Source organism: Sphingobium sp. TKS (genome assembly GCF_001563265.1).
Taxonomy (GTDB): Bacteria; Pseudomonadota; Alphaproteobacteria; order Sphingomonadales; family Sphingomonadaceae; genus Sphingobium.
In genome coordinates this window covers 1-53,728 of sequence record NZ_CP005089.1, presented here as the reverse complement: position 1 = coordinate 53,728, position 53,728 = coordinate 1, and the positions used below count along the sequence as shown (strand labels likewise).

The 53,728-nt window shown below is 60.9% G+C and carries 67 protein-coding genes and 9 pseudogenes; 28 read left to right on the top strand and 48 right to left on the bottom strand.

Annotation, left to right across the window (positions count from 1 at the left end):
* Positions 1-238: 238 nt before the first annotated feature.
* Together K426_RS29665 and K426_RS29660 are read left to right on the top strand one after the other, a co-directional pair.
* Positions 239-622 (top strand): annotated as a pseudogene (locus tag K426_RS29665) (DUF4158 domain-containing protein); the annotation flags it as partial.
* A 61-nt stretch (positions 623-683) separates the two neighbouring features.
* Positions 684-1,061, top strand: a pseudogene (locus K426_RS29660) (IS6-like element IS6100 family transposase); the annotation flags it as partial.
* Positions 1,062-1,094: 33 nt separating this feature from the next.
* Here K426_RS29660 and K426_RS29655 read toward each other — a convergent pair.
* Positions 1,095-1,655 carry a recombinase family protein gene (locus K426_RS29655; protein WP_066564861.1) on the bottom strand — a complete coding sequence of 187 codons (561 nt, stop codon included), beginning with the start codon at positions 1,653-1,655 and terminating at the stop codon, positions 1,095-1,097.
* A 131-nt stretch (positions 1,656-1,786) separates the two neighbouring features.
* Between K426_RS29655 and K426_RS29650 the strand changes: the two genes are divergently transcribed.
* On the top strand, positions 1,787-4,801 hold the full coding sequence (locus K426_RS29650; RefSeq protein WP_019054268.1) for a Tn3 family transposase: 3,015 nt from the start codon (positions 1,787-1,789) through the stop codon (positions 4,799-4,801).
* A gap of 26 nt (positions 4,802-4,827) precedes the next feature.
* Positions 4,828-5,244, top strand: a pseudogene (locus K426_RS29645) (DDE-type integrase/transposase/recombinase); the annotation flags it as partial.
* A gap of 137 nt (positions 5,245-5,381) precedes the next feature.
* Here the strand turns inward: K426_RS29645 and K426_RS31045 are convergent.
* The 7 genes and pseudogenes from K426_RS31045 to K426_RS29615 form a co-directional block, all read right to left on the bottom strand.
* A pseudogene (locus tag K426_RS31045) lies at positions 5,382-5,839 on the bottom strand (histidine phosphatase family protein); the annotation flags it as partial.
* Positions 5,840-5,935: 96 nt separating this feature from the next.
* The gene (locus K426_RS29640; protein ID WP_066564857.1) at positions 5,936-6,232 is read right to left on the bottom strand and encodes a type II toxin-antitoxin system RelE/ParE family toxin; all 297 of its coding nucleotides are present in this window, start codon (positions 6,230-6,232) and stop codon (positions 5,936-5,938) included.
* Positions 6,232-6,510 carry a type II toxin-antitoxin system ParD family antitoxin gene (locus K426_RS29635; protein ID WP_082749270.1) on the bottom strand — a complete coding sequence of 93 codons (279 nt, stop codon included), beginning with the start codon at positions 6,508-6,510 and terminating at the stop codon, positions 6,232-6,234. The genes K426_RS29640 and K426_RS29635 overlap by 1 nt, the downstream gene beginning before the upstream one ends.
* Positions 6,511-6,685: 175 nt before the next feature.
* The gene (locus K426_RS31040; protein WP_082749269.1) at positions 6,686-6,856 is read right to left on the bottom strand and encodes a transcriptional regulator; all 171 of its coding nucleotides are present in this window, start codon (positions 6,854-6,856) and stop codon (positions 6,686-6,688) included.
* 364 nt (positions 6,857-7,220) lie between these two features.
* Positions 7,221-7,840, bottom strand: a pseudogene (locus tag K426_RS29625) (histidine phosphatase family protein).
* Between the two features lie 2 nt (positions 7,841-7,842).
* On the bottom strand, positions 7,843-8,241 hold the full coding sequence (locus tag K426_RS29620) for a type II toxin-antitoxin system VapC family toxin (RefSeq protein ID WP_059153591.1): 399 nt from the start codon (positions 8,239-8,241) through the stop codon (positions 7,843-7,845).
* Positions 8,238-8,513, bottom strand: a complete 276-nt coding sequence (locus K426_RS29615) for an AbrB/MazE/SpoVT family DNA-binding domain-containing protein (RefSeq protein ID WP_059153592.1) — start codon at positions 8,511-8,513, stop codon at positions 8,238-8,240. The genes K426_RS29620 and K426_RS29615 overlap by 4 nt, the downstream gene beginning before the upstream one ends.
* A 354-nt stretch (positions 8,514-8,867) precedes the next feature.
* Here K426_RS29615 and K426_RS33230 point away from each other — a divergent pair.
* The 3 genes and pseudogenes from K426_RS33230 to K426_RS29600 form a co-directional block, all read left to right on the top strand.
* Positions 8,868-9,092: pseudogene (locus K426_RS33230) on the top strand (DUF4158 domain-containing protein); the annotation flags it as partial.
* Positions 9,093-9,095: 3 nt separating this feature from the next.
* A pseudogene (locus K426_RS33225) lies at positions 9,096-9,269 on the top strand (Tn3 family transposase); the annotation flags it as partial.
* Positions 9,270-9,411: 142 nt separating this feature from the next.
* Complete coding sequence (locus K426_RS29600; protein ID WP_006953933.1) at positions 9,412-10,278, top strand: recombinase family protein; 867 nt, start codon at positions 9,412-9,414, stop codon at positions 10,276-10,278.
* Between the two features lie 80 nt (positions 10,279-10,358).
* Here K426_RS29600 and K426_RS31990 read toward each other — a convergent pair whose 3' ends face one another.
* Entirely contained in the window at positions 10,359-10,511 is a 153-nt protein-coding gene (locus tag K426_RS31990) for a hypothetical protein (protein ID WP_006949649.1), read from the bottom strand.
* Between the two features lie 255 nt (positions 10,512-10,766).
* On the opposite strand from K426_RS31990, the gene K426_RS29590 reads away from it, so the two are divergent.
* The 17 genes from K426_RS29590 to K426_RS29515 all read left to right on the top strand — a co-directional run bounded on the left by K426_RS29590 (position 10,767) and on the right by K426_RS29515 (position 25,271).
* Positions 10,767-11,075 (top strand): hypothetical protein, encoded by a 309-nt coding sequence (locus K426_RS29590; protein WP_020819813.1) that lies wholly within the window; start codon positions 10,767-10,769, stop codon positions 11,073-11,075.
* 397 nt (positions 11,076-11,472) lie between these two features.
* Positions 11,473-12,138, top strand: a complete 666-nt coding sequence (locus tag K426_RS29585; protein ID WP_059153594.1) for a lytic transglycosylase domain-containing protein — start codon at positions 11,473-11,475, stop codon at positions 12,136-12,138.
* 21 nt (positions 12,139-12,159) lie between these two features.
* Positions 12,160-12,501 (top strand): TrbC/VirB2 family protein, encoded by a 342-nt coding sequence (locus tag K426_RS29580; protein ID WP_059153595.1) that lies wholly within the window; start codon positions 12,160-12,162, stop codon positions 12,499-12,501.
* 6 nt (positions 12,502-12,507) lie between these two features.
* Positions 12,508-12,852 (top strand): type IV secretion system protein VirB3, encoded by a 345-nt coding sequence (locus K426_RS29575; RefSeq protein WP_006949650.1) that lies wholly within the window; start codon positions 12,508-12,510, stop codon positions 12,850-12,852.
* Positions 12,839-15,223, top strand: coding sequence for a VirB4 family type IV secretion/conjugal transfer ATPase (locus tag K426_RS29570; RefSeq protein ID WP_006949654.1), 2,385 nt, complete (start codon positions 12,839-12,841; stop codon positions 15,221-15,223). The genes K426_RS29575 and K426_RS29570 overlap by 14 nt, the downstream gene beginning before the upstream one ends.
* A 13-nt stretch (positions 15,224-15,236) precedes the next feature.
* A complete protein-coding gene (locus tag K426_RS29565) occupies positions 15,237-15,950 on the top strand; it encodes a type IV secretion system protein (RefSeq protein ID WP_059153596.1) in 714 nt (237 codons plus the stop codon).
* A gap of 1 nt (position 15,951) precedes the next feature.
* Positions 15,952-16,257, top strand: coding sequence for a hypothetical protein (locus K426_RS29560; protein ID WP_059153597.1), 306 nt, complete (start codon positions 15,952-15,954; stop codon positions 16,255-16,257).
* 43 nt (positions 16,258-16,300) lie between these two features.
* Entirely contained in the window at positions 16,301-17,317 is a 1,017-nt protein-coding gene (locus K426_RS29555) for a type IV secretion system protein (protein WP_059153598.1), read from the top strand.
* Between the two features lie 10 nt (positions 17,318-17,327).
* Complete coding sequence (locus K426_RS31030) at positions 17,328-17,648, top strand: hypothetical protein (protein ID WP_022684495.1); 321 nt, start codon at positions 17,328-17,330, stop codon at positions 17,646-17,648.
* Positions 17,649-17,657: 9 nt separating this feature from the next.
* The gene (locus tag K426_RS29550; protein WP_059153599.1) at positions 17,658-18,341 is read left to right on the top strand and encodes a virB8 family protein; all 684 of its coding nucleotides are present in this window, start codon (positions 17,658-17,660) and stop codon (positions 18,339-18,341) included.
* The gene (locus K426_RS29545; RefSeq protein WP_059153600.1) at positions 18,338-19,180 is read left to right on the top strand and encodes a TrbG/VirB9 family P-type conjugative transfer protein; all 843 of its coding nucleotides are present in this window, start codon (positions 18,338-18,340) and stop codon (positions 19,178-19,180) included. The genes K426_RS29550 and K426_RS29545 overlap by 4 nt, the downstream gene beginning before the upstream one ends.
* A gap of 1 nt (position 19,181) precedes the next feature.
* The gene (gene virB10, locus K426_RS29540) at positions 19,182-20,450 is read left to right on the top strand and encodes a type IV secretion system protein VirB10 (RefSeq protein ID WP_059153601.1); all 1,269 of its coding nucleotides are present in this window, start codon (positions 19,182-19,184) and stop codon (positions 20,448-20,450) included.
* A complete protein-coding gene (gene virB11 / locus K426_RS29535) occupies positions 20,447-21,439 on the top strand; it encodes a P-type DNA transfer ATPase VirB11 (RefSeq protein ID WP_011627746.1) in 993 nt (330 codons plus the stop codon). The genes virB10 and virB11 overlap by 4 nt, the downstream gene beginning before the upstream one ends.
* Positions 21,417-23,318, top strand: a complete 1,902-nt coding sequence (locus K426_RS29530) for a type IV secretory system conjugative DNA transfer family protein (protein ID WP_059153602.1) — start codon at positions 21,417-21,419, stop codon at positions 23,316-23,318. The genes virB11 and K426_RS29530 overlap by 23 nt, the downstream gene beginning before the upstream one ends.
* Positions 23,308-24,492, top strand: a complete 1,185-nt coding sequence (locus tag K426_RS29525) for an LPD7 domain-containing protein (RefSeq protein WP_020819804.1) — start codon at positions 23,308-23,310, stop codon at positions 24,490-24,492. Before K426_RS29530 ends, K426_RS29525 begins: the two co-directional genes overlap by 11 nt.
* Before the next feature lie 39 nt (positions 24,493-24,531).
* Positions 24,532-24,981, top strand: a complete 450-nt coding sequence (locus K426_RS29520) for a hypothetical protein (protein WP_021245547.1) — start codon at positions 24,532-24,534, stop codon at positions 24,979-24,981.
* Between the two features lie 59 nt (positions 24,982-25,040).
* On the top strand, positions 25,041-25,271 hold the full coding sequence (locus tag K426_RS29515; protein WP_020819802.1) for a hypothetical protein: 231 nt from the start codon (positions 25,041-25,043) through the stop codon (positions 25,269-25,271).
* Here the strand turns inward: K426_RS29515 and K426_RS29510 are convergent, their stop codons facing one another.
* The 9 genes from K426_RS29510 to K426_RS29470 all read right to left on the bottom strand — a co-directional run bounded on the left by K426_RS29510 (position 25,272) and on the right by K426_RS29470 (position 31,721).
* Positions 25,272-26,315: a relaxase/mobilization nuclease domain-containing protein gene (locus tag K426_RS29510; RefSeq protein WP_021245546.1), complete on the bottom strand. Its 1,044-nt coding sequence runs from the start codon at positions 26,313-26,315 to the stop codon at positions 25,272-25,274.
* Complete coding sequence (gene mobC / locus K426_RS29505; RefSeq protein WP_021245545.1) at positions 26,302-26,853, bottom strand: plasmid mobilization relaxosome protein MobC; 552 nt, start codon at positions 26,851-26,853, stop codon at positions 26,302-26,304. Before mobC ends, K426_RS29510 begins: the two co-directional genes overlap by 14 nt.
* 191 nt (positions 26,854-27,044) lie before the next feature.
* Positions 27,045-28,070: a ParB/RepB/Spo0J family partition protein gene (locus tag K426_RS29500; protein WP_059153603.1), complete on the bottom strand. Its 1,026-nt coding sequence runs from the start codon at positions 28,068-28,070 to the stop codon at positions 27,045-27,047.
* A complete protein-coding gene (locus K426_RS29495; protein WP_197524567.1) occupies positions 28,067-28,825 on the bottom strand; it encodes a ParA family protein in 759 nt (252 codons plus the stop codon). Before K426_RS29495 ends, K426_RS29500 begins: the two co-directional genes overlap by 4 nt.
* Positions 28,826-28,855: 30 nt before the next feature.
* Positions 28,856-29,203 (bottom strand): hypothetical protein, encoded by a 348-nt coding sequence (locus K426_RS29490; protein WP_228168057.1) that lies wholly within the window; start codon positions 29,201-29,203, stop codon positions 28,856-28,858.
* Between the two features lie 9 nt (positions 29,204-29,212).
* Positions 29,213-29,464: a helix-turn-helix transcriptional regulator gene (locus K426_RS29485; protein ID WP_059153604.1), complete on the bottom strand. Its 252-nt coding sequence runs from the start codon at positions 29,462-29,464 to the stop codon at positions 29,213-29,215.
* A gap of 108 nt (positions 29,465-29,572) precedes the next feature.
* Positions 29,573-29,887, bottom strand: a complete 315-nt coding sequence (locus tag K426_RS29480; protein ID WP_030540874.1) for a single-stranded DNA-binding protein — start codon at positions 29,885-29,887, stop codon at positions 29,573-29,575.
* 393 nt (positions 29,888-30,280) lie between these two features.
* Positions 30,281-30,973, bottom strand: coding sequence for a recombinase family protein (locus K426_RS29475; RefSeq protein ID WP_030540873.1), 693 nt, complete (start codon positions 30,971-30,973; stop codon positions 30,281-30,283).
* On the bottom strand, positions 30,963-31,721 hold the full coding sequence (locus K426_RS29470; RefSeq protein ID WP_051768229.1) for a sigma factor-like helix-turn-helix DNA-binding protein: 759 nt from the start codon (positions 31,719-31,721) through the stop codon (positions 30,963-30,965). Before K426_RS29470 ends, K426_RS29475 begins: the two co-directional genes overlap by 11 nt.
* 125 nt (positions 31,722-31,846) lie before the next feature.
* On the opposite strand from K426_RS29470, the gene K426_RS31025 reads away from it, so the two are divergent.
* Together K426_RS31025 and K426_RS29465 are read left to right on the top strand one after the other, a co-directional pair.
* The gene (locus tag K426_RS31025) at positions 31,847-32,104 is read left to right on the top strand and encodes a helix-turn-helix domain-containing protein (protein ID WP_008827847.1); all 258 of its coding nucleotides are present in this window, start codon (positions 31,847-31,849) and stop codon (positions 32,102-32,104) included.
* A gap of 32 nt (positions 32,105-32,136) precedes the next feature.
* Positions 32,137-32,397, top strand: coding sequence for a hypothetical protein (locus K426_RS29465; protein ID WP_228223103.1), 261 nt, complete (start codon positions 32,137-32,139; stop codon positions 32,395-32,397).
* Positions 32,398-32,448: 51 nt separating this feature from the next.
* Here K426_RS29465 and K426_RS29460 read toward each other — a convergent pair whose 3' ends face one another.
* The 16 genes and pseudogenes from K426_RS29460 to K426_RS32040 all read right to left on the bottom strand — a co-directional run bounded on the left by K426_RS29460 (position 32,449) and on the right by K426_RS32040 (position 42,106).
* Positions 32,449-32,709, bottom strand: a complete 261-nt coding sequence (locus K426_RS29460; protein ID WP_030540871.1) for a hypothetical protein — start codon at positions 32,707-32,709, stop codon at positions 32,449-32,451.
* 377 nt (positions 32,710-33,086) lie between these two features.
* Positions 33,087-33,533, bottom strand: coding sequence for a hypothetical protein (locus K426_RS29455; protein ID WP_030540870.1), 447 nt, complete (start codon positions 33,531-33,533; stop codon positions 33,087-33,089).
* Positions 33,534-33,580: 47 nt separating this feature from the next.
* Positions 33,581-33,793, bottom strand: a complete 213-nt coding sequence (locus tag K426_RS29450; protein WP_059153606.1) for a hypothetical protein — start codon at positions 33,791-33,793, stop codon at positions 33,581-33,583.
* Entirely contained in the window at positions 33,790-34,053 is a 264-nt protein-coding gene (locus K426_RS29445; protein ID WP_037471423.1) for a hypothetical protein, read from the bottom strand. Before K426_RS29445 ends, K426_RS29450 begins: the two co-directional genes overlap by 4 nt.
* Positions 34,054-34,115: 62 nt before the next feature.
* Positions 34,116-34,337 carry a hypothetical protein gene (locus K426_RS29440; protein WP_004213291.1) on the bottom strand — a complete coding sequence of 74 codons (222 nt, stop codon included), beginning with the start codon at positions 34,335-34,337 and terminating at the stop codon, positions 34,116-34,118.
* A gap of 297 nt (positions 34,338-34,634) precedes the next feature.
* Positions 34,635-34,952 carry a hypothetical protein gene (locus tag K426_RS29435; protein WP_006953908.1) on the bottom strand — a complete coding sequence of 106 codons (318 nt, stop codon included), beginning with the start codon at positions 34,950-34,952 and terminating at the stop codon, positions 34,635-34,637.
* A 221-nt stretch (positions 34,953-35,173) separates the two neighbouring features.
* The gene (locus K426_RS29430; protein ID WP_008831892.1) at positions 35,174-35,431 is read right to left on the bottom strand and encodes a hypothetical protein; all 258 of its coding nucleotides are present in this window, start codon (positions 35,429-35,431) and stop codon (positions 35,174-35,176) included.
* 256 nt (positions 35,432-35,687) lie between these two features.
* The gene (locus tag K426_RS29425) at positions 35,688-36,308 is read right to left on the bottom strand and encodes a DUF6884 domain-containing protein (RefSeq protein ID WP_030541642.1); all 621 of its coding nucleotides are present in this window, start codon (positions 36,306-36,308) and stop codon (positions 35,688-35,690) included.
* Between the two features lie 11 nt (positions 36,309-36,319).
* Positions 36,320-37,129, bottom strand: a complete 810-nt coding sequence (locus K426_RS29420) for a hypothetical protein (protein WP_008831890.1) — start codon at positions 37,127-37,129, stop codon at positions 36,320-36,322.
* A complete protein-coding gene (locus K426_RS29415; protein WP_030541643.1) occupies positions 37,126-37,374 on the bottom strand; it encodes a hypothetical protein in 249 nt (82 codons plus the stop codon). Before K426_RS29415 ends, K426_RS29420 begins: the two co-directional genes overlap by 4 nt.
* Positions 37,375-37,690: 316 nt before the next feature.
* Entirely contained in the window at positions 37,691-38,215 is a 525-nt protein-coding gene (locus tag K426_RS29405) for a methyltransferase (RefSeq protein ID WP_237230253.1), read from the bottom strand.
* Positions 38,216-38,279: 64 nt separating this feature from the next.
* Positions 38,280-38,483: an aldehyde dehydrogenase family protein gene (locus K426_RS29400; protein WP_066564848.1), complete on the bottom strand. Its 204-nt coding sequence runs from the start codon at positions 38,481-38,483 to the stop codon at positions 38,280-38,282.
* Positions 38,484-38,642: 159 nt separating this feature from the next.
* The gene (locus tag K426_RS29395) at positions 38,643-40,046 is read right to left on the bottom strand and encodes an MFS transporter (RefSeq protein ID WP_066564846.1); all 1,404 of its coding nucleotides are present in this window, start codon (positions 40,044-40,046) and stop codon (positions 38,643-38,645) included.
* 58 nt (positions 40,047-40,104) lie between these two features.
* Positions 40,105-40,191, bottom strand: a pseudogene (locus K426_RS32765) (sterol desaturase family protein); the annotation flags it as partial.
* Positions 40,192-40,420: 229 nt separating this feature from the next.
* On the bottom strand, positions 40,421-41,776 hold the full coding sequence (locus tag K426_RS29390; protein ID WP_006473457.1) for an IS1380-like element IS1247 family transposase: 1,356 nt from the start codon (positions 41,774-41,776) through the stop codon (positions 40,421-40,423).
* Positions 41,777-41,830: 54 nt separating this feature from the next.
* Positions 41,831-42,106, bottom strand: a complete 276-nt coding sequence (locus tag K426_RS32040; RefSeq protein WP_162492917.1) for a hypothetical protein — start codon at positions 42,104-42,106, stop codon at positions 41,831-41,833.
* 9 nt (positions 42,107-42,115) lie between these two features.
* On the opposite strand from K426_RS32040, the gene K426_RS29385 reads away from it, so the two are divergent.
* Complete coding sequence (locus tag K426_RS29385; protein ID WP_237230251.1) at positions 42,116-42,334, top strand: hypothetical protein; 219 nt, start codon at positions 42,116-42,118, stop codon at positions 42,332-42,334.
* 41 nt (positions 42,335-42,375) lie between these two features.
* Here K426_RS29385 and K426_RS29380 read toward each other — a convergent pair whose 3' ends face one another.
* From K426_RS29380 to K426_RS31720, 5 genes and pseudogenes are all read right to left on the bottom strand, one after another.
* Positions 42,376-42,909 carry a hypothetical protein gene (locus tag K426_RS29380; protein WP_037520606.1) on the bottom strand — a complete coding sequence of 178 codons (534 nt, stop codon included), beginning with the start codon at positions 42,907-42,909 and terminating at the stop codon, positions 42,376-42,378.
* Positions 42,906-43,115: a hypothetical protein gene (locus K426_RS29375; RefSeq protein WP_004213310.1), complete on the bottom strand. Its 210-nt coding sequence runs from the start codon at positions 43,113-43,115 to the stop codon at positions 42,906-42,908. The genes K426_RS29380 and K426_RS29375 overlap by 4 nt, the downstream gene beginning before the upstream one ends.
* 12 nt (positions 43,116-43,127) lie before the next feature.
* Positions 43,128-43,394, bottom strand: a complete 267-nt coding sequence (locus K426_RS29370; RefSeq protein ID WP_008831641.1) for a hypothetical protein — start codon at positions 43,392-43,394, stop codon at positions 43,128-43,130.
* A complete protein-coding gene (locus K426_RS29365) occupies positions 43,391-43,678 on the bottom strand; it encodes a hypothetical protein (protein ID WP_030541545.1) in 288 nt (95 codons plus the stop codon). Before K426_RS29365 ends, K426_RS29370 begins: the two co-directional genes overlap by 4 nt.
* 11 nt (positions 43,679-43,689) lie before the next feature.
* Positions 43,690-43,785, bottom strand: a pseudogene (locus K426_RS31720) (DUF3768 domain-containing protein); the annotation flags it as partial.
* A gap of 61 nt (positions 43,786-43,846) precedes the next feature.
* On the opposite strand from K426_RS31720, the gene K426_RS29360 reads away from it, so the two are divergent.
* Positions 43,847-44,998 (top strand): IS110 family transposase, encoded by a 1,152-nt coding sequence (locus K426_RS29360; protein WP_066564845.1) that lies wholly within the window; start codon positions 43,847-43,849, stop codon positions 44,996-44,998.
* Between the two features lie 256 nt (positions 44,999-45,254).
* Here the strand turns inward: K426_RS29360 and K426_RS29355 are convergent, their stop codons facing one another.
* From K426_RS29355 to K426_RS29315, 9 genes are all read right to left on the bottom strand, one after another.
* On the bottom strand, positions 45,255-45,599 hold the full coding sequence (locus K426_RS29355) for a DUF3768 domain-containing protein (RefSeq protein ID WP_066564844.1): 345 nt from the start codon (positions 45,597-45,599) through the stop codon (positions 45,255-45,257).
* Positions 45,600-45,927: 328 nt separating this feature from the next.
* A complete protein-coding gene (locus K426_RS29350) occupies positions 45,928-47,208 on the bottom strand; it encodes a Fic/DOC family protein (RefSeq protein ID WP_059153630.1) in 1,281 nt (426 codons plus the stop codon).
* 3 nt (positions 47,209-47,211) lie between these two features.
* A complete protein-coding gene (locus tag K426_RS29345; RefSeq protein ID WP_022684640.1) occupies positions 47,212-47,472 on the bottom strand; it encodes a hypothetical protein in 261 nt (86 codons plus the stop codon).
* A 148-nt stretch (positions 47,473-47,620) separates the two neighbouring features.
* The gene (locus tag K426_RS29340) at positions 47,621-48,493 is read right to left on the bottom strand and encodes an ArdC family protein (protein WP_059153607.1); all 873 of its coding nucleotides are present in this window, start codon (positions 48,491-48,493) and stop codon (positions 47,621-47,623) included.
* 380 nt (positions 48,494-48,873) lie between these two features.
* Entirely contained in the window at positions 48,874-50,649 is a 1,776-nt protein-coding gene (locus tag K426_RS29335) for a ParB/RepB/Spo0J family partition protein (protein WP_059153608.1), read from the bottom strand.
* Between the two features lie 282 nt (positions 50,650-50,931).
* Positions 50,932-51,252, bottom strand: a complete 321-nt coding sequence (locus K426_RS29330; protein ID WP_020819818.1) for a hypothetical protein — start codon at positions 51,250-51,252, stop codon at positions 50,932-50,934.
* 116 nt (positions 51,253-51,368) lie between these two features.
* A complete protein-coding gene (locus tag K426_RS29325; protein ID WP_066564843.1) occupies positions 51,369-51,959 on the bottom strand; it encodes a thermonuclease family protein in 591 nt (196 codons plus the stop codon).
* Entirely contained in the window at positions 51,953-52,834 is an 882-nt protein-coding gene (locus tag K426_RS29320) for a DUF7146 domain-containing protein (RefSeq protein WP_059153609.1), read from the bottom strand. The genes K426_RS29325 and K426_RS29320 overlap by 7 nt, the downstream gene beginning before the upstream one ends.
* A gap of 111 nt (positions 52,835-52,945) precedes the next feature.
* Positions 52,946-53,728: a hypothetical protein gene (locus K426_RS29315; RefSeq protein WP_059153610.1), complete on the bottom strand. Its 783-nt coding sequence runs from the start codon at positions 53,726-53,728 to the stop codon at positions 52,946-52,948.

The following is a 53,728-nucleotide window of genomic DNA, read 5'->3' as shown; positions in this document are numbered from 1 at the left end:
GGGGAGCCACCCCGCACGCAACAGATGAATCGCCGACTCCAAGGCGGAATCAGCGCGTCATAACTGGCTCAAGTTTAAGGGGTTGGCAAGAATAAGCGTGCGCGCACGCTTATAAGGCCCAGTCGGCCCCAAGCTGCGATTTTGGCCAAGTCGGAGAACGTTTTGGGAACGTGGCATTCGGTATTGACGATGGAAATCATAGAAGAGGACAGTTCGCTCCATCATAGGGAGTGGGTTGATGGATCGGAGTATTCCGGGCGGGGATTTGATCGGACGATGGAGCCTGAGCTTTGCCGATATTGATTTTGTAAATTCGAAGCCGGCCCTGACGCGCCTTGGCCTCGCCGCGCAGCTGAAATTCTTCGCTTCCCTGGGGTTTTTCGCGATCGATCCCGGCTCAATCCCTACCGATGGCCTCTCGTATCTGGCCGAGCAACTCGGTGTCGAGGCTGGCGAGATAGCCGGTTATGACTTTTCCAGTCGGACAGCACGACGGCATTGTGCGGAGATCCTGATCCATCCTGGATATCACCGCATGAAGCGGGTGGATCGCGCGCAATTGACGGAATGGATTGCTGGCGAGCTGTGCCCGGGCGGCCAGTCGATCAATGCCATGCTTGAGGGCTCTGTTGCAAAAATCGTGAAGCTTGAGCATGCTTGGCGGAGATTGGACGGACGGAACGATGACGGATTTCAAGTGGCGCCATTTCCAGGGTGATGTGATCCTGTGGGCGGTGCGCTGGTATTGTCGCTATCCGATCAGCTATCGCGACCTTGAGGAAATGCTGGCGGAACGCGGCATTTCGGTCGACCATACGACGATCTATCGCTGGGTCCAGTGCTACGCCCCGGAGATGGAGAAGCGGCTGCGCTGGTTCTGGCGGCGTGGCTTTGATCCGAGCTGGCGCCTGGATGAAACCTACGTCAAGGTGCGGGGCAAGTGGACCTACCTGTACCGGGCAGTCGACAAGCGGGGCGACACGATCGATTTCTACCTGTCGCCGACCCGCAGCGCCAAGGCAGCGAAGCGGTTCCTGGGCAAGGCCCTGCGAGGCCTGAAGCAGGGTTGTGCGGCTGAGCGGAACAGAAAAGTGTCATAAGGAACCGCTTGGCTCGATACAGCGATAGATGGTCGCCGGGTGAACGTTGAAAGTCCTTGCGACGGCGCTGATGGACTTGCCCTCGAGCACGAGTTGGCGAGCGAGCTCAGCTTGATCGGGTCGCATTTTCTTTGGGCGGCCGAAAGCCACGCCGCGCGCCCTCGCAGCCTTTCGACCTTCGTCGGTTCGGCTCAATATGAGGGCCCGCTCGAACTGGGCGATCCCAGCGAACACGGTCATGATCATCACGCCGGACGGGGACGTGGTATCGGCCCAAGGTTCATCAAGCGATTGTAAACCTGCCTGCTTTTCCTTGATGCGTTCCGCGATGTGCAGAAGTTCAATGGTTGATCGCGCCAAACGATCGAGGCGAGCGACCACCAGGACGTCGCCTTTGCGCAGGTGTCCCATGAGCTTTTCGAGCTCTGGTCGGCCGCGAGCGGCTCCGGATATTTTCTCCTCGAACATCAACTCACAGCCAGCCTCCGAGAGACGACCGCGCTGGATTTCCAGGTTCTGATCCTCGGTGGAAACGCGTGCATAGCCGAGCTTCATGCGGCGGCTCCAAGGGACGTGCGAAAGTTACTGCAAAATGATTTCATTTCGCACATATGTTTTGCGAAGAAATTAGCCTTACTTTTCGGCACAAGCCTCCGCCTTCGCAAAAGTTGAAAGTTTCGCACGGTATGCCCACCCGTCACCTCACTGACGCCCAGCGTCAGGGCTTTGCCCGCTTCGACGGCGAACCGTCGGCCGACCAGCTCGCGCGATATTTCCATTTTGACCAAACTGATCGCGACCTCATTGGAACTCTGCGCGGCGACCACAATCGGCTCGGCTTTGCGGTGATGCTGACCAGCGCCCGGTTTCTGGGCGCATTTCCAGTCTCGCCCGCCGAAATCCCCGCGTCGGTCCTGGCGGCCGTGATCGAACAACTCGCTCTTGAACCCGGCACGGACGTGGAAGCCTATTTTGCGGGAAGCCGGCGCATCCGGCACCTCGCGCTCATCCGGACGCACTGCGGCTTCACGGACTTTGGCGACAACGCGGTGGCGCGGTTCCGATTGACCCGATGGCTCTACGCCCTTTGCTGGAGCGGCGACGATCGGCCCGGCCCCCTTATTGATCGAGCTGCGGCCTGGCTGATCGCCAACAAGGTGCTGCTGCCGGGCGTCACGGTCGTCGAGCGATTGGTCGGCAGAATCCGCGATCGTGCGCGGACCAGGCTTTGGTGTCATCTGGTCACCAGCTTGAGCGATGACCAGCGCGCGCGCATCGCCGCTCTGTTTGACGATGGCGACACATCCACGTTCGCCGCCTTGGACGCGCTGCGGACCATTCCCTCCAAGCGCATGCCGACCGAGCTCTTCCGCCATCTTGATCGGCTCGATGCGGTCCGGGCGTTCAATCTGCGACCGGCGCCACCACGCGGTGTTCCAGCCACAACCCTTGAGCGCCTCGCGCGGGTGGCGCGCGTCAGCAAGCCTTCGGCTATCGCTGTCCTTCAGGAGCCTCGTCGAACCGCGACCGTAGCCGCGCTCTTCCATACGCTCGAAGCGGCGGCCCAGGACGACGCTGCCGAGCTGGCCGAGGCTCTGCTTGCCGACTTGGTGAAGGGGGCTGAAGCCGCCGACAAGCAGGCCCGCCTGCGTAGCCTGCGCGATCTCGATGGCGCAGCGATGCTGCTCCACGCGATGGGTCTCTTGGTTTTGACCGACGACGGGCTGCCCCTCAATGAATGGCGAAACGTGCTCTTCGAGCGGTTGCCCCGTCCCGACATCGAGGCCGCCATGTCCAAGGTGGAGGCAATCGCCAAGCCCGCAGAGACCAAGCCATATGATCAACTGCGAACAAAATGGCGGGGCGCCCGGCGATTGTTCTTTGAAATCACCACCCGCATCGAGATCGACGCCGCCCCGGGCGGCAAAAACGTCAAGGCCGCGATCAGCTACCTCAAGGGCGTGGACGACTGGTCGTCTCTCGCCAAGATGCGCGGCGCACCGACCGCTGCGATCCCAAAGGCGTGGAGGCAACATGCCCTCGATCATGAAGGCAGGGTGAGAGACCCGAAAGCCTATGTCTTCGCGATCATCGATGCATGGCGTCTCGCGATCAAGCGTCGCGACGTGTTCGCCAAGCCCGGCATCCGATACGGGGATCCCCGGCGCGGGATGCTCGAGGGCGAGTCCTGGCACAATTCCAGATTGATGGTAGCACGCGCCCTGGGCCGATCTCTGGAAGCCGACACTGAGATCGACGGTCTCTCCCGCCTTCTCGATGAGGCATATCGTCATGTCGCCGGGCGCGCGGGCGACAATCTGGACCTGCGTTTCGAGACGGTCGCCGACAAGACCCAGATTGTGGTCACGCCCCTCGACAAGCTTGATGAACCCGAGCGCCTTCGTGCGCTTCGCGCCGCCGTCCAAACGCGCATGCCGAAGGCGGGGATGCCCGACATCTTGCTTGAAGTCATGGCGCGAACCGGATTTGCTAAGTCCTTTACCCATCTGAGCGAGCGTCAGGCCACCGTCGAGCACTTCGAGATAAGCCTTTGCGCGACCCTGGTCGGCGGCGCCTGTAACATCGGCCTTGAGCCGGTTGTGCGCCCGGAATTTGCGGCTCTGCGTCGCGACCGGCTTTCCTGGGTCGGTCAGAATTTCATTCGGCCCGAGACCATAGCCGCGGCCAACGCCGCGATCGTTGCCGCTCACAGTCGCCTGGATATCGTCCAACATTGGGGCGCAGGCGAGGTGGCCAGCGCCGACGGCATGCGGTTTGTCGTTCCGTCGAGCGCCATACACGCCGGCCCCAACCCCAAATATTACGGCCAGGAGCGCGGCGTCACTTGGTACAACATGATTTCCAACCAGTTCAGTGGTCTGGCCGGAGCGGTCATCCCTGGAACGCTGCGCGACAGCCTGGTCGTCCTGGCTCTCCTGCTGGAACAGGAAACCGAGCTCGAACCTCTGGAGATCATGACCGACACAGCCGCCTATTCCGACGCGATTTTCGGGCTGTTCTGGCTCTTGGGCTACCGGTTCAGCCCCCGTCTGGCGGACATCGGCGGCGCGAAGCTGTGGCGCATCGACCGCCAGGCGAGCTACGGACAATTCGATGAGATTGCCTGGGGCAGGATCAAAATCAATCTGATCAGGGAAAACTGGTCCGACCTGATCCGTTTGGCCGGATCGCTCAAGCTCGGCCACCTCAAGGCCGCAGGCGTCATGCGCATGCTGCAGGTCAAAGACCGCCCAACGACCCTGGCCAAGGCGCTGTCTGAACTGGGGCGCATCATCAAGACGCTGCACATCCTGCGATACATCGACGATCGACCGTTCCGCCGGCGGATATTGGTTCAGCTCAACCGGCAGGAATTGCGCCACAAGCTCGGTCGGCGCGTCCATCACGGCGATCGGGGCGAAATCAGAAGCCCTCTGCGCCAGGGCCAGGAGGAGCAGCTTGGCGTCCTTGGTCTCGCCCTCAACTCCATCGTCCACTGGAACGCTGTCTACATGCAAGAAACCGTGCGCCAACTCAGTGAGGCCGGGACGCCGCCACTGCCCGCCGATATCGCTCGACTCTCGCCGATATCCTGGCGTCACATCAATTTCCTCGGGCGCTACGATTTCTCCGTGCCCGACGCCGTCGCAAACGGCGGCCTCAGACCGCTACGTCAACCTAATTCCAAATGGGACTTTTGAAAGAAAATAATGCCCCTTACGACACTTTCCTGTTCCGCTCAGCCGCACGACCCAAGCACTGGGAAAAGCCTGCCACGCTCAATACCGACAAAGCGCCGAGCTATGGTGCAGCGATCACCGAATTGAAGCGCGAAGGAAAGCTGGACCGGGAGACGGCCCACCGGCAGGTGAAGTATCTCAATAACGTGATCGAGGCCGATCACGGAAAGCTCAAGATACTGATCAAGCCGGTGCGCGGTTTCAAATCGATCCCCACGGCCTATGCCACGATCAAGGGATTCGAAGTCATGCGAGCCCTGCGCAAAGGACAGGCTCGCCCCTGGTGCCTGCAGCCCGGCATCAGGGGCGAGGTGCGCCTTGTGGAGAGAGCTTTTGGCATTGGGCCCTCGGCGCTGACGGAGGCCATGGGCATGCTCAACCACCATTTCGCAGCAGCCGCCTGATCGGCGCAGAGCGACAGCCTACCTCTGACTGCCGCCAATCTTTGCAACAGAGCCCCGCTCCGACAAGCCCGCAAGCGGTCTTGCGCGTGATCGCGCCGTTTGGACGCTTCGGCGAAGCGGGATTGAGATTATAGGCGTCAGGCAGTGACGGCCGCCGCACATTCCCAGCGGTCCACCGCCCTATGAAACCCCACCCGCTCCGCATTGCTGATCCGCGGGCGGCTCGCCTTTGCGCCAGAAGGCGCGCATCTTGCCCCGATCGTTCAGAGGGGCGTCGGCGACGATCGCGCGCGCGGCCTGGATGAACTGCCCATGCCGAACACATAGACCAGCGATGCAGGCGGTATGGCGGCGAAGCGCGCCAGCGCTGCGTCGCAGCGCCGGAGCAAGGCGCGGAAACTCTCTGCCCCCTCCCCGTCGCAATAATCAGGATCGGCCGCGCTCCAATAGCGTTCGAGGTGCGGCATCCGTTCGGCGCTGTGCGTGCCGTTCAGCGCGCCGGTTGCAGATAGGTGAACTCCTCTATCGGCCACGTCTTCACCGGCGCGTCGGGAAAGCGGGCGATGGTCGGTGCGGCGGTTTGCCGGGTGCGGGCAGTCGTCCCGTCCAGCACAGACGCAGCGAGGCAGGCCCGCTTTCCCGACGCGCCGGTAATGGTGTGGAGTTTTTGGGTCCGATCATCGCTTAAGCCTCAATTCAGCCGCAAGGCGCGGTCGTGATCCTGGCCGGGGCCGATGATGCGATGCACGAAGACGCGATCGGACTGCACCGAATAGAGGATGCCATAACCGTTGTAGGACCGGCGACGGATGCCATGCCGTTCATAGCGTGGGATCAGCGGAAAGGCATGGGGCATCGTCCCGATCCGGGCCGCCGCATCGCGCAATTCTTCGATGAACGTCACAGCTCGCGCCGGATTGTTGGGCGCGATCCATTCCTTGATTCCTTGCAAATCGCGACGGGCTTGCGTCGATAGCCGCACCTGCATCAGTGCTGCTTGCGATCGGCGGTCGCCTCAATATCGGCAATGATTTCGGCGCAAACGTCATGGAGATCATGACCGCCTCCGGCTTCCATCTCTTTCAGGCTTGCCTCAATGGAGGCGTCGAGGTCTTTCAACCAGCGTTCCTCGTCCACGACAACGCTCTGATCGCGCCGGATCAGATCGCGCACATAGTCGCTGACGCTGGCATATTGGCCGCTGTCGATACGCTGCTGCACGTAATCGCGCAGAGGATCGGGCAGGGATACATTCATGGTCGCCATCGGTGTAACTCCAATGCCATTACGGCAAAATTGTCATAGCGGGCCTGTCAGGCAGGCAGATCGTCCGCATGGAGGTCTGCCATCAGCGCCTCAACGTTGTCGAACCTGACGCCCTTTCCTGCCGCTATTTCCGCCATCGCCTCGCGGGACGCGGCGTTTCGGTGCCTTGGGCAGCTCATTGCCTATTAGTGACATAGGCGCGGGGCAGCTCGTTTGCCGTTCTCCAGCTCTCTAGCCATTTATCGACTTCCTCCATCGTCGCGTGCAGGCCGGTCGCCTGATATTCTTCCCATGCGCGCACGGCATCCCGTTTGAACGCCTCGCGCCTTTCCTGCATGGTCGCCATCGCACTATCTTCAAACCCATATGGCAAATATTGCCAACATGTTCAAGGCGACTCTGATAGCCTCTCCCTTTCCCGTAGATTCAGGGGTTTCATTGACGCAGCCGGATCGAGACTATGGCGGCTATCGTCTTTCAGTTGCGCTTGAGAGAGGCAGGAACGGCCGGCCAGTGGCGCGATAATATCTATCATTTGTATAGCACATCGCTATCATTATTAAGTCATTACGATATAATAATAGAATGTCTGGCGCGTCCTGCGGGCGCGGCTCTATCCCCGCGTTACCGCTCCGACAAGCCCGCAAGCGGTCTTGCGCGTGATCGCGCCGTTTGGACGCTTCGGCGAAGCGGGATTGAGATTATAGGCGTCAGGCAGTGACGGCCGCCGCACATTCCCAGCGGTCCACCGCCCTATGAAACCCCACCCGCTCCGCATTGCTGATCCGCGGGCGGCTCGCCTTTGCGCCAGAAGGCGCGCATCTTGCCCCGATCGTTCAGAGGGGCGTCGGCGACGATCGCGCGCGCGGCCTGGATGAACTGCCCATGCCGAACACATAGACCAGCGATGCAGGCGGTATGGCGGCGAAGCGCGCCAGCGCTGCGTCGCAGCGCCGGAGCAAGGCGCGGAAACTCTCTGCCCCCTCCCCGTCGCAATAATCAGGATCGGCCGCGCTCCAATAGCGTTCGAGGTGCGGCATCCGTTCGGCGCTGTGCGTGCCGTTCAGCGCGCCGGTTGCAGATAGGTGAACTCCTCTATCGGCCACGTCTTCACCGGCGCGTCGGGAAAGCGGGCGATGGTCGGTGCGGCGGTTTGCCGGGTGCGGGTATAGGGCGAGGTGACGATGAGCGCAGGTGCTTCGACCCAGTTCGCCGTGATCGCGCGCGCCTGTTCGTGGTCGCGCTCCGTCAGCGCGATCGTCGCCAAGTCGTGACAGGGAACACCGGCGTTGCCAGTGCTTTCCCCAGGTCGGATGAATATCGCCCTCATGGCTATTTCAGCAGTTGCGCAGCGATTCCCTGCCCGTCCAGCAGTTTGACCGCCGTTTTGTCGAAGGACACGAACGTCTCCCCGCCGAGCCATTGGCCGTCAAAGGCGATCACCCCATCCGCGAAATCGCCGCCGGCATCGAGGACGGCTAGGCCGGCATCGACCGCAGGGCGATTGACGACGACGTTCTCCGCTTCGATCACGCCCCGAATCGCGGTGGCAATTTCGGACCGAGCTTTCTTGTAGAGTCGTTCCAAAACCCAAGCGAGTTCGCACAGCGAATGCACGCTGATGGCAACAAGGCTTGCGTTTTCCATCGCTTCGACGGCGGCGAGGCCCTGTGCTTCGTCATCCGCCAGAACTAGGCGCAGCAAGACGTTCGTGTCGGCCGTGATCTTCATTTATCGTCCAGACCGGCCATACCGGCAGCAGCGCCCGCGTCTGCGATAGCGTCGTTGATTTCCTCGATCGTGAACCGGGGGCCGTTGCCCTTTCCTTTGAGCATTCCGTGCAGCTCCCGCCACGACCCTTTGGGCCGATCCGCTTTCAATTCCGCCCGCCCATCGGGCAGTAGGTCGAGCCTGATCTTGCCTCCGGGCTGGATGCCGAGATGCTTCAAAATTTCCTTCCGGAAAGTCACCTGGCCCCGCGCCGTTATGCTTAATGTCGTCATGGCTATTACCTCCGTATCGAATAGAGGTAATGCAGAATCGCCTTATTTTCAAGGCCGCAATCCTGATAGCCAAAAAGTCTAAGTGACTAAGCTCGACTTTGTACGTTTTTCGTCAGGTCCAGATCCAGAAGATGCTGTTGCTGGCGATGTAGTCGAGGGCCTGATCGAGGGGCAAGATGCATCCCCCCATTTCGTCGTTATCTTCCCATTTTCGGCGGTGTGACCAGTATAGGCCCAGTCGGCCCCAAGCTGCGATTTTGGCCAAGTCGGAGAACGTTTTGGGAACGTGGCATTCGGTATTGACGATGGAAATCATAGAAGAGGACAGTTCGCTCCATCATAGGGAGTGGGTTGATGGATCGGAGTATTCCGGGCGGGGATTTGATCGGACGATGGAGCCTGAGCTTTGCCGATATTGATTTTGTAAATTCGAAGCCGGCCCTGACGCGCCTTGGCCTCGCCGCGCAGCTGAAATTCTTCGCTTCCCTGGGGTTTTTCGCGATCGATCCCGGCTCAATCCCTACCGATGGCCTCTCGTACCTGGCCGAGCAACTCGGTGTCGAGGCTGGCGAGATAGCCGGTTATGTGAACACCCGCATGCTTCAGACCGTACTGGTTGAGCCGAAGTGGGCGGGGCGGATGACGCCGGAAGATTATCGTGGTCTCACGCCGTTGATCTACAGTCATGTGAACCCTTATGGCCGCTTCGACCTCGACCTGAACGACCGGATTGATTTTGGACGGCTTGCAGCGTGAGGCGGCTGATCGGCCTATAACATTTGGGTACACCCCAGAGTGATAGGGCCGAGTGACACCATTCGTCTGTCACAAAAGGGTGGGTTTGCGCTCAATGTGACGATACACTGCAAGAGCCACCCTAATGTGACGGATTTTGCACTTGGCTCGTATCGGATATGCCCGCGTCAGCACCACGGACCAGGATCTGGATATCCAGATTGGCCGCCTCAAGAATGCAGGTTGCGAAATTATCCGTTCCGAGACCGGATCGGGGGCCTCGCGGAGCGGGCGCACGGAACTGGAAACGATCATGCAGTTTATGCACACCGGCGACGAGCTGGTCGTGCTGCGGCTCGACCGGCTCGGCCGCTCCACGCGCGATGTCCTGAACCTGGTGCATGAGCTTGATGAAAAGGGAGCTTCGCTGCGCATCCTTGAGCCAGAGGTGACGACGGCGGGCGACATGGGGCGAATGGTCATCACCATACTCGGCATGGTCGCCGATATGGAGCTGAAGTTCATCAAGGATCGTCAGCGCGCCGGGATCGAAGCGGCGCGCGCCGAAGGCGTTTACAAAGGCCGGAAGAAGAACGTCGATGACGATGAAATCCGCCGTCGCCTTGCCGCCGGCGCCAGCAAGGCCCGCGTTGCCCGCGACCTGAAGGTCTCACGAATGACCGTCTATCGGGCGCTCGACATTATTCCGTCACAGACCAAACTGCCGGAAAAGCCGCCCACTGCCAGCATCGCCCTGCATCTGATTATCGAGAACTTCAACAAGCGTGGAAGAGGTAGAAAACCCGCTCGGGAGCGGATTGAGGCGATGCTGGAACGCGACTACGCCATGGTAAAAAACGGCAATTGTGATTACAAACTGACCGTCGCCTATGACCCCGATCCGGATGGCATTTCCCTTGATGAGGAAATCCAAAGCCTCCTCTCCGAGATGTTCAACATCGCAGAGAGCTACAATTGCTCCATGGAAGCCGATATCTACGAGGTCGGTGGTCAGCAACGGTCCTGGTAGAATCAATCAAGCGTTCAGTGTTCGTTCTTCAACCTGGCCAAAATCGCAGCTTCGGGCCGACTGGGCCTATAACGCGCTCGTCACGCCAACTTGCGGTAGTGGCGCAGATAGTCGGGATATTCGATCCCGCGTGCTTTCAAGAGATTAATCGTCGCCTCTTCGACCAGGGCGGCAACGGACGTTTGTTCGCGCTCAGCAAGGTTTTTGATCTCTGCCGCCAGCTCGGGTTTCACCGACGCTGCGAGATTGCGCGTGTTCGCGCGGCTCGGCCGACGCCGGGGCAAGGGAACCGGGAGAAGGGGGTCTTCCTGTCTTTTCGGGCGAGCCATAGGTCTAAAACACAAGAGGTTGATGTGGTGCCGGAATAAGCGTGTTGACACGCTTAATGGCTGTAATGTGGTTGCACGGCAAGAGAGGACAAGCCGGGTTGCCCTCGCCGTCAAAGCGAGGATAGACATATCCTTATCGGTAAAAGGGAATAAATCACGATGCCGCATAGCGACGATTGGCAGTATGATCCGATCCTGGAACGCGAACTAACCACCCGCCGCCCCGCTGGGGGAATGATCCAAGCGGTCGAGATTGCGCAGTTGCCGTCGAGTGAATGGATCATCAACGTTAAAGTATCGTGGCATGGCGATAAGTGGCTGAATGTCTGCCTATTCGAGCAACCGACGCTTAAAACATACAAGCGACTGTCAAGTGCCGTGCGGCATGTCGTGCTCGATTACGGATATGAGGATGACCATATCCGATTGGTCCCCGACAAACAATGCAGCAACAAATTGGCGTTTTAGGCTTCCCTTTCCCCCTCATCGTGATATGTGCATAAATCTCGATGACGAGGGAGAAAGCGATGAAAGCTTTTAATTTCGCGCTCGCGGCCGCCTTGGTGGGGGCTGCGGTGCAATCGACCCCCGCTGTAGCGTCGGATAATACTTGGGCATGTGAGGTTGTTCTGTGCATCTCCAACCCGGGTGGTCCGACGCAATATCCAGCCTGTGTTCCACCGATAACGAAACTGTGGCGGGTGCTGGCTCTCGGCGGCAGCTTCCCGACATGCACGGGCGGGGGTATCGCCAAGACAAAATACAAGAAGCCGGATGATGGGAGGCCTGGTCGCTTGACGGTCACTTGGACTGACGGGCGGCAACAGACCTACTATCAGCCGCGCAACTGACCGGGAGCGGGAACGTGTTCCTCGAAACCGGAGCCGTTCTTTCGCTGGCGGCGCAATGCGCCCCAGCGGTAGCGCCGCATACGATCGCCGCGATCGTGGATGCGGAATCTTCCAACTATGTTTTTGCGATCAACGTCAACGGCGTGGCCAGTCAGCCGCGCCGTCCGCGCAATGAGGCGGAGGCTATCGCAACCGCGCGCTCTTATGTTGCGCGCGGCTACAGCGTGGATCTCGGCCTCGGCCAAATCAATTCACGCAACATGGGCTGGCTCGGCCTGACGTGGGACACTGTTTTCAAGCAGTGCGCCAATGTCGAAGCGGCAGGCCGTGTGCTCCTGTCCAATTTCCGTTCGGCCAAGACGGGTCGCACCCCGCAAGAGGCCCTTCGGGTCGCACTCAGCATGTATAACACAGGCTCTCAATCGAGAGGTTTCCGCAACGGCTATGTCGCCCGCGTGGAGAATGCAGGTCGCCGCGTCAGCGGTCGGCCTGCGACCGCAATCCCGACTGTCATCGTGGGCGATCAGCCCGCCAGCGCCGCCGTGAGCGACACTGGCGCCGGTCGTGTGCCGGTGGAGCTGGCGGAAATCGCAGCGGAGAACATGGAGGCGGCTCCACCGCCTGCACCGCCTGCGTGGGATGTTTTCGGCCGCGCCCAACACGCGCGGATTGGTTCGTAAGGCGAAGATAGGAGTTGTCGAATGTTTCGTATCTGGAAGATCAAGGCTGAATCCCGGCTCGACGCGCTGCTCGCGCGTCTCAAGCCCTCGCCGCTCATGGCGCGCGCGCTGCCCCTGTCGCTGCTGGCAAGCCTGCTCATAGCGGAGCCGGCTTTTGCGCAGGCAAACTTTGAAGGCCTGGCCGACAACATTCTCGGCCTGCTGAGCAACGGCTTGCTCCGCACGCTGGCGATCATCGCGATCATCGTCGTTGGCCTTCTGTGGTTCCTCGGCCGCGCGTCGGTGCAGATGCTCGTCACGGTCGTAGTTGGCGTGGTGATCGTGTTCTCCGCGCCGTGGATCGTCGACACGATTACGGGGTGATCGGGGATGGACGGTCAGGAAGAAATGACAAAAGACCCGCTGTTCTTGGCCGTCACCCGCCCCGCTTTGTGGGCGGGTGTTCCCATTGAGGCGGGCGCGCTCATCATCATGGCGGGCGCAATCACGTTGGTTGGTTCGGGCAATCCTCTCTACGGCGGCGCGGCCGCCGTCGCGCTTTATGCGATGGCGCGGCTCATCGTGCGGCATGACGTGAACGCATTCCGGCTGATCTTCCTTTGGGGCCGGACCAAAGCGGCGAACCGGAACCGCGTCTTTTGGGGTGGGTCGAGCTACACGCCGCTACCGCTCTACGGAATCAAGCGAAAGGGATTTGGTCGTGGTGTTCGGTAAGAGCGCGCTCGCGGAGAAGGTGCCTTTTGACAAGGCCAAGCGGGAGGAAATGCCAGAGAAATTCTTGCCGTATTCGCGGCATGTCAATGAGCATGTGGTCGCCCTCGATAATGGCGATCTTATGCTCATGCTCGAACTGGATGGCCGTCCTTTCGAGACTTCGGACGTGCGCGATCTGAACGATTGGCACACGCGCCTCAACGGGGTCTGGCGCAATATCCATGACGAGCGGCTTTCGATCTGGACGCACATGTTGCGGATGCGTGTGCGCGACTATCCGGGCGGCACGTTCCGCTCCCATTTCGCCGCGAAGCTCGATCAAAAATATTATGAGCGGATGACGGCTGAACGGATGTTCCGCAACCGCTTCTTCATGACGGTCGTGATCCGCCCAACAGCAAACGCGACCGACAAGCTGATGGATTTCCTGCGCAAGAAGCAGGAGGACAAGAACGCCAATATCGCGGAAGCTCTAGAGCTGCTGGAAGACAAGGTGCGCGATCTGGAAAAGCTGCTGCTGCGCGTTCGTCCGCGCCGTGTCGGCATCTATGAGCACCGGGGCCTCCTGTTCTCCGAACCGCTGGAAATACTGAACCAGGTGATGACCGGGCGCTATCGGCGCTGTCCTCTGGTTCGTGGTCGCCTCGGATCGGCGCTCTATGCGAGCCGCGCCATTATCGGCGCTGAGACATTTGAGGTCCGCGACGCCGATCATTCGATGTTCGGCGGCATTTTCGGCATTCGCGAGTATCCGTCATCGACAACGCCGCGCCAGTTTGAATCGCTGCTCTCGGTCGATTTCAGCCTCGCCATAACGCAGTCGTTCACGTTCCTGTCGCGCACAGCGGCAACAGAACGGTTCCGGCTTCGCCAGACCCAAATGGCGAACGCCGGTGACAAGGCGATCAGTCAGATGGATGAGTTGATCGACGCGGCGGACGATTTGCAATCGAACCGCTTTGTGCTGGGGGACCATCATTTCACGCTGACGGTGTTCGCGGAAGATTTGAAAAAGCTGCGCGATAATATGTCGATCGCGCGCGCTGCGCTGGCCGATACGGGCATGGTCGCCGCCCGCGAAAGCGCGGCGCTGGAAGCTGCCTATTGGTCGCAGCTGGTCGGCAATTTCGCGTGGAGGGCGCGCCCCGCACCGATCACGTCCTATAACTTCTCTGCGTTCTCGCCCTTCCATACGTTCCCGGCAGGGCACGAGGACGGCAATCATTGGGGGCCTGCGGTCGCGCTGCTCAAGACAAGCGCGCGCAGCCCATATTACTTCAATTTCCATTCGGCGGACCTGGGCCATTCGATGGTCATTGGTCCATCGGGCGGCGGCAAGACGGTGCTGGTCAATTTCCTGATGGCGCAGCTCGAAAAGTTCAACGCGCGCCATATCTTCATCGACAAGGATCAGGGCGCGGAGATTTTTGTCCGCGCCAGTGGCGGCACCTATCTCGCGCTGCGCAACGGGGAGCCTACGGGGTTCGCTCCGCTCAAGGCACTCGACAATACGGCTTCTCATCGCGCGTTCCTCGGTCGCTTCATCCGCCAGCTGGTGAAGCAAGAGGGTGCGCCGATCACGGTGCAGGAATCGCACCTGATCGACGATGGCATTGAAGCCGTGATGAAGCTGCCGCGCGAGCAACGCTCGCTGTCGGCGCTGCGGACCATGCTCGGTATGTCGGACTCGGGCGGCGTCGGCGCGCGCCTGGTCAAGTGGACCTCCGAGGGGAACCTTGGCTGGGTTTTCGATAATGAGGAAGATTCCATGTCGCTCGAAGCCCGTTTCGTGGGCTTCGATATGACCGACTTCCTCGAAAACGCGGAAATCCGCACGCCGGTCATGCTCTACTTGTTCGAGCGGATAGACGCGCTCCTGACAGGCGAGCGCATGGTGATTGCGATTGACGAATTTTGGAAGGCGCTGGCCGATCCGGCGTTCACAGCATTTGCGCAGGATGGCCTCAAGACATACCGCAAGCGCAACGCGTTCCTCGTCTTTGCAACGCAGTCGCCTGCAGACGCGCTGCGGTCCACGATCAGCCATTCGATCTTGGAGCAGGTCGCGACGAAAATCTTCCTGCCCAATCCGTTCGGCCAGCGCCGGGATTACATCGAAGGCTTCTCGCTCTCGGAGGCGGAATTTAAGCTGGTGCGCGAAGAGCTGTCGCCGGAAAGCCGCAAATTCCTCGTGAAGCAGGGCCATGACTCCGTTGTGGTCGGCCTGGATCTCATTGGCATGGACGATGAACTCGCCGTGCTGTCGGGGCGCGCTGAGACAACGGGCGTGGCCCGCGAAGTGATTGCCGAACTGGGCAATGATCCGAAGCTCTGGTTGCCGGAATTTCACCGGCGCCGGCGCCCAAGCTGAAAGGAGTGAGACTATGAAGCAGCTTTTCTTGGCGGCTGTGTCGATCGGGAGCCTTGCGGCCGCGACGCCAGCCAGTGCGCAGGGTATCCCTGTGTTCGATAGCACGTCCGTGCTCAAGCATATCGAACAAATCCAGAAGACCATGCAGATGATTGAGCAAGGTCGCCAGCAGATTGCGGAAGCGCAGCAGCTCTACCAAGGGCTGAACCAGCTGACCGATGTTTCCTCGATCGCCAACCAGCTCAAGACGGATTCGCTTCGCACGCTCGGCGTCGATGTGAACTCCCTCGAACGCATGGCGCGCGGCGATTTCAGCGGCGGCGGCGGCTACGGCGGCCGTTCCGATGCGATCTATCAGGACATGCTCGAACGTCTCGGCGTGTCCGCGAATGGCGATCAAACCGATGTTCGCTACCAGACAGCTCGCTCGATCGCGATGGACAAGGCCATGGCCGAAGGCATGGGCGAAGCGGCCACATCGCGCGGCGAAGGTCTGGAAGAGCTGCGCAATCGACTTGCGACCGCATCGACCGCAAAGGAAGTTGCGGACCTTCAAGCCCGCATCCAGCTCGAAAGCGCGTCGATGATGAACGATCAACTCCGCGTCGAAGCGTTGGAGCGAGCGCGCAGAGCAGAGGCCGCGGCGCACACGGCCGAAGCTTTTGCGGACAGGTCGCGCAAACGCGATGAGCAGCGTGCGCGAGCGCGAGCGGCAGCTGGAATCTGACATGAAGAAGATGGTCCTTCTTGCGATCAGCGCAGCCGGCTTTCTCGCCGGCTGCGAACGCGCGCCCACATTTCCCGAGATTCTGATGACCTATCATGATGTTGATTGGCTCAAAACTCATGAGGATCAGATTCCGGTGATCGTCGCTGAGTGCGACAAGATCGTGAACAGCGAACTCAAACAGTCGGACCTCCCCATGCCAGTGGCGCGCAATTGCGGAGGCATCAAGAACAAAATCGCCTCCATTGAAAGGTCGCGCAAACGCGATGAGCAGCGTGCGCGAGCGCGCGCGGCAGCTGGAATGTAAGGCTGAAAAAACAGCTTGAATTACACCTAATCGGAGCGGGCTGGTGGAATACGATCTCTTTACGAATGCCTATCAGGGCTTCACCAACGAACTCAATTCGGTAGTTGTATCCAACTATGCTGGGTTTGTTGGGTGGATCGCTGGACCGCTCCGCACTGGCATGATCATTTACATAATCTTGCTAGGCTACGCGATCATGCGCGGGGCGGTGCAATACCCCTTCCGCGAATATGTCTATCGCTCGCTGATGCTGGCCGCGCTCTATTATGCTGTGACAAACCTCTATGGAGCATCGCTCGCACAAATGATCGTGACCGGCCTACCGCATGAGTTTGCCTCGATCGTAGGCGGCTCACCGGAAGGCGTTGGCGGGTCTTTCGATGGGATGTGGGCGCGGGTCGATGATGCACTGCTCGCGATGCAGGATGCGACCGAGAAATACGCAGAGGAACACGCCTCACTGACTGATATTCCCGGCGCTGCCGCCGCAATTATGCTGTGTATCGGTGCCACTATCATCATTCTTTTGACAGCGATCGCGGCCCTGTTCGCCCTGGCCGTTGGCTTCGTAATCGTGCTCTACGCGCTCTTTGCGCTTGCATGTCTGGCGGTGGTCGGGCCGATCTTCGTAGCAGCGCTGCTGTTCGATTCCACCAGAAGCTATTTCTTCTCGTGGCTCGGCAGCGTCCTCAATTTTCTGATGTTGTCGCTATTTGCGATGCTTCTTGTGCTGGTTGTGGCCAATGTCGCTGAATCCGCAACAGCAACATTCGATGGCGATTTTGACAACATCTGGAGCACCTGTATCCGGATCATCGCGTTCTACATTCTCGCCTGCTTTTTCTTCATCCAAATCCCCGGAATTGCTGCCTCGCTGGGTGGCGGCGCGGCTGCAATGGTGACGCAGTTCGGCAACGCGGTGACGAAGGGTGGCGGCGCGATGGCAACGGGCGCAGGCCACGCGGCCAGCGATGCCCGCGCCATGGGAGCCAGCATGGGACGGGGCTTCTCGTCGGCGGTTCGCCGTTGGCGCAACCGAAACACAATCACCAGAGCTTGAGGGAACGAATATGCGCAAGTTGCTTGGACTCGGAATCTGCCTGGCGCTGGCGGCCTGCGCAGGTCAGCCCGTAAAAAAGCCAGCCAAATGTGAGGGGCCGATGCGGCCTGCCAATCCGCATGGGCTTACCCTCCCCTCAATCCCGGATCAGGCCGCACAGCGAACCGCGCCGGCAAATGTGGACGTGTTCAATCAGGGTGCACCGGCAACGCCGGACGCGGCCCCGGCAGACCCATCCACTCCGGGCAATGAACAGTCGGACGCATCGCGGGCGGTCGAAGTGCCGCGTCTAAGCGCCTCGCTGCGCGGCCCGATCTACTCGAATTGCTGAGGTGTTACGATGGCAGTTGGTATTCCAAAGGACGAGCTGAAAGCCTATTTTGAAGAGGCTGCAAGCTGGGAACGTGACAAGCTTGCGGCGGCCGAGCGCTCCAAAAAGCTGGCGTGGGCCGTCGCTGGCGTTGCTGGCGCGCTGGCGACTGCTGGCGTTGTGGCCGTTGCAGCCCTGACGCCTCTGAAAACGGTCGAGCCATATGTTATCACGGTGGACCGTAACACGGGCGAGGCGTCGATCGCCGCCAAGCTCCACGGTGACGCGACGATCACCTATGACGAGGCGGTCCGTAAGTATTTCCTCGCTACCTATGTCCGCTATCGCGAAGGCTGGATAGCGGCCGCTCGCGAAGAATATTTCGATGCGGTCATGGTCATGTCGGCGCGGCCCGAACAGGATCGGTGGTCACGCTTCTACAAGACCGACAATCCCCAAAGCCCGCAAAACATCCTTGCGAACCGCACTGATGTTTTTGTCGAGATCAAGCGGGTGTCGTTCCTGGGCGGCAACGTCGCGCAGGTCTATTTTACCAAGGAATCTGTGACCGGCTCGAACTCGACCAAAACCGATGCCGTCGCGACCATCAAATACAAGGTCGATGGCACGCCGAGCAAGGAAGTGGACCGCTTCAAGAATCCGCTTGGCTATCAGGTCGAGAGCTATCGCGCTGACGTGGAGGTGCCCCAATGACCGTGTTGAAGTGGAGCGCCCCGTTTGCGCTCGCGATCGCGCTGGCTGCGTCGCCGGCGATGGCCGAAGAAACGCCCCATGCGACTGTGCTCGATCACCGGGTTCGTGAAGCGAACTACAATGATCGGCAAGTCTATGAGATTCCGGGCGTGTTCCGCATCGCCACGGAAATCGTCTTCGCCAAGGATGAAGTGGTCGAGCATGTGGCGCTGGGTGATACCGTGTCCTGGGAAGTCGCACCGGCTGCCAATTCGCTCTTCATCAAACCACGCGAGCGAGCGGGTCGCACGAACCTGACAGTCATTACACGTTCGCGCTATGGCCCGCGCAGCTATCGGTTCGCTCTGTCGCCAACGCAGCGGGGCAGCGGCTTCTATACGGTCGTTTTCCGCTATCCTGAACAGGAAGCGGCCGAAGCGCAGGCGCAAGCCGCAATGGCCCAGCTGGCCCAGCTGAAAGCCTTGGAACGCGGCGCGGTGAAGTCCGCGCTCGATATTGGCGTGCTGGAAGGCACGCGCAACGCCGACTACATCATGCAAGGATCGACCGCCATCCAGCCCTCCGAAGTGTCTGACAACGGACAGTTCACGGTAATGCGCTTTCCCAACCAGCGTGAGTTGCCGGCGTTCTTCATCGTCAATCCTGATGGATCGGAAGCCATCGCCTCCTTCGATGTGCGCGATGAATATGTGGTGCTGCACGGGGTTTACGGGACAATCCGACTGCGCCGGGGCCTCGAAGTGCTCTGCATCCACAATCAGAAGACTGACTATTACGGGCGCGATCCCAAAACTGACACGGCCTCGGGGCTGGTCGAGCGAACCACAGGGGTTGAGTAAGATGGCTGCGAACGATCATGACAATGCGCCGCATGGCGACAACATCATTTCGCAGGGCGAGACGGTCGAGAACCGGCCCCTTGCGTCGGAGCCGGTGCCCGATCCGGAAGACATTGAGCGGCAAAGCGAGCGCCAGGCGAAGATTGCCGCCCTGCCGAACAGGTCGATCGACCCCAAAAAGGCGGTCGTTCTCGCTGCGGTTGCCTGCGGCGCGATCGTGCTCGGTTTTAGCACCATCGACGCGATGCGGAGCGATCCAACCGAAAAGGCCGAGAAAGCGGAAAAGCCGGATGAAAGGCAACTCGCCAACTACGATCCGAAGTCAATCATAGCCCCAACGCTTGCCGATGCGCCGAATGATCCGAACGCCCCGGTGCCCATGACGGAAGTGCCGGCGCTTGATGGAAGCCAAGCGCCCCGCACGGGCGGCGCGAATGGCCGCCCCCAAAAGTCTGAGGGACAAGTCATCGCTGAGGCCCAACGCCGCGCCGGGATCATGGCCTATGGCGGCGAAAACGGCGGCGGGGTCGGTGGAGCGGTGGCAGCTGCCACCGGCCTGCCCATGGGCGGCGGCGCAGGAGGACAGGGCGCGCAGTTAATTGGTGCGTCGGCCGATGGGGATGGGCAAGGTGGATCGCGCCGGACCAATCTCGAAAACATGCGCCAGACCTCGCAAATCGATCGGGTGTCAGGCCGCGACATTGGCAACCGCGATATGCTGATCCTTGCGGGGTCGTTCATTCCGTGCGTGCTGCAAACCGCAATGGATTCCAGTCAGCCCGGATATGTCAGCTGCATCATTCCCCGCGACATTTATTCGGACAACGGCCGCGTCGTCCTGCTGGAAAAGGGAACGCGCGTCTTGGGCGAATATCAAACCGGCGTCCAGCGCGGCAAATATCGTCTCTTTGCGGTATGGAACCGCGCGGTCACGCCTCGCGGCGTGGCGATCGACGTAGGTTCGCCCGCCAGCGATGCGCTTGGCCGTTCAGGTATGGCAGGCGGCGTGAAGAACTTCTTTTGGGAACGCTTCGGGGCCGCGCTGTTGTTCAGCTCGCTCAACGATGCCGCCTCGATCGCCGCCTCGGAAGTCTCCGACGCGGATAATGTCACACGGGTTCCCAGCCAAGCATCGGACACGATTTTGCGGGACACGATGCAGATTCAGCCGGTGCTTCGCATCAATCAGGGCGCGGAAGTGGGGATCATGGTCGCGCGCGACTTCGACTTCTCCAACATCTACGGCCTTCGGCTTCGGCGCGGCCAATGAGCAATACGGCTGTCCTCGAAAACGCCTTGCTGCCGCTGCGCCCTCTGCTCGCGCGTGAGGACGTAACGGAACTGGTGATTAACAAGGCTGGCGAGGCGGCGATTGAAACGCGCGATGGGTGGTCCTGGGAGACATTGCCTGACCTCAACGAAAAGTCGCTGCTCGCGCTCGCGCGGGCAGCGGCGGCTTTCACGCATCAGGACATAAGCCAGTCCACACCAATCTGCTCCACAATCCTCCCCAGCGGTGAGCGTGTGCAGCTGGTTGTGCCGCCTGCTGTCCCTGCCGGCACGGTGTCCATCACCATCCGCAAACCGTCATCGGTGACGTTGACGATGGAGGACTTCGAGCGCGGTGGGCTGTTTAGCGAGACAAAGATCGCAACCCGGCAAGTCTCACCGCTCGATGTTGAATTGCGCGATCTGCTCGATGCAGGAAAACATGTCGAATTTTTCCAAAAGGCAGTTCAGGGCCGCAAAAATATCCTGATTTCGGGCGCTACCGGCTCGGGAAAGACGACGCTCTCTAAAGGGCTGATCCAGCTTATTCCGCCGCATGAGCGGCTGCTGACGATCGAAGACACGCGCGAATTGGTCGTTCCGCATCGCAACGTGGTCCACATGCTCTACGCGAAGGACAAGCAGGGCACCGCGAAAATCTCTGCAAAGGATCTTCTGGAATCGGCCCTGCGTATGCGGCCTGACCGGATACTGTTGCAGGAGCTGCGCGACGGCACCGCGTTCTTCTATCTCCGCAACGTCAACTCAGGCCATCCCGGCTCGATCACGACGATCCATGCGGACTCGGCCGAACTCGCGTTCGAACAGCTGACATTGCTGGTCAAGGAAAGCGAGGGCGGCGCCGATCTGGCCCGTGACGACATTCGCAGCCTGCTCAAGCTGCTGGTGGATGTGGTCGTGCAAACCAAGAAGGTCGAAGGCCGCTTTCGCGTGACGGAGATATATTTTGATCCAGAAAACAGGCTCTAACAGGCTCGCGCTGGCCCTTGTCCTCCTTCCGATCACACTGCTGCTGATCGGCCTGCTGACCGGGACGGTGGCGTGGTTCTTTCTCAAGATGCCCGCCGCGGCTTATGATCCGCTCAGGCTCCCCGGCTTCTTCTGGTATTACCGCCATGATCCTGTCGTGACCGAAGCGCTCTGGCGAGGCGCGGTCATAGGCGTGCCGCTGCCGGTGTTGCTTATGGCGATCGTCCTGCGGCCGAAAAGGAACCTTCACGGTGAAGCCCGCTTCGCGCGCGAAGGCGAAATCCGCAAGGCGGGCCTTCGCGCGAAAAAGGGCATTGTGCTCGGCCGCGTCCGCAACCGCTTCCTTATGGTGGGCAAGATGGAGCATGTATTGCTCGAAGCGCCTACCGGATCGGGCAAGGGCGTTGGCATCGTCATCCCCAATCTGTTGCAATGGCCGGATTCGGTTGTCGTGCTCGATATTAAGCGCGAGAACTATGAAATCACGGCGGGTTTCCGCCGCAAGGGCGGCCAAAAGGTTGTGCTGTTCAACCCTACGGACAGAGAAGGCCGCACAGCCCGCTACAATCCGCTTAGCTACATCAACAGGGCCGATCCAATTGAGGTCCTGGTCGAATTGCAGAAGATCGCCACGATGCTCTTCGTGCCCCCGGAGAAGGGCGAGGCATTCTGGACGGAATCAGCGCGCACGGCCTTTGTCGGCATTGCATCGTGGATCGCGGCCAAGCCTGAACGTCCCTTCTCGTTTGGCGAGATATACCGGACCATCACGATGCCGGGGATGAAGGCATTCTTCACCAAGGAAGCTGGCGATAGTGCACTATCGGAAGGGTGCCGCGCCGCGCTGAGCGATTTTACGTCCAGCGCGGACAACACATTCACCGGCATTATCCAGACCGTCACCTCCAAGCTCAATCTCTGGATCAATCCAATTGTCGATCGCGCGACGGCCGAAAGCGACTTTTCCCTGACGGACCTTCGCCGCATCCCGACCTCGATCTATCTCGGTGTCTCGCCGGATGAACTCGATAGGGTCGCGCCGCTCTACAATCTGTTTTTCCAACAGCTGATCGACCTCAACACGCGGCAACTGCCCGACGATGGTGAAAAGCTATCCGTGCTGCTCATTCTGGACGAATTTGCGCGGCTCGGCCGCGCCCAGGTCATTGCCAATGCGTTCTCCTATGTGCGCGGCTATGGGCTGCGTCTGCTCCCCGTCATCCAGTCCCGCTCCCAGCTGCGGAATGTCTATGGTGAGCATGGCGCGGACGAAATCGTATCAAACTGCGGGGTCGAAATTGCTTTCACGCCGAAGGAGCTGCGGGTCGCAAAGGAACTGTCCGAACGCCTCGGCTATCTTGGTCAGGATGCGGAAAGCCGGTCCCTGACGATACATGGATTGCTCGCCAATCGAAGCAAGACGATCTCCGAACAGCGCCGCGCGCTGATGCTCCCGCAAGAGCTGATGCAGCTGCCCGAAGACGATATACTCGTCATCCGGGGCGGCATCCCCGTCATTCGCGGGAAGAAAATCCGCTACTTCAAGGATGCCGTGTTCCGCTCGCGCTTGACGCCTGCGCCGGAAGTGCCGGCGCTGCCCAAGCCGGTCGCGCCGATCGCGGCCGTCGATGATCTGAGCGATGAAGAGCTGGCGGCTTTCAATGATTATTCCGCACTGGCCGATGACCAGGTGCAGGACATTCCCGAAGACGTTCTCGCCCTCGATCGCGATATGCCGAACCTGACAGTGAAGGACGGCAGCATGGCTTTCGATGAAATCAACTTCGACGACATTATTGGTCCCGACCCGACGAAAGAGGAGTGGGAAGGTCAGCGCCGGGATCTAGTTCTGAGTGAAGGAGAAGAATATGGCCGATAATGACAACAGCGAACGCCAAGCAAAGACGCCGCGCTCCTACGAAATTCTTGGCCCTGGGAACAGCAAGGAAACCTTTGCGAGATTCCCCGATGCCATGAAGGCATTTGCCAAGCTGGAAAACCAATATGACCACGCGCTGACGATGCAGAAAGGCGGAAAAACCGCTTATCTGGCGTCCACGGATTGGCGCAATGATGGGTCCACGCCGGTTGCGCAATATCTGACGCCGGCTGTCGAAGAGTATAATAAGGCGCTGAAACGCGGAGCGCCTGCCGACGAATTGCGCGGACACGAAAGCAGAGTGCGGGCCGACCTTAATGCGTGGCCCCGGCAAGCGAAGCGCGAAGCGGCTCCGACCGCATCGGCCGATAAATCGCTCAATATCCATGAGGGTGAGCGAGCCAGGGCGGAGAGCAAAGACGGTGCTGCGCCCGCGAAAGCTGAGGTTCCATCGAAGGCAGCGCCAAAGGATGACAAGCAAGTTGACGACACACGCTTGGCTCTGCCCACGCAGCTCGAACGCAAATATCTGCGCGTTGGGAATGATCTTTTCCGTAGCGGCCGCGATGACAAGCCCGATATGTCGATCAAGGGCCAAGACGGCATTCGCATCAACAAGGACTATGCCATTGGCGATGCTATCGCGATCGCGAAGCACAATGGCTGGCAGTCGATCCGTGTTCATGGAAGCGACGAATTCAAGAAGGCGGTCTATCTGGAAGCGGCGCGATCGGGGGTCGAAGTGAAAGGGTTCAAGCCGTCTGAACAGCTTAAACTTGAGGGAGAAAGGCTGGCGGCGCGAGATAAGGCCCGCGAAGCACAAGACCCGGCAAAGAGAGCGAGCATGGCAAAGCAAGACCCCTCAGAATCTCGTGCTGCGGCCGAACAGTTCCGGCGCAATTCGCATCGGGATAATGCGGCCAACCCGCAATTCAAGGCCGCGCAATCGCACGTCCTGGCGGCAGCGATCGAAGCGAAAACCCGGTTCACCCAAAAGGAAGACAGGGATCGCTTCATAGAGCGGGCCAAGGAAACTGTCGCCAAGCGTATTGAGGTTGGCGCGCCGGTCCCTGCTGCCCGTTTCGAGCAACAGCGCCAGAACGAGGCTACCCGCATAGCGCGCGAGGATTTGACGCTGCGCCAGCAGGAAAGGAAGCCGTCACGCTCGCGCTAAGTGCATGGCACATGCTTTTTGGAAACAGGAAACCGCACGATGAACATTCCCCGGCCTGATCCGGTGCCATCGAGAGGCGTGTCCGATCTCGATCGTCACATTGAAACCTTGCTTCGCGTGATTCATTCCAGAAACCTCGCTTGGTCTGATCTAAGCGAAGTGGGTAAACAGGTAGAACGCCCTCTGACGGACGTTGAGCAATTGCTTACAAATGTGGGCGACGACGCCCATGAAATCACCCTTGCTACCGAGACGATCATAACAGCCCTCAAGCTGCAACGTGATGCGCTCGCGATCCAAAGCTCTCGCCGTAGAGCACGCTTCGGCTCGATGCTCCTGCTCATGATCCCCGTGTTCTTCGTAGGTTTGATGATTGGCGCATCATACGGGATAGATGAAGGTCGGGCGCGGGAGCGTGAAGCCTTAAAGTATCCGATGATACCCCAGCTGTCCGTAGATCGTGGCGGGCTCAAAACTGACGGAAGGTAGAGCGGTGGCAGCTGCCACCGCTTGCGATCTCTTGATGGGCTATGGCCTCATGAGGCACGATGAAGAAATCTGACAGGGCAAAGAAACAAACCGCCAAGGTAATCGAGGCGGCTGCACGCGCCCATGAAGCTCTCGATTATTTCAACGGCAACGTCACAAATCCGTTCGATGAGTTAACATGGCCCAGTATTGCCGAAGGTTATCTTCTAGTCGCGCAGAAGGCGGTATCAGACGCCTTGGTCGCTTTGGAACGCGCAAACAGCGTTGGCTGGACCAAGCACGGCCAGTAACTATCGTCCTGGCCCTTCCCGCGAACGATCGCGGTTCCTAGATCGTTCGCTCTGCCGCTTCCGCTCCATCGCGGCTACCGATCGCTCATGAATTGTAGGCGTTCGCCCTGCCCCCACAAATTGCCGCACCTGGTCGGCAAGCTGGCGGTCAGCTGGATCGCTGCTTGCCTCAAGGCGCTTGGCGGCGGCTAGATAGCGGTGTTGCGTCTCAGTCCATGCCTGCCGCCCGCGCACCACGAAATCCGGAGCGGTGGACCGCCCCGCCAGCTGGTCTCGCGCGGCCGCAGTGATCTTCTGATTGGCAAACGGTGCAGGTGCGGTGCCGGCCATGTAGCGCTGCCGCATCCGATTCAGGGCCATGCTTTGACCAGCTCGGCCGACACCGCGCGCTGCGCGAGGCGTTGCCTCGGCAGTAACCCCCCTCGCCCGCAATTCCTCGGCAAAGCGCTCCCGGTAATGATGCAGCGTTTGAGGTCGCGGGTTGAAGCGTTTCCCCGTGTCACCGCGCGCTGCAACCGTCACATGCACGTGAGGCCGTGGTGTGTCCGTATGCAGCGCCAGGACGTAATCCCACTCATGCCCGATCTCGCTCCGCGCGACTTCGCGCACCGCTGAAAGAACCTTGTCGGGGTCTGTGCCTGCCGGCATCGAAAAAACCATGCTCACGGCGGCTACGGTAGAATTGTCACGCCAATAGACAGGATCGCCCCAATCGCGCGCCAGCGCCGCCCGATCTTCCTTGTCAGTCAGAATGTCGCCATCGCGCGTTTCAAGCGGCACATCGCCTTTTCGGCCGATATAGTCGAAATGCGCAGCCGCGTGGTTCTTGCCCTTCGGCCTGCCCGTAACCTTGACCATGACCTCCGGAGCACGGCTGACAATGCGAGCAAGCCGCGCCCGGGTGCTCCCGCCCTGGCCTGCTCGCCTCGAACTAAGCGAGCGCAGCAACATGTCGGCGCCGCGCCTGTTCGGGTCGCTGGTCAGCTTTGGTTTGAACAGCGCGGCGAGCTGGCCCGCCTCAAAGCTGCTGTCAAAGTCGCTCACCGGGCACCTCCCAATAGACAAGATCGGCCTTCGTGGCTGCACCGATACCTTCGACGGCCGCGCCGATCGCCGCGCGCAGGTCGTTGACCTTATGCAGCTCGCCGGCGATCTCCGCTGCATTGTCCGCCAGCGCCATCTTGTTCGCCGCTCGGGCGATCTGATTCACGTTGCGGCCAATGCGCTGTAACGCCTGACGGCAATTCAACAGCTCTTCGCGCAACTCGCGATCGACAGGCGCGGCAATGCCGATGTGTCGCCGCACAAGAGCCATCGCCCAGGTCGCCGGGGTCATGCGGCGCTCCTTTGCGCGATGGCGGATCACGGCCAGTTCGGTTTCGGTGGGCCGAAGATAAAGGCGGTGCTCGCCAGCGGCCTCGCGGTCGGCAACAGGCGCGGCCTCGATGGCCGCCCCGGACTGCCTGAGCACCGCGTCAACCAGCTGACGCATGAAGGGGCCGCGCCCTCCCCTCGTCTGCGCGAGCGCGTCGATCTTTGCGAGCTTGGCCGCCTCGATCTTGAAGCCCAGCGTCTTTTCCATGTGGGGTAGGTATCTCCCAACCGTGAAGCGCGATCCGATAGGATTGAGCGTATCGGTTAACATTAGCCGCCGCAAGGCTTATCCTGCCATAAAGTAGATACCTACCCCACAAACAAAAAGCGGTGGCAACTGCCACCGCTTCAAAATTCCACGCCGCCTCAATGCTGAGTGAACGTGGACGGTAAAAGCTATCAGAAGTCGAAGGTTTGGGGCGCAGCCTCGCCGTCGAACCGAACCGTGACCTGGCCGCTGAGAACAATCCCGCGACGGCCCTGAATGATGATGGCCGGTGCGTCGTTGGCCTCTTTCGGCTGACGGGGGGTGCGCGGCTTGTGATCGGAACGCTCGGCAAGCGCAGCGCCCTCCCCTTCCCGCTCGTCGTCGCCGGCATCCAGTTCGGGCCGCTCCCGACGCTCATCTGCTGCACTGGTGGCAGCTGCCACCGGCGCGCGCGATTCTTGGGGCAGCGCTGAATCGTCATTCGGTTTAGCGGCGCCGGCCTGAGCGCTCTCTTCATCGGGACCGCCTTGGAGCGTGGCAAGAAACTGCTCGCAGGCGGCGGCTGTCGGATTTTCATTCGTGACCACGAAATTGCGCGTGGCCTCCTCGTCCAGCTCGATCGCGTGTTTGATGGCGACGGCGGCGCGCGGAGAACAATTCTTCAACGCGGCAAGAATGTCCTCGGGCAAGGTGCGCAGCGAGTAGAGGCGCTTCACTTCCGAATGCGGCTTGGCGATGCGCGCGGCTAGATCCTTTGTCGAAAGCGTGTCACTGACGCGGCTCGCGATGAAACTGACGCGCTCGGCCAGACTTAGGGCTTGGCGTTGTTCGTTCTCAAGAAACTGGTCGAGGCCAATATCGCGTTCGGCGTCGGCCTGATCCAGAACGGTGTCGATCTGGTCGAAACCAAGCTGGCGGCACGCGCGGTAGCGCCGCTCGCCGTATCGGATGATGTAGCGGCCGTTCGATGTTGGCGCGACGACGATGGGTTGCAGCAAGCCGCGGTCCTTGATGGTCGCGGCCAGTGCATCAATCTCGGCCTGGTCGAACTCCCGGCGAACCTGCGCGGGGTCTGGATCAATGTCAGCGAGCGGAAGGCGCTGAAACCGCCCAGCTGCCTTGAACTCGGTATTCGCGGGGACGGCCGAAAAATCCATCGCGTCCATATCGAAGTCGGCAAAGCTCTTCTTCGCCGGTTTGACAGCTGCCTTGCTCATGCGGCTTCCCTCTCAGCTTGATCGACAATGTAGGAGACGACTTCGCGCAGGACCGGCGCGCTGCGGCGCGTATCCTTGGCAAGTCGCCACACGGGAATTTCGAGAAGGGCCGCCTCGCGCATATGCTCGCGGTGCGGGATGGTATGCGGGACAACATTGGCGGGTAGCGCCTGCCCGATCCGCTCCATGAGCATTTTAGACACTTCACTCGTCGTCTGCACACGATTGAACACGATCCCGAAGCGGGTTTCGTTGCCCTCCCCCCGAACCTTATTGGCAAGGCTGATGCTTTGCGAAATCTCGTTGAGCGATTGCCGTGCGGTTTTGTCGGGGTCTAAAGGCACCGCGACATAATCGGATGCGATCAGCGCCATAAGGTTGCGGCCATCCCAAGCCGGGGCCGTGTCGATCACGCAATAGTCGTAGTGCTTGGCAAGGCCGGCACGAATGGCGCGAACATAGGCGGCGATGTGCTGGCCCTGCTGCGGGCCGTCAGTCGTCAGTTCGACCACTTGCCTCGTGTTCTTGAAGCAAGCCAGCGCCGGAGGTTCCTCGACGGGGGCGAAGTCGAGTATCGACTGAACCGGCCCGATCTGCTCGAACTCGGCTTTCAGCATTCCGGCACTGTGGCATTGCTTGTCCAGGTCAAGGACCACGACACGCTTGCCCTGCTCGGCCAGATGCCACGCGATATGACAGGTAAGCGTGGTCTTGCCGATGCCACCGCGCTCATTAGTCACTACGATTGTTCGCATTGAGAATCCCTTCAATGGCTGCGCCACGGGCTACTTGTGCCAGCGGTTATGGGCGGCGCTATTTCCCGATCCGAAGCGATACTGCGACTGCATATACCATGGGTTCGGATCGTCATTCAGGTGAAGGCCCTTGCGCTTGCGACGCGGGCTGGTTGGTTCGGTCGGTGGATCTTTGCCGAAGATAGCCGCCAGCACGAAAGCTGCGACCACGGCCACGCCCCACCAGCCAAAGGCAGCGTGGGCCAGCGTGGCGACAATAAGAGCCACGATCAGCATGAGCGCGCCAGCTGCGATCAGCAGGATAAGCCACGCCAAAAGCATAGCCGTCCGTAGCGCGCTTGCTGCACGCCGGAGTTTGCTGACGATCTGACGGCGCATAGTGACCTCCTAAGCTGTGCGGCTCTCGCCTCGATCGGAGCCGATCAGCTTAGGGAAAGGCTGCTCCCTAAAGATGTTCGGCACTTGAGTTCGCAGTGCGTGGGACATTCGGAGCGCCGTTATCAAAGTGGCGTCCTGCCTGCCGTTCTCGATGGCGGCGACTGTTTCAGGTGAGACGTGAATCCTCGCCGCCAGCTCGGATTGCGTAAGTCCGGCAGCGATGCGCAAGCTCGCTACACGATTGAACAGTTTGGCCGCCACAAATGCCTCGCAAAATTAAACCCTATTATCGTTAGGGTCTATGAGAGGCATTGTCCACAAAAAAGGGCGGCCGCTAGGCCGCCCGTCTTATGGGGAAAGGGAGGGGGCTTAATCAGCCCCGCCCCTCGTCAGGATGCCCAGCCCCTCAGCGATCAGGTCCACCGAGTAGCGGGTTTCGCCATTGCTCTCGTAGCTGTTCTGGCGGACCCGTCCGGTGATGTGAACGAGGTCGCCCTTGCCCAGATCAGCGGCGCGCTCTGCCAGCTGGCGGAAGAACGTCACACGGTTCCAGTGCGTATCGGTCTTCCATTCATCGCCATCCTTGCGGTTGTAGTTCGCGGCGACGGAAACGTGGGTGACTTTATCGGTCGTATCGACACTGCCAACGCGGCCGATGATCCGAAATTCAGCGATGTTCTGCATGGTAGTCTCCTTTGGATAAGCGTTGCTGACGGATTTTTTGCGGCGGAGCTGAGCCACGCGGGCAAGCTGAAAATGGGAGGGTCCGCTTGCGGAAACCCAAGGCCGAAGGCCGGTTTTCTGCTTGCCCGCATTAGTGGCGATGCGCAGTTCGTATCCGTCAGACAGCAACGCCCAAAGGAAACCGCCCGAGTAGATGCAGCAATTTGGACTGGCGGTGGTGGCAGCTGCCACCGGCCATTGGCGCCCATAGGTCGCTGCGCTCGATCGGCATGGGGGCGATTGGAAAACCCTGTCGCGGCTCCGCCGCTCTTTCCCTGGCTGGCAGTCCGTTGACGCGGGCAGGGGACTGCCGGTGGCAGCTGCCACCGGCGCGAAGCCGAACAGAAAGGGCAATCAGCGTTTCCGCTCACGGTGATTTCGCTGAGGGCTGGGTTCTTGCACCTGGGCGGCGCGATGCGCCGCCCATACTCGCTTGACTGTGCTGCGGTCGCAATCGGCCAGCTCTGCCGTTTTGGCAATGCTCTTGCCCGCCTCGCGCAATGCCACAATGCGGGCGTGCGTTGCCCGATCGCCTTTGCGCCCTCCGCTGCGACCTGCGGCTTTTGCCAAGGCGATACCCTGGCGCTGTCGCTCGCGGCGATCGGTGTAATCGTCGTGGGCCATCTGTAAGGCGATCTTCAAGAGCATCGCCTGAACAGATTCGAGCACGATGCGGGCGATGCCATCGGCATCGGCCGCGAGGTCGGACAGGTCCACGACGCCGGGAATGGCAAGTCGCGCGCCTCGCGCACGAATTGTCTCAACCAGCTGCTCAGCCTCGGTCAAGGGGAGACGACTTATCCGGTCGATCTTCTCCGCGATCACTACTTCGCCGGGTTGAAGATCGGCAATCATTCGCAAAAGCTCGGGGCGGTCGGCGCGGGCACCCGATGCCTTCTCTCGATAGACCGCCGCGACATAGTAGCCTGCGGCCTTTGCTTCGCCCACGATCGCGTCTTGGCGACGCAAATCCTGCGCGTCGGTGCTGACGCGCAGATAGACGCGGGCAATCTGTGGGGCAGGGGAAGGAACGTTCTCAGTCAGCAAGGTCAGGCCCCTCGGGCGGCGATGAGCGAAGCTTGGCAATGCCTGCGTCCGCTTGTGCGATTTCAATTCCGCACTGGCGCGCTCTTGCGCGCAATCGCTCAAGCTCAGAATTGCGGGGGAGAAACATGCGAATGACCCGGTTCCGTCCTTCTAGCGCGATTATGCGCTGCGCAAGATAAGCCGCCTCATCATTCAAGGCCTGGTGCTGTTCCTCCGCCTTGCGTAGCTGGCGCTCCCACGCTCGCTTTCGAGCTTTCGCGCGCCGCCTTTCATCGCGGTGTCGAGCATCAATCCTTTTTTGGTCCTGCTCTCTGGCCGCTGCTTCGGCCGCGCTAGCGGCAACTTCCTCTTCCCGCGCCCTATCAGCATTTCGCTTCGCAATGAGCGCATCGAGCACGGCCGCGTCCGTGCCGAGATTGTTCATCACCCATCGCATCCGTCTGTAGGCCTTTGCTTCGATCTGTCCGATCGAACCAGGCGAAAGCCCCACCACACTTGCCACTGTTCGCTGCGTTTGCGCTTCCCCCTCGGGACCACCAATCCTTAGGCGCACAATTTGCTCTTCTCGCGGTTCGAGAGTTGCTAGCAGTTTGTCCATAATGTGAGGATCGTTGATCCGCTCGATCGCGCTGCCGCCGAGGCTATCAGCCGAAGCCGTTGCGCTATGGTTCGCCGTCTTGGCAAGCTTCGCATTAAACAGCGCGATCGGTGACTGCATGTTCATTATCCCATGTTCCAGCACGAACATGGCGCACAATCTATACCATCTGCGCTAGGCGCGAAAGCCATGGCGCAAATAGCTTCTAGAGCAACCCTATTGCGCCATGCTGCCCGTGCCGACATTCTGCGCCTAGCCAGAAGGACGCGAACACGATGCCAACCATATACCTGAAACGAACATCGCCGTTGATGGCCCAGCTAGGGGCCAACATCGCTCGCGAACTAAAGAAACTAGGCATAACTCAAGGGGAGTTGTCCGAACGCTCGGGCGTTGCGGCGTCACATATTTCATACATGGTGCGCGGACATGGTAATCCAACGCTTGCTACCTTGGAGAGCCTTGCCGATGTTTTCGGATTATCGGTTGTCGAATTATTGGCAGCGGATAGCACTTCCCGCGATAAGTCCTGAAAGGCAGTCGCTTAATTTGATCGGAACAATCTATGTCCAGTAACCCGCCCCGCGAATTTGACCGACTGCTACAAGATGCGCCGCTGGTGCGGGCAATGGGGGGAGCACTCTCGATGTTTGCCACGCTGCTTGCGCGCCAAGGCATTGTCGAGGCGAGCGAGGTTGCAAACTTGCTGGGTATCTATGCGGTCGCCACAAGCGAAGTCGATAATGAAGAGGGCATGATCTTGGGATGCTGGGCAGCTATGATCCGCGACGTGGCGGAGCAACAGCGCACAGCTACTCGCAAATAACCCCGGCGCGCACGGCGCTAAGGGGCCGGTCACGGCCCTTGGCGGCGGGCGTCAGCGCGCCGCCTTGGCGGCGAGGTCGCGCAGGCCGTAGCCGTCGGTCTTGTTGCGGGCGGCGTCCGCCACCTGGCGGACGATGTGCACCATGAAGCTGCGCCGGTTGGTGCGGCTGATGCACGAGAATCCGGCCTGCAAGGCGATTGCCTGCACCTCGTCCACGGGGCGTTTGTCCAGGACGCGGTAGGCGTCGCCGAGCTTGCCGCTGCGGGTGGCTTCGACCAGGGCACGGGCTGCCGTCTCGGTGTCGTTGCTCATGGCGTGGCTCCTGTCTCGGATTGCGGGTGCGGTGGCCGGTTCCCCGGCCACCGCTGCGGGCCGCTAGGCGGCTGCGGCTAGTCAGCACGGCCACGGTGACTCCACCTGCGGGGGTCGTGGATCCTAACCCCGGCAACAACAGCTCAACGGCACGCCTGGTGGTGGTGCAGCAGAATGATGGAGCTGGTTGTAATGCAGGGAATGAAGGGGTGAGCTGTGCGGAGCATGCTACGCGGCCGCCGGCCGGAGCTGCGAACAAGGAACCCGACGCCGGCGCAACGCCGGGGTCGCGATAGGCGAACCAGGCCGCCCCGAGGGGCGGCTTCGCTTAAGCGCTTAAGTCGTGCCGGGTCGGGGCGGATCGCGTCCCTCGCAAACTAGTCCGCGCAGACGGCGACCCGGCTCATTGTCATCGGGCCTCCACCGAATCCCGGCGTCGCGCGATTGACCCAGCGAACCTTCTTGCAGCTCGTCTTGCCGGTGCGCGTTGTCGCCCTCGGACGGGCGTCGGCCGGGGCTGCGCCAGCCTGCTCGTCCAGCCATCGGTTCGCTGCGGCGGGGCCGTCCCGCAGCATCCTGCGACGATACTCGGCCTTGTTTCTAGAGAAGGCGGCTTGCCGCTCGGCCTGCGAAACCTGCCGTGACGGCGTGGTACGCGGAGGCGCCTTGGACCTTCTCTCGCCAGGCCTGTCCGTCACCATGTCCTGTTGGTGACGACGCAGTGTTTCGTCTCGAACCGAGTCGAGATGCGTGCCTAGGTAATCCTGCGCTGCTACGGGGCCAGTGGTGGCAAGTAATGCCAGGACTAGAGCGATGTTCCGCATTGAATTCTCCTGCGTGTTTCGGAAGCCACGGCGCGAAGTGCTGTGCCTTACTGCCATCGTCCGCCCTCGGTTTCAACGAACGTCTCCGGCAAGTGAAAGGCTTGCAGGGCGACGGTCAGGGCGTCTTGGACGTCCGACCATTCGACGCCATCGGGGCCGTCAAGATAGGCGCGGATCAGCAGGCGGCACGCCTGCGCGGCCTTGGACGGGTCGGGCTTGATGGTGAGCGGACTGCGACGCTCGGCGAGTGATGCGGTCACTGTCGTTCTCCTGTCTTGGGGTAGCCGTGAGCCGCTTCGATCTTCTGGGCCAGCTCGGCCAGGTGTTCGGAATCAAGTAGATCCTCGGCGCTAAGATCGGCCGCGAAAAACTCGCTTCCGCTGGGTGGCGCGCGATCGACGGCGAAAGCGGTCAGATAGGGCCGCGCCTCGTCCGTGGCGATCCAGCGCCAGAAAGCATTGCCCTGGCCGAATAAACCGCTCTCGAACATATCGAGCCGTGCTTGTGCGAAGTCGGTCAATTTGCGTCTCCTGACAATCAGGCGGTTCGGCAAAAAAAGGGAGGCCGAAGCCTCCCTTTGTCTTACTGGAACAGTTTGATGAAAGCGGGCGCGAGGCCGATGACTGCGAGGACGAAACCGACGCTGCCGATGACCCAAGTTTGTGCCGTCAGCTTGCTTTCGATTCCCTTGTTCGCCTCCTGAACCTTCACGGCGATATACTCCTCAATAGCCTCTACAACTTCCGCTGCGGCGTCGTCGGACAGATTAGCCGCTTTCAGTGCTCTAAACAATTTGATGTGCATCCGGTTCTCCTTCTCGTTGGTGACGGGAGACACCCGGCATGGGCACCGGCGCCGGCTGTCAGGGACCGCGAAGCGGCCGCGTTAGCGGGCGGTGGGGGAGCCGATTTGCGCAGCAAATTGGGGGGACCGCCGATCCTTGAAAGCTGGCGCGCACCCATGCCAAAATGCCACGACACACAGAGAGAAGAGATTGCGCGGGGCGGGGTTCGATGCCCCGCCCCGCGCTCTGCATGGCACCGAGATCATCGGTTTCGCCCAGCGGGCGAAAGGGGGCGGGGTTAGCCCGCCCCTCCGGCGTCAGCCGGATTGGCCGCGCTTCGCCTTGGCCGCCAGCACGACCGCGACGACTTGCGGATAGACGCATTCGCCGCGCTCGATGTTGCGGATGCCGGGGCCGTCGAGCACGTCCTTTATACGGTCCTCGATGATCTGGCCCAGCTCGGCCGCAACCGCCTCGATGTCAGCACTCGTCTTGCCGATAAACATCGGGTCTTTCGGCCACATGCTTTCCGCGTCGAAATGATCCTTATCGTTCAACGCGGTCGCCAGCGCCTCGATCGCAGCATTTCCAAGCGCACGCTCGAAAGCCAGCTGAGCGAACAGACGATGAGACATAACAACCTCCTTGTTGCCGGAATTGGCAAGGCCAAGGGGAGGGCAGCGCCGGGTCGGGTCAGGGACCGCGAAGCGGCCGCGCTAGCGGGCGGTGGGGGAGCCGATTTGCGCAGCAAATTGGGGGAACCGCCGATCCTTGATGCGGCCTGGTGCAGCCCTCATGCTAGGAAGACACTGACGGGGGGATTTAACAAACTAACGCCCGCCCATCGAGCGGACCTTCACCCTGCGCCGTCTCGCGCCCGAACGATCGCGCTGTATTCCAGCAGCGTTTGCCGGACATTCTCATCATCCACCACATTGAGCGCATGGCCGGTGGCCGATGCCTGATCCGTCCGCATTTCGAGCCAAGCGATCCGCGCCGCGTTCGGCGCTACGCAACCATGCTCGAGCGCGATCTGCTCACTGTAACCGGCGATAACGTCGTTGATGGCCTCAAGGGCCGCCTCATAGGCGATGGCCTGATCTTGGGTCCACAAGGGCGCTGTCGGTGAGAGGGCAGTCACCTTGCCATATAGAGAGGGCAACTGGTCTCCCGGCAAGCGCAAACTACGCCATTTGCGCTTGCCGAGAGTGGGCGGCCCTACCGGGGGGCTTGGGCCGTTGCTGGGCCTATAATCCTCAAACTCACAACGCCAAATGGCGTTGGATAGATTGAAAGGGCGGCGCGACAAACAGATGCCCCCTCGAAGCGCATCGTGCGAAGTTGCGCATGGACCGCGACAATTCTCGCTCTCAGTTGTCGCTCAACCAAGCGAGCTGCTGACCGATTCCAAGCCCCTCCATCGGAACCGATGCGCGCCGTTCGATCTGCGGCCAAAGGGGATCGCGATAGTTGCGGCCTGCGAGAACGATCAGCGGCGCGGCGGCGTCGATCTGCTCGGCCATTGCTTCGATCACGCGCGCGCCCCAAAGGCGGCGCGCGCCTGCCTTCATCGCGCCTAGCGTTTCGTCATAGGGCGCGATGACGGTTTCCGGGGCGATCAGGCCATGCTTTGCTGACAGGATGAACCATGCGCCGCCCTGTCGTTCGACATAGGCACGGGCCTTCTGGAACCATGGCGATGCGTAAAGATCGCGCGCCGGGGCGGGGCGGTCCAGCTTCGCAGCAACGCAAGCGACAAGGAAAACCGGAGACGGGGACGGGGGAGGGTCGATGACAGACGGCGGCGCTGCCTCAAGATCGGCAATGACGGTGCAGCGGCCCCATTTCTGCAATTGGCGCTGCCATCCTTTCGGCGGTCCTTGGCGCTCGGCAACGTGGCTAAGGGTCGGTCCACCGAACAAGTCGGGTTGCTCCCCGATGCGCTGCACCGGGGGAACGTAGCGAGGTTCGCGGATGCAATGGCGGGCCATGCTCGATCCCCTCAAAAGGCGAAAGCGGTCTGGCCGCTCGCCTCGGTAAAGCTGGCGCTATCGCCTGCCGCGTAACGGTCGCGGCCCATGGGGGACCATTGCAGATGCCCGGAACGGTCATAGGAAAACCAACCATCCTCGATCCCGATGATGAAAGACCATGCCTTATCCTCGGCGCAAGGTCCGTGAAGATTGATCGGCCAATGCTCGGCCCCGCGTTCCTGCTGGCAGGGCGACGGCGCGGAAAAGCTGCGAAGCAACGCGGCGCGGTCGGTCGGCTCGGTAGCTCCCATTTCCCGCATGATCTGGCGGGCCTCGACGGTGCTGATGTGGCCGCTCGCCTTCCTGTCGGCGTGGTCCGAATAGCGAAGGCCATAGACAACGGCATTGAAGATATTGCGCGGCTCGGTGAACTCCTGCGTGGCGAGCAATTCGCGCCATTTCCCGGCGCTGATAAGGTCCACCGCATGATGCCAGAGCGAATGAACGCGGTTGCTGTAGCCGTGGCGGTTCGTCACGCCATCGCGGGCGATCTCGATCCCAAGCGCACGCTCGACGTGTTGCACGAAAGGATGGGCGGCAAGCAAAGGATGGCGAAGGCCGATCTTGCGCGGCTCGTCCTGCTCTGCGCGGATGACCTCGATGGGGAACTGAAACAGGCGCGACGGCAGATTCCACGGCGCGGAAAGGGGAAAGTCGCGGGGCACATCAAGCGCCCCGTTAATGTCCAGCACAAAGCCGTTTGGCGCGAAGCCTGCGGCAATGATCTGGTCGCCCAGCTGGTCGGCCTGCGCGGTGCGTATCGCGGCGGCGGCGCTCATGCGCTCAACTCCGCATAGGTGGCGCTGCACTCGTAGCGGATCGCATCGCCATCCCACATAGGACCGCAAACGCCCTTGAATTTCGGTGCGCCCTGCAACTCAGGCCGCTGGCTCGGATTGCTGTCGTAACCGCTGCATTGAAGCCCCTCGACCGCTGCCCGGCTGACGATGGTTTCAAAGGTCGCGCCCTCGATCTCGATCCGGTCAAAGTCCTGCTCGGTCTGGCGGTAGATACGGATTTTCATGGGCTTTCCCTTCCTAATTGAGCCGAAGGCGATGACGGGTCATCGACTTCTGCCGAAAGCGGGCGACGCTGGGCCGGGGAATGCCGCAAACGGGGCCGATCAGGGGGGAGGGGGATCACCCGCCCTGCACGGAGCGCAGCGAAGGAAGGGCGGGGAAACCCGCCTGGTCGCCAAGCGGAGCCGCGCAGCGGCGGAGACGGTCTAGCCCTTGCGGCAGGGGGCAGGAACAGGCCCCAAACGCGACAAATCAGCGCGGCGGCTTGCCGCCTCAATCTGCGCCAGGACAGGCGGTGGCAGCTGCCACCGCCTGCACCGATCAACCCGGCTTGCGGATCGCAAGCAAAACAGTGTTCACGTTGGTTCCGGCGTGGGCGAAAGAACCGGGGGGAAGGTCGATCCATTTGCGACCGTGGAAATAGATCGCCTCGCAACCAGCGATCATGCGGTGTAGCGCCTTGTGGCGCTGATCCTCGCCATACTCTGCCCGCGCGCTCATGATTGCCACCAGCACGCCTCCCGGTTTGAGAAAGGCGAGGGCATGGCGCACATGGTCACAGTCGCGGCCTCGATCAAAAGGCGGGTTCATTATCACCGCGTCGAACGGTGCGTAATGGGCCGGGTCCAATGCGAGAAAATCGCCCTCGATCGCATCGGCAAAGCCGTGGATTACGCGTAGTTCGTGGGCGAAGCCGGGTTGCAGCTCCACGCAAGTTACATCGGCACCAGCGTTGCGCGCGGCCGAAGCAAGCGCGGCCTTTCCCGCGCTAGGCTCTAGAACGCGCTGGCCTGTGCTGATCCTCGCATGTTCGATGACCTGGGCGGCGATCTCCGGGGAAGTCATGAACGCGCCGAAGTTCTTAGCGGGCGTGATATGATAGGCCGGGGCCGCTTCTGCCTCGGTCGTCTCATAGGATATTGCTCCGTTCCAAAGCGCTGGTCGCCCTCCAGATCGCAAATCCCCGCTCCGCCGACGCCAGCGCGGCGTCGATCTGGGCGTCGCTCGCAATGGGGCACATGCCGACGGTCTGCCCGGTCGCCGGATCGGTGATCGGACGCTCCCCCGCTTCACCGGAATGCCAGCCGCCATCGATGAAAAGCAGTTTACTCATGGATGGAACCTCTCTCCATGCAGGTTCAGCGCCCCATCGGCGCGTTATATAATTGGATATTCATTTATTCAGTTATCGCCGAGTCCGTCAACCACCGATCCTTTCCAAACGCCGCCGCCGATACAAGCAGGAAATCGGCGGGACCGCCCCCGCATTCCGTCAGGCGTTGTCCCGCGACAAGCTGCGGTCGATCAGTGTGCCGACAAGGATGACGGCGGTGCAGACGCCCAGGATGAGGGCAAGCTGTTGGATGCCCGCATCGCTCGCCTCATGGCCATAGGCGAGACTGAGCAGGCTGGTGGAAGTCAAAGCGCCCAGATATTGCGCCGTCCGCAAAAATCCCGACGCCGCGCCGATTTCGCTCGTCTCGCTCTGCACATAGACGGCCGTCTGGGACGCGACGCTGGTCAGGCCGGTGGGAATGCCGAAGAACATGACGGAACAGGCAATGATCCAGCCCGCCGAATGCGCATGAAGGAAGAAGAGCAATATGCATCCCACGAGCGCCGACGCCGCGCTCAGCGTAAAGGCGGCGCGCAGGCTCCTGAGACGCCCCCCGGCCAGAGCGCCCAGGGCAGAGAGAACATACATGGGGATCGTGATCAGCCCCGCTTCCGTGGGGCTGTATCCCGCCGACGCCTCCACCCATTGGGGAAAGCCGAAGAAGATCGAATAGATGACGATCTGAAAGCCCAGATGTCGGACATAGGTCAAGGAAAGCGACCGGTTGCGCATCAGCATCCGGATATCGAGAAAGGGCTGGGTGCGTTTCAGCGAATGCAGGATCAGCGTCGCCAGGGCGGCGATGCAGACGGGCAGGGCATACCATATGCCCATGCCCATCAGACAGAGCATGAAACCGATCAGGAAGATCGAGAAAAGCCCGATGCCGATCAGGTCGAGCTCCCGCAACAGGGTGCCTGCCCTGGCGGACACATAGGGCTCATATTCCGGAATCCAGGCGATGACGAGGATGGCGATCAGCAGCACGAAAGGCAGGTTGAGGGCGAAGATCGCGCGCCACCCGAAGGCGTCGGACAATATGCCGCCCAATGCCGGACCAAAAATGGCCGTGGCCGCCGCCGCGAACGCCAATATGCCGAGCGCCCCGCGCGGCGGCTCGGTGCCCAGCCTGTCCCCGCGAAGACGGAAGATGCGCATCGCCGCGGGATAAGCGCCCGATGTTCCCACGCCCAGCGCGACCCGCGCCATGATCAGGGCCAGCAGGGAGCCCGCCACCATGCCGACGACACTGGCCAGCGCGACGGTGAACAGGGAAATGAAATAGATGCGGCGCGCGCCCAGCACATCGGCCATGCGCCCCATCACAGGCTGCGCGACGGCGCTGCTGAGGTAGATGGCGCCGATCAGCCAGCCGGTATCGGCGACGCTGGCATGATAGTGCCGCGCGATGGGGACGATGACTATCGAAATGGCGGTCGAATTGATCGGATTGAGAACCGCGCCCAGCGCCAGCGGCGTTACGAAACGGACGCCGAAGGGCCGTTCATGCTCCCGGGCAGCGGTTCGAGCGGCCAGCGTTCCGGCAGGGGAATCGTCCATCAAATTTTCTCGCCTCCCGAAATGGCCCAAGCGACCGGCCCTTGCTCAACTTCGCCATTCACGGCGGAAACGCGGCGATCCCCGCGTCGGTGCCGCACAGCCGGTCCCAGAAACGGAAATAGAGGCCGTAATTGCAGCGGTAATGGCTGTGATCCTGCATTCCCCAAGTGGCGTGGCGTTTGAGGTGAAGATCGCCTGTATCCGAGCGCTAGACAAGGATTTTCTGCCGCAAGCGGCACCTGCGGTCGCGCAGACTGCTGGATCTGGACGGATCAGACCGCGAAGCCGCTGTTTCCTTGCCCAGGGGCGGCGTTTTTCAGCGCAGCGGACAGATCTGTCCAGCCGCTTTCGTTCAGTTTGAGCGTGGATCGCGATCATGCGCATAGCGGTGGCGCTCGCAATCGGCGGATAGCGGCGAGGATGGCGCGTACCATCGTGCCGGTGACAGCGACCTCGGCCAGCTGGAAGGTGATGGTGCGGGCGTGACGGACCACACGTGCCCCGATCTTGATCAGCTTCAGTTGCAGGCTGGTCAACGACCAGTCGGCCATGGCCTCGGGCAGCTCGATGCAGCGCAAGAAGGTGGCCAGGTTGTACGCCAGGGCGTGCAGTTGCAGCCGCACCTCATTGTCGCGGAACTTCCGGCACGACAGCCGCGTCCAGCGAAAGGCGTATTTGCCCTCTTTGATGTGCTGCTCGGCGGTGCCGCGCTGGTTGTAGAACCGCACCACCCAGTCCGGCTCCATCGGCAGGTTGGTGACGATGAAGCCGACACGCGGGAACAGTTCGCCCGGATGCCATTCGATCTTGGCGATCACCCGGCGTTCCTTGTCCCAGGACGCCGCCTGATACTCGAATTCCTCGAAGAACCGCTTGACCTTGGTCAGTGACGGCCGCCCGACAGGGCGCGTTAGCCGATGCGCGATCTTGTCCTTGAGGACCGCGTTTGCGGGCAGCCGGATGGCGTAGAAGAACCGCGCTTCTTCCAATCGCTCATAGATCGCCGGGATCGCGTAGGCAGCATCGGCCCGGAAGAACCTGCCACCAAGGTCGCGCTCCGCGTAGCGCGCAATGACGGGGTCGAGAACATCACGCCAGCCATCGGCGCTGTGGACGTTGCCATGGCGCAGGGCGCAGCGTTCCAGCATCCCGAACTGGTTGAACAGAAAGTTGGGGTGATAGCAGCTACAGTCGAAATGGCCATTCCAGGCGGACCCTTCCTGGTCGCCATGGGTCGGGCTGACCGAGCTGTCCATGTCCAGAACGATGTACTTCAGCCCGTTACGGTCATGGAACCGGTCGATCCATTGCCCGTTCAGGTCGGCCAGCGCGGCACGGTTCCCGGCCAGAGCCAGCGTCTCGGTCTCGAACCGTCCCATCTGCGATGCCGAGGCCGCTTGTGCATCGACCGCTCTGCCGCCGACAACTTGGCGCATGACCGGATCGCAGGCGAGACGGTTGGCGTCGTTGACATCCTCGTATCCGGCCAGCCGCCCAAAGACTGATTGCCGGAACAGGCCGTCGAGCCGATGGACCGTGTTCTTGCCAGAGCGAGTATCGCGCAGCGCCGCTGACGCCAAATCGGACAACCCGAGCGCGTCATCAAGCTCGCGCATCACCAGAAGGCCGCCGTCGGAACTGAGCTGCGTGCCGCGAAATTCCAGCCGCACGCGAGGGTCGAAATCCACCCGATCTGCCCGTTGCAAGCCCGCACCCTCTGGGTGATCCATGAAACGCGCCCCTCGCAGCCTTCAACACCATGTTTTATATAGGAAATATAATGGTCAGGACAGCGAAATCAGCGCCTTACTTGGGAAATGTGGGATCACATCACCTCCTTTGAGCGAGAGGATTTGCGAAAGGCCGCTGTCACAGTCCTTCGCCCTCGCTCGATGAAGGCTATACAACGGATTGACGACAATGCGCGCGAAACGCTCTTCACATTTTCGTGAAGCCATTGGATGATCGCCGGCGACCGTTGATGAAAAGGGGAAGCTATGGGCCTCGTATCGCAGGTTAGCGCCGATGACCGGGAAAGCGCATGGCGAATAGTCCGTCATCGCGAAATCATGGAACGACTGATTCCGCTTTGGGCCGTGCTCGGCGTTGCGCTGGTGTTGATGGGCGTGGACCTGGGCGGGCGTCTGCTGTGGACGCTGCCGATGATCGGATATGTCTTTGGGGTGATGGCGGTCGATCATGGCCCTGATTACCGCGCCGCGAATTATTGGGTGCCGGTCCTGGGAAGCCAAGCGGCGGCGCTGCTGCCTCTCATCACCAAATTCTAGATCTCTCTGGAGCGGTGGCAGCTGCCACCGCTCCACGCGCGTCAAGCTCTGCCCTCGAAGCGGGCGATCAGCTGCTCCGCTACGGAAGCAATTTCGGCGGGGTCGGCGGTTTGAGTGCAATCGCCGCCTACAACAGCGCCGAGCGTGCCGCCGTCCAGTTGGACAACGTGGACACGCCACACGTCGCGCCGGAGTTCGTATTGATCGGGAAGCGGCCTCTGCATGATTTCATGAAACACTAGGTCAACCCATTGGCGCGCGTCCGGATCGGAAGACGCATCGGCGTAGTCGGCGCGGCTCGCCATGACGCTGTATCGGTCGCCTAGCATGAATTGGCGTTCGCGCGCGCGCCGGTCCTGCTCGATCCGCGTTACGCGATCTTTTTCCGCCCGCTTCATCGCCTGTTTCATCCGAACATCGTCGGCGCTGCGCGTCAGCGCCGCCATGATGTTGGGGACGCGCGCGGGCATATAATGCCCCGCGCGCTCGGCCGCCTCGATCACAAATTGCAAATCGCTGATCTCGGTAGGCGAGAGGGTGACGCGAACGGCGCTCGCCGTGTTGCTGATTTTCATGGCTGCGGCTCCGGCTCTTCTTTCGCCTTGTAGGCGGCAAGGCCGATCCATGATCCGTTGTCGCCGCGAAACTGGCGCACAACATCGCCGCCGTCCCAATGGCCGGTGAAGATGCCGCGCCGGTTGATGCCGCCGACGGGGCGCGTGCGCGCCGCCAGAAGGCGGGCGCGGCGCGTGTCTCGATCTAGGTGGCGCATGGGTTGCATGGTCAATCCTTCCTATTCGCTGGCGGTGTCGAGGTTTGTGCCGATCTCGTCGGCGTCGAAGTCTTCAAGGGCTGAAATCGCGCTTTCCAGTTCGGAAACTGCGGCGTCCATCGCCTGCGCACGTTCGCTGTCCTCAAGGCTGGGTGGTAGATTCTCGCGGGCGGCCTGTTCGTCATCCTTGACGGTTTCAAGCATGTCGCGCGCCTCATCCAACAGGGCTTTGCCCTTGTCGATCAGCACGCGGGCGGCGGCGATCTGCTTGCGGCGTTCGCGGTTCATGCCTCTGCCCTCACGTCGCCGCTGTCGATCTGGAATCCTGCGCGGGCCAGCTCGTCACAAAGGGCGTGCTGCCTCTCTTCGCGGGTGCCGCTGGTGGCGATATAGCTGCATCGCCCCCAATGGAACGCGAAGCCTGCACGTTTCAGGCATCCGCGAAACCGCTGGTGGGTGCGGTCGCTCCAATCCAGTGTGCCCGCATAGTTGCGGAAAGCGGCGACGGCGCAGACGGAACCATAATTCTCATCACGCCAGCTAAGCTCGATAACCGGGGGCGATTTGGTCATGATGGCCTCCCTCAATATTCACTGGTTAGGAGAATGGTGAGCACGCGGGTTGTGGCATCGGGATTCCACGGTTCGGCGCTGCCAAATTCAAGATCGCGGTCGTAATAGATCCTATGCAGGCCGGATCGGCTATGCCGTTGTTCCGTCAAACCCCACGGAGAACGCTAAATGGAGAACTCGTCGTCAGATTACTGCCCCAAGACTTCTGTCATTGTCAGCGTTGAGCTCAGCAAGCGCAACTGGCTTGTTGCTTCGCTCTCGCCAGGAGCCGCGAAGCCTTCGCTACGGACAATTCCTGCCGGGAACAGCGCGGCACTGATCAGTCACCTTCGCAATCTTGAGTGCAAGGCCGCTGATCGTATCGGTGAACCTGCCGCCATTCGCCTGTGCTTCGAGATTGGATATGATGGCTTCTGGCTCGCAAGGCTACTGCGGTCGAACGATATCGATACATATGTGCTGGATCCCGCCAGCTTCCTCGTGTCGCGGCGAGGCAGGCGCGCAAAAACCGACCGGATCGACGCCGAAGCAATGATCGGAATCCTCAAAGCCTATCTCGCTGGCGACAAAAGCGTGTGCCGTGTCGTGGACGTGCCCTCCCCCGAGGAGGAGGACGCGCGCAGAGTAATGCGAGAGCGCGGCGATCTCGTGCACGAGCGCACCCGAATTATCTCTCGGATCAGGGGGCTACTTGCATTACAGGGCATACGATCTGTCAAAGCCATCAAGGGCGGTGACTGGTCAAAACAGCTCGACGACATGCGCACCGGCGATGGGCGGCCTTTGCCACCAAACCTTCGTCGACAAATTGAGCGCTGTTTCGAACGGCTCGCGTTGCTCAACGATCAGATCAAGGACATCGAGCGGGACCGCGCTGAAGTTGTGCTCCATGAGGAGTCTACCTTCCCATGCCGAGAGAAAGCGGTTCGCCTTGAGCAGCTGAAGGGCATTGGTCCGAACAGCGCGGCAATGTTGGTTGCTGAGGTTTTTTGCCGAAAGTTCGAAAGCCGACGACACGTCGCGGCCTTCCTTGGGTTAGCTCCGGCGCCCTTCGCCAGCGGCGACGTGTCGCGTGATCAGGGCATCAGCAAAGCCGGTAACCGAAGCACACGTGTGCAGATGGTGGAACTTGCCTGGTGTTGGTTGAAATATCAGCCAAGTAGCGAACTGACCGTTTGGTATCGCAACCGGTTCAAAGGCAACGGCGCTCGCGCGGCAAAGGTGGGGATCGTTGCGCTCGCCCGAAAATTGTTGATCGCGCTTTGGCGCTTTGTGGAGACCGGTCTGGTCCCTCAAGGTGCCGAGCTCCGCGCCGCCTGATGCCTATGTTGCAACAGGCTCGATAAGGCGACGCGGATTGGTGTGATGCGTGACCGGGAAAGTTGATGGCGCCTGAAAACGCCCAGTAGTAGTTTGGTCCGCATCCGCCTTTGCTCGATCCGGGGATGTGAATACGGATTATGGTGCGCGGGAACGGCCGCGACCGGATACAAGTCTATGCACGGATAGTGCATCAGCTGACCTCGGAACGAATGAAGCCAATCCTTGAGCATTGCGTGTGGGGGCCCCCAACGCGTCAACAGAAGGAACCGTTCAATGCGATCTTGACAAGGCCCGGATCATACAAGTCGAACTTCCACATGACCGAGAGGGCTGGGCGCGTGCTGTCGTCAGTCCAGCGGGTATGCCATTGGCCGATCACATCACGATAAAGGAAACCGGCGTCATGCTCGCCGTGCGGGTCGTTGTCGGGTGTGAAATCCTCAAAGCCCTCGATCATCTTGAGAATGTCGGACTGCGTGTTCTCGTCCAGCGCCGCGATGCCTTGCGTAATCACGGTGCGACAAGTCACACCCATCGTTCGCCGCGCAATGTCGTTCAGCGCCGCGATGGTGGCGATCTGGTCAGTTGTCGCTTCCATTTTCCTCACTCCTTTAGGCGAAGCCGCTGCCTGCGGCCTGCGGCTCTGACCCGCTGGCGAAGCGCGGGATGGGGAGGGGGAAGCAAAATCGATGGGAGTGGTGCGGGCGGCGCGTCTAGGGAGGCCCCGGCGCGCGGGAGCGCGCCGGAACTGGCCGAACTTGGCGTGCAACCCGGTCCTGTCGATTATGCTTCGGGAACGAAAGGGCGGGTGCCCTTGGTGTTCCCCCCGGTGGCAACTGCCACTACTGACGGGGCGCGGCCCTGGGCCGCTCGATCCTATGTGGCAGCTGACAGACTACTAGGCGCGCGGCCCTGGCCGCTCATTTTCAGCGCTCGCGGTCCTTTGATTTCTCGGCCGCCTGTGTCGGTGATTTGCCTTCGCGCAATGTTGCGGCGACATGCGCCTTTGCGCTTTCGACGATCTGCGCCAGCTGTTCCTTCGATGCGCCGCGCTCGGTAGCTGTGGCGACGCGCTTATCAATGGCCAGCTGGAATTGCGCGAACCTGGCATCGGCCCGGTTCTGCTCAGGCGAGTTTTTCTCGAATTGCGCGGCAAGGCGTAGATCAACCTGACTGACGCCGGGAGGCATGACTTGCAGACGTAGCACGCGATCGGCGGCCTGAATGTCGCGGTCGGTCATTTTCGAAAGGAAATCAGCAGTGCCCGCGCTGATGGCGCGGACTCGTTGCAGCGGGTCCATGCCCTCGGACCAACTGACTTCGATTTGATGATAGCGGCGCTGTTCGATCAGTTGAAGGTGGTGCATCGGCCCTTTGGGATCACGGAAAAAGGCGAGTTCCTGCGCAGAACGGGCGGCTAGCTGGCGCATGTCAGCGGACGTTTCCGCGATCCGGTTAAGCTGCTCATACTGCCGCGACGCAACGGTTTGCGCAGTAGGTAAGTAACGGCTGATCTGATCCTTGGCTTGCTCGATGCTCATAGCGCGCCGTTCGCCAGCTGGCATGAGAGATTCCATCGAGGGCGGAAACGCGATGCCCGCTGGCCCGCGCGCTGGCTCGACGCGGCTCTGTTCGAGGGGCATGGCATCACGGATAACTTTGGCGAGGGAGGCGTGATTTCCGGTATGGAAGCTATCGCGGCTCGCCTCCATCCAGTCCTTCGGCCCCATTGCCTGGATCGAGACGAATTTTTCGGCCGCAAGGGAATGTAGCTGCAAGTGCAGCCGCATGGTACGACCATTGCCCTCACGGAACGGATGAACGGCATTTAATTCGGAGATATGCCGTCCCATGGTATCGGCAAAGCGATCACGATCCATCGACTTGAGGGTTTGGAGGTCGGGCAGCTGCTTAAATTCGTGCTCCATGCTGCGGGCAATGAAGTGCGCTCGCGCAAAAGTGCTGCCGGGTTTGCTTATGTCCACAGTCCGAAAGCGCCCCGCCCAATCATATACATCCTGAAACAGATGATTGTGCAGTTCGCGATACTCGCGCGCATTCGTCGCCGGCATGGCGCGCTGCACAATCAGCTCGCCATGCCGGACAACCGAGAAGAAAGCTTCTCGCTCCTTGAGAATATTATCGTCGCGGATTCCCAGCTTGTTCCGAAGAACGTCGCTGTTACGCCAGGTGTAAGGGTCGCTCACCAATCATGCAGCAAGTTTCTGGCGGGACAGAACATCACGGTTGTAGTCCTGCGCCAGACCAATCGCCACATCGACGGGAATTTGGGTTTCGACCAACAGCAAACAAAAAGAGTGGTCATCCGAAACCAATTCAAGTCCTTCAATCTTGCAATTTGCGATTGCTTCGCAATAAGCTGCCATCACGTCAGGAATGTCTTCCTGCCGACGCGGCTCATACCCCATCGCCTTGATGCGATTCCTGTAGGTGTCGATGATATTTTCCATTTTGCACCTAAAAACGACCTGCTCCCGCCCATAGTTAACATGTCGGGATTTGTATATAAACCACATTGAGTAGCCCCCCATATTTCACTTTCCTGAAATGAGACGCCGCGCAAGCGCGGCGTCTCGTGCATTTTGCGGGGCGGGGCATTCAATCCGCTTGGTCGGTCATCATCGCCAACAGGTAGTCGGCGGCGTTCTGCGCCTCGCGGGCTGCCTCAAAAATGGCGCGCTTGTCGTTGCGGAGCGCGGTCAACCAGTGCTCGATATACGCGGCATGGTCTTCGCGTTCCTCGACCTTGAAACCGACAATCGCGCCGATGAAGGATGCGCCCAGCTCGGCCACGAGTTCGTCCCTCGCATAGTCGGCGCGACTCGTTGAAATCAGGGTTTTTCGGTTGAGGCGGCTTTCATGCCCTGCATGATGCACGGCCTCATGCGCAAGCGTGGCATAGTAGTCGTCGGCGGAATGGAACGCTTCAAAAGCGGGCATTTGGATATAGTCGTCGCGGGTGTGGTAATAGGCTTGCGATCCGCCGATGCGAACGGTTGCGTCGATGCGAGAGAACATCACTTCAAGCTCAACGTCGCGGGTTTCGGGATTGGTGATGATCGGGGCGGGCGCGGGATATTTGCCGTCCAGTCCTTCGACCTGATCGGCATTGAAAACCGTGTATCGTTTCAAGAACGGAATGGCGCGCTCGTTGTCCGTCTCGGAGTCTTTCACGACAAGCTTGTTGGCATAGACAATGGTGGTTCCCTTGCTGCCCTTCCTGACATTGCCGCCCAGCTCCAACGCCTGTTTGAAGGTCAGCCAATAGGGCGAGGCGAAGCCCTGACGCATAGCGCTGGCCCAAAGGCTGAGGACGTTGATCCCACGATAGGCGACCCCATTGTGCCGGAGCGGAATGGTCGGCCCACCGCTCCACGGCTTCACCCACGGCTTGGTGCCCGCTTCCAGCATCGCAAGAATGTCGTCGGTGACGGCCTGATAAATGTCGATCCGGTTCGTTTCCTTAGCCATTTTTCACTCCTTTAGGCGAAGCCGCTGCCTGCGGCCTGCGGCTCTGACCCGCTGGCGAAGCGCGGGATGGGGAGGGGGAAGCAAAATCGATGGGAGTGGTGCGGGCGGCACGGCTAGGGAGGCTCCGGCGCTCGCGCGCGCCGGAACTGGCCGAACTTGGCGTGCAACCCGGTCCTGTCGATTATGCTTCGGGAACGAAAGGGCGGGTGCCCTTGGTGTTCCCCCGGTGGCAGCTGCCACCACCGGCAACGCGCGGCCCTAGCCGCTCATTATACGCGGCCGATTTTACCGGCTGCGTTCTGTAAAATGGGTGCGGTGGCAGCTGCCACCGCCCCGCAAGTTTGCGGGGAGCGCGGGAGTGAAGCGCGCTCCCCATGCCGTCATGCCGCTTGGCTTTCGCTATCAGCGGCATCGGGCAAGGCAGAGGGTCGAAGGGCGGGGGGCAGGATGCGCCGCCCCGCAAGGCGCTCGTTGACCGTCAAGGCAAGATCAGAGCGCTTCATGGTCTGGCAATTCTCTGCGGCGTCGTTGCCGCAACCTTCGGCCAGCAGCTTCAAGAGCGTGGCCTTGCTAAGCTGGTCATAGAATACCTGATTGGGTTCCCACTTGTCGGCCATGTCGATCTGCGCGGCCCCGACGATCTGCGCCAGCTGGCGGTCGCGGTCGCTATGGAACGAAAGGCTCGTGATCTGCGAGGCCACGCAGTAGGCCAGCAGCCGCAATTTCGCTTCGCTGTCCATCTGGCGCATGTCGTCCAGCGTGGGTGTCTCGGCCAAGCGGGCAAGATCGGCCCCCGCGATTTCGTCAATGTCGGCAATCGTGGAATGGCCCATGATCGCCTCGTCAACATGGAAGCGGTTCTTCTCGGCGGTGATTTCGGCGGCTTGTTGCCACGAATAGGAGTTGCCGCGAACCTGCCCCAATAGGCCCGTCAAGAGCACGTCCAGCGCCAGCTCCGGGTCGCTGGCAAGGGCTTCCCGAACCGCCATCGTGCGGATGCCGCCCAGCTGATCCATGACCTTCTGCGAGTAGTCGGGCCGGGGAGGCTTGGGGCCATCGGCGGCGGTGCCCTTGGCGCTGCGCGTGAACGCAACCTGTTCGATACCGTCATGCCCGATGAAGACGATAAGCGAGTGCTCGGCCTTCTGCTCGGCGGTGAAGACGCGGCAAGCCGATACGATAGCGTCCTGCTTGCGGGTCAGGGCGCGCAACTCGTCGTCATAGTCGTGCTCGTCCTCGTCCACCTCGCTTTCCCGCTTGGCGATTGCCGCCTCGATCTCGACCAGCTGCGCGGTTTCTTCCTCGGTCGGATGGCGCTCGCCAGCGGGTTCCAGATGGCCGCGCATCCAGTAGGAATCAGGCCGGTAGAGCTGCCCTTCTGCATCGCGCCAGCCATCTTCGCGCGCCGCCTTGGCGATGGCGTCGAGCCGATCTTGCACAAGGTCCATGACAAGGCCCGCATCATCGCAATAGCGACGTTCTCCGAAAAGATCGGTGGTGAAGGTGCCGCCTGCGGCGCAATAGGCTTCCTCGCCTACAATGCGAAAATGCTTGTCGGTATCGGCAACCTTCTCCTGGGTGAGCATGGCGCGGATTTGGTGGGCGTTGTCGCCGGTGCGCTTGAAAACCTCAAGCTGGCGGTCCTGATCGTCTGTCAGCGCGAAAGCCTGCGCCGCGCCCATGCCGATTTCGTCTTTCTGGAAGGCTTTGAGAATGGTCGGGTGCAGCGCCGCCAGCTTCAACACGCGGCGGACATAGGCGGGGGAGACGCCGAACGATGCTGCAACATCGTCAACGTCTTTGCCGCTGTCGATGATCGCCCGATAGGCGGCGATGGCATCGGCGGGGTGCATGTCCTCACGCTGCGCGTTCTCGGCAAGAGAGATTTCCAGCGCCTCGTCCTTGCTGCGGATTTCAACGGGAACCTCGAAAGTGCCGGGGATGGTCTTTGCCTTCTGCAACAGCTTCAAGGCCCGGTAGCGCCGCCCTCCAGCGCAAATCTTGATCTTGCCGTCCTCATCATAGCCGATCAGGTTTTGCAGCACGCCCCGCGCCTGAATGTCGGCTGCGAGGGCTTCAATTTCCTTGGGCTTCACCTTCCGCACGTTGAGGTCGGAAAGCGCCAGCTTGTTCAGTTGGATGGTCTGGATGGTCATTTTTCACTCCTTTAGGCGAAGCCGCTGCCTGCGGCCTGCGGCTCTGACCCGCTGGCGAAGCGCGGGATGGGGAGGGGGAAGCAAAATCGATGGGAGTGGTGCGGGCGGCGCGACTAGGGAGGCCCCGGCGCGCGTGAGCGCGCCGGAACTGGCCGAACTTGTCGAGCAACCCGGTCCTGTCGATTATGCTTCGGGAACGAAAGGGCGGGTGCCCTTGGTGTTCCCCCCCGGTGGCAGCTGCCACCACCGGCAAGGCGCGGCCCAGGGCCGCACATTTAGCGGCTAGAGAATGGCGAGAGCGAGAACCGCAACGATTGATCCGCACAATGCGGACAAGAGCATCAGGCGTGTCGTCGCGGCATTGATCGCGATCGCAGCGCCGGCACAGGCCCATAGCAGCGCAATCGTGGGTCCAGCGCGGTAGATAAGGAAGCCGATATAGCTGTTCGGCAGGAGCCGCGGATAATCGACGATCAGGCGTGCAACGATACCGCCGCCTGCGAGAATGAGCGCGGCGATCAGCCATGCCGCGATTGCCTCGACGCGCGGCGATGCACTGTGCCTGGGCGCGGCCTGCATCGTCGTTCGCATCGCATCATTCATGCTAATCTTCCCTTATAGCCCTGACCGTCACCCGAATGGGCGGAGACGGCTTTGCTGGCTCCGTGGAGCCGCGCGGCGCAGCCGTGGGGTGGAATAGGGCAGGTTCCCGGCTCCGATCATTTGCACTTGTTCGGCAACTGGCCCCTCTCGATCGCCAGATTCCTCATCGCCTCGTAATCGACACCCCAAAGGCCTCGCCGCTCGTCGGCTGCATCTTTCATGAAACGGGCATAGGCCAGCCCTGAATGTTGCCTGTAATCAACGGCATATCCATGGCGCACCATCGTTGCCGAAACAGATGCCCCATTCGACCGAAACCGGCACGACAGGTTAGACCGGCCCCAGCTTGTCCGCCGCGTGTTGCATATCGGCTCGATCGTCAGCTTTTCGTCCTGAAAATCGCTGGTGCAATCCATGCCGCCATTTTGCTTCACCAGCTCTTCCAAATAGAGCTGCGCTGCGATCTTGGGCACATTGCCCTTACCGTCCTCATCCGGCGCATCGATTCCCGACAACCGCACCCGCTTTTTATCGAGCGTTTCGAATGTATCGCCGTCGATAATGCGCGGGTTCTCGACGTGGATCGAAACTGGCTCGCTATTCCTTGCTTGCATCTGATTGAACAGCGCACCGAACGCGAAAACAGAGAGAATCGGCAACGCGATTTGCTGATTTCGCGGCCATTTTTTGAAACCTCGGATCAGCACCTGGCTTTCTCCTGAAGAATGTCGTTCCAGTCCATCGGCGCCGGGGCTGGCGGGAGGATGATTTTCAATTCGCGGTCGTTGGCAGTGAGGTGGCCGCGCGCGTCCTCTATGGCCTGTGCCGCTTCCTGGCCGTGTTGCGAGTAGATGACGATTTTGCGGATGCGTTCGGGGATCGCGATCAGGCCATAGCGGCGAATGCCGCCCGCGCCCCATACCTTAAATTTCCCGGCGCTAAGCTGGGACACGGAAACGGCTTCCTCGAAGCCTTCCGCGAGGCGCAGCACGTCGCCGGGTGGCTGGCCGCCGATCCGCATGGCGGCATGTCGGACCAGGCCAAGCGTCAATTTCGCCTCGCGCAGCGCCGCATGGTAGCGTTTCTCGCCGGTTGCTGGATCGAGCAAGATCCGCTGCACGGCGATTATGCCTTCATCGGCCTCGAACGGCACGAGAAGGGCAGGATGCTCTTCGCGGGCATCGGGCGGGCCAACGATGCAGCGCGGTGCGAAGCGAACCTTGAGGCCGGTCGGGTCGATTGCGCGCGAACGCAGATAGCGTTCAGCCGCGGTGCCCGCGATCGGCACGGCGGAATCCCATAGTTGCAGGGCGAGCTTCCGGCGCGAGGGTTCAGGCGCGCGATCGACCGTCTCGCCGCTGGTGTGACGATTGATTTTGCGGCTGTTGAGCGCGGACCATACGGCTTCCTGGCTGCAACCGGCCCAACATTTGAACAGGACGGCCTTCTTGCCGGGGGTGACTTGGAGCGACGGATTGCGGTCGTTGTGGGCTGGGCAGCAAACCATGCCATATGAGCCGCGCCAGTGGCCGCCCATATCCGCTACGATCCGACGTGCGCGTGCTTCGACGTCCATCTGCATCGAACTTCTTTCGTCAACGGTATCCCTACATTGGGATTTATACACATTTCACGGAGGCGGGCAAACGGCCGGGATATATGCCAATATCGCGCATGGCCCGACTAGGGCCATTCAATATAAATATCTCCGCCGGTTATCTTCACTTGCGGATGACTCACGTTCTTTCGCCTCAATCGCTTCGCCCAAGCTGGCGAGAATATCGGCCAGCTCGCGCTTGTCCCGCTCTTCACGGGTTAGCTCCCATAGGGGCAGCTGATCCCTCATGCGCTCCATGTCGCGCGCCGCCTCGATCTGGCGATACTGTTCGCAAGCGGGGGCTGGGTCAGCCGCGATGCCGCGACGGCGGCGAGCGGCGAAGATTTTGGAGAGGAAGGCGGGGAAGAGGAAGCGATAGGCGTTCGTGGCCTGCTTGATGCGCGGGCCAGCGCCTTGCGCTTCTTGATCGGGAACCGGCTCGTAGCGCCGGAACCAGTCGATAATGCGCGCCTCTTTGAGGCGCGAAAGCGTCTGAACGACGCAATTTTTGCTGAGGCCGGTTCCCTCCATGATGGTGTGAAGGCTGGGGAACAACGCGCCGGTGCTATAGTCGATGACGCGGGCCAGGAACTCGATAATCTGGATGCCGGCCTGTCCGATCGCACCGTTACGAATGCGCGGCGTGGTTGTCCGCCGCTGCGCGAGCGTCTGCCGCTCGTAGAGCTTTGCGGCTTCGATCATCTCGCGCATCTGGCGAGCATTGCGGATCGGCGTGTAGGCCTTCGCCCGCTTCTCGTGGCCTACGGCGATGCTGCCGGCCCAGACTTTGACGCGCGGTTTTTCGGCACGCGCTAGCAAGGCGCGGTCGATCTTGGCGAGGCCAGTGCTACGCAGCACGGCGCCTATGGAAGTGGTCAT

Coding starts and splice junctions, on each gene's coding strand:
- K426_RS29655 (WP_066564861.1), bottom strand. CDS start 1,655: ATGAAGCTCGGCTATGCACGCGTTTCCACCGAGGATCAGAACCTGGAA.
- K426_RS29650 (WP_019054268.1), top strand. CDS start 1,787: ATGCCCACCCGTCACCTCACTGACGCCCAGCGTCAGGGCTTTGCCCGC.
- K426_RS29640 (WP_066564857.1), bottom strand. CDS start 6,232: ATGCAGGTGCGGCTATCGACGCAAGCCCGTCGCGATTTGCAAGGAATC.
- K426_RS29635 (WP_082749270.1), bottom strand. CDS start 6,510: ATGGCGACCATGAATGTATCCCTGCCCGATCCTCTGCGCGATTACGTG.
- K426_RS31040 (WP_082749269.1), bottom strand. CDS start 6,856: ATGGCGACCATGCAGGAAAGGCGCGAGGCGTTCAAACGGGATGCCGTG.
- K426_RS29620 (WP_059153591.1), bottom strand. CDS start 8,241: ATGAAGATCACGGCCGACACGAACGTCTTGCTGCGCCTAGTTCTGGCG.
- K426_RS29615 (WP_059153592.1), bottom strand. CDS start 8,513: ATGACGACATTAAGCATAACGGCGCGGGGCCAGGTGACTTTCCGGAAG.
- K426_RS29590 (WP_020819813.1), top strand. CDS start 10,767: ATGCCGCATAGCGACGATTGGCAGTATGATCCGATCCTGGAACGCGAA.
- K426_RS29580 (WP_059153595.1), top strand. CDS start 12,160: ATGTTTCGTATCTGGAAGATCAAGGCTGAATCCCGGCTCGACGCGCTG.
- K426_RS29575 (WP_006949650.1), top strand. CDS start 12,508: ATGGACGGTCAGGAAGAAATGACAAAAGACCCGCTGTTCTTGGCCGTC.
- K426_RS29565 (WP_059153596.1), top strand. CDS start 15,237: ATGAAGCAGCTTTTCTTGGCGGCTGTGTCGATCGGGAGCCTTGCGGCC.
- K426_RS29560 (WP_059153597.1), top strand. CDS start 15,952: ATGAAGAAGATGGTCCTTCTTGCGATCAGCGCAGCCGGCTTTCTCGCC.
- K426_RS31030 (WP_022684495.1), top strand. CDS start 17,328: ATGCGCAAGTTGCTTGGACTCGGAATCTGCCTGGCGCTGGCGGCCTGC.
- K426_RS29550 (WP_059153599.1), top strand. CDS start 17,658: ATGGCAGTTGGTATTCCAAAGGACGAGCTGAAAGCCTATTTTGAAGAG.
- K426_RS29545 (WP_059153600.1), top strand. CDS start 18,338: ATGACCGTGTTGAAGTGGAGCGCCCCGTTTGCGCTCGCGATCGCGCTG.
- virB10 (WP_059153601.1), top strand. CDS start 19,182: ATGGCTGCGAACGATCATGACAATGCGCCGCATGGCGACAACATCATT.
- virB11 (WP_011627746.1), top strand. CDS start 20,447: ATGAGCAATACGGCTGTCCTCGAAAACGCCTTGCTGCCGCTGCGCCCT.
- K426_RS29525 (WP_020819804.1), top strand. CDS start 23,308: ATGGCCGATAATGACAACAGCGAACGCCAAGCAAAGACGCCGCGCTCC.
- K426_RS29520 (WP_021245547.1), top strand. CDS start 24,532: ATGAACATTCCCCGGCCTGATCCGGTGCCATCGAGAGGCGTGTCCGAT.
- K426_RS29515 (WP_020819802.1), top strand. CDS start 25,041: ATGAAGAAATCTGACAGGGCAAAGAAACAAACCGCCAAGGTAATCGAG.
- mobC (WP_021245545.1), bottom strand. CDS start 26,853: ATGGAAAAGACGCTGGGCTTCAAGATCGAGGCGGCCAAGCTCGCAAAG.
- K426_RS29500 (WP_059153603.1), bottom strand. CDS start 28,070: ATGAGCAAGGCAGCTGTCAAACCGGCGAAGAAGAGCTTTGCCGACTTC.
- K426_RS29495 (WP_197524567.1), bottom strand. CDS start 28,825: ATGCGAACAATCGTAGTGACTAATGAGCGCGGTGGCATCGGCAAGACC.
- K426_RS29490 (WP_228168057.1), bottom strand. CDS start 29,203: ATGCGCCGTCAGATCGTCAGCAAACTCCGGCGTGCAGCAAGCGCGCTA.
- K426_RS29480 (WP_030540874.1), bottom strand. CDS start 29,887: ATGCAGAACATCGCTGAATTTCGGATCATCGGCCGCGTTGGCAGTGTC.
- K426_RS29470 (WP_051768229.1), bottom strand. CDS start 31,721: ATGTTCGTGCTGGAACATGGGATAATGAACATGCAGTCACCGATCGCG.
- K426_RS31025 (WP_008827847.1), top strand. CDS start 31,847: ATGCCAACCATATACCTGAAACGAACATCGCCGTTGATGGCCCAGCTA.
- K426_RS29465 (WP_228223103.1), top strand. CDS start 32,137: ATGTCCAGTAACCCGCCCCGCGAATTTGACCGACTGCTACAAGATGCG.
- K426_RS29460 (WP_030540871.1), bottom strand. CDS start 32,709: ATGAGCAACGACACCGAGACGGCAGCCCGTGCCCTGGTCGAAGCCACC.
- K426_RS29455 (WP_030540870.1), bottom strand. CDS start 33,533: ATGCGGAACATCGCTCTAGTCCTGGCATTACTTGCCACCACTGGCCCC.
- K426_RS29440 (WP_004213291.1), bottom strand. CDS start 34,337: ATGCACATCAAATTGTTTAGAGCACTGAAAGCGGCTAATCTGTCCGAC.
- K426_RS29435 (WP_006953908.1), bottom strand. CDS start 34,952: ATGTCTCATCGTCTGTTCGCTCAGCTGGCTTTCGAGCGTGCGCTTGGA.
- K426_RS29425 (WP_030541642.1), bottom strand. CDS start 36,308: ATGGCCCGCCATTGCATCCGCGAACCTCGCTACGTTCCCCCGGTGCAG.
- K426_RS29420 (WP_008831890.1), bottom strand. CDS start 37,129: ATGAGCGCCGCCGCCGCGATACGCACCGCGCAGGCCGACCAGCTGGGC.
- K426_RS29415 (WP_030541643.1), bottom strand. CDS start 37,374: ATGAAAATCCGTATCTACCGCCAGACCGAGCAGGACTTTGACCGGATC.
- K426_RS29405 (WP_237230253.1), bottom strand. CDS start 38,215: ATGACTTCCCCGGAGATCGCCGCCCAGGTCATCGAACATGCGAGGATC.
- K426_RS29400 (WP_066564848.1), bottom strand. CDS start 38,483: ATGAGTAAACTGCTTTTCATCGATGGCGGCTGGCATTCCGGTGAAGCG.
- K426_RS29395 (WP_066564846.1), bottom strand. CDS start 40,046: ATGGACGATTCCCCTGCCGGAACGCTGGCCGCTCGAACCGCTGCCCGG.
- K426_RS29390 (WP_006473457.1), bottom strand. CDS start 41,776: ATGGATCACCCAGAGGGTGCGGGCTTGCAACGGGCAGATCGGGTGGAT.
- K426_RS32040 (WP_162492917.1), bottom strand. CDS start 42,106: ATGACGGACTATTCGCCATGCGCTTTCCCGGTCATCGGCGCTAACCTG.
- K426_RS29385 (WP_237230251.1), top strand. CDS start 42,116: ATGGAACGACTGATTCCGCTTTGGGCCGTGCTCGGCGTTGCGCTGGTG.
- K426_RS29380 (WP_037520606.1), bottom strand. CDS start 42,909: ATGAAAATCAGCAACACGGCGAGCGCCGTTCGCGTCACCCTCTCGCCT.
- K426_RS29375 (WP_004213310.1), bottom strand. CDS start 43,115: ATGCAACCCATGCGCCACCTAGATCGAGACACGCGCCGCGCCCGCCTT.
- K426_RS29370 (WP_008831641.1), bottom strand. CDS start 43,394: ATGAACCGCGAACGCCGCAAGCAGATCGCCGCCGCCCGCGTGCTGATC.
- K426_RS29365 (WP_030541545.1), bottom strand. CDS start 43,678: ATGACCAAATCGCCCCCGGTTATCGAGCTTAGCTGGCGTGATGAGAAT.
- K426_RS29360 (WP_066564845.1), top strand. CDS start 43,847: ATGGAGAACTCGTCGTCAGATTACTGCCCCAAGACTTCTGTCATTGTC.
- K426_RS29355 (WP_066564844.1), bottom strand. CDS start 45,599: ATGGAAGCGACAACTGACCAGATCGCCACCATCGCGGCGCTGAACGAC.
- K426_RS29345 (WP_022684640.1), bottom strand. CDS start 47,472: ATGGAAAATATCATCGACACCTACAGGAATCGCATCAAGGCGATGGGG.
- K426_RS29340 (WP_059153607.1), bottom strand. CDS start 48,493: ATGGCTAAGGAAACGAACCGGATCGACATTTATCAGGCCGTCACCGAC.
- K426_RS29335 (WP_059153608.1), bottom strand. CDS start 50,649: ATGACCATCCAGACCATCCAACTGAACAAGCTGGCGCTTTCCGACCTC.
- K426_RS29330 (WP_020819818.1), bottom strand. CDS start 51,252: ATGAATGATGCGATGCGAACGACGATGCAGGCCGCGCCCAGGCACAGT.
- K426_RS29320 (WP_059153609.1), bottom strand. CDS start 52,834: ATGCAGATGGACGTCGAAGCACGCGCACGTCGGATCGTAGCGGATATG.
- K426_RS29315 (WP_059153610.1), bottom strand. CDS start 53,728: ATGACCACTTCCATAGGCGCCGTGCTGCGTAGCACTGGCCTCGCCAAG.